A 57,671-nucleotide genomic window follows, 5' to 3' on the forward strand; every position below is an offset into this window, starting at 1 on the left:
CTCGAGTAACGATTCAGAGCAGTTTCCAGCCCCGAATTGCTGCTGTCCGAGATGTCAGGTATAGCTACAATTGACACGGTTTACTGTCCGTTATTTGCGGGCAACCGCTGTCAGGGTCGCGGTTTCGCTGGTACATCGGTACAGCACTCCGTCTGGACCACAATAGCAACCATTTTCCTGTTCGGCAGGTCGTCTCTGGTATGCGTCTCTCGGGAACCGTCATCGCTGATGCACGGACCATCATCGAAGACGGCAGCGTCGTCGTCGACGGATCGCGTATCGAGGCCGTTGGGCCGCGTTCGACGCTCAGCGAGCAGTACCCGGACCACGAAGAACACACGTACGACCTGCTCTTGCCAGGGCTTGTCGGCGGACATATCCACTCGGTCCAGAGTCTCGGGCGTGGCATCGCAGACGACCACGAACTGCTCGAGTGGCTGTTCGAGTACGTGCTGCCGATGGAGGCCTCACTGACCGCCGACGAGATGGAAGTCGCGGCGAAACTGGGCTATCTCGAGATGCTCGAGAGCGGGACGACGACCTGTATCGACCATCTCTCGGTTAATCACGCCGAGCGGGCGTTCAAGGCTGCCGGCGAGATGGGGATTCGTGGCGTGTTGGGGAAGGTGTTAATGGACCAGCGCTCTCCGGATGGATTGCTCGAATCGGCCGATGCTGGCCTCGCGGAGAGCGAGCGATTGATCCGGAAGTATCACGGGTCGTTCGACGACCGCATTCGGTATGCCGTGACGCCGCGATTTGCGGTCTCGTGTACTGAGTCGTGTCTCCGTGGTGTCCGAGAGCTTGCCGACGCCTACGAGGGTGTTCGAATCCACACGCACGCAAGCGAAAATCGCAGCGAAATCGAGACCGTCGAATCGGACACTGGCCTGCGAAACATTCACTGGCTCGACGAGGTTGGGCTCACCGGCGACGATGTCGTCCTCGCACACTGCGTCTGGACCGACGAGAGCGAGCGCAAGGTACTCGCGGAGACGGGAACGCACGTCACCTACTGCCCGTCCTCGAATATGAAACTCGCGAGTGGCGTCGCCCCGATTGTCGACTACCTCGAGCGCGGGATCAACGTCGCGCTCGGCAACGACGGCCCACCGTGTAACAACACGCTCGATCCGTTCACGGAGATGCGACAGGGGAGTCTCTTGCAGAAAGTCGACCGACTGAATCCGGTCACGGCTGCTGCCGCCGAACTCCTCGAGATGGCGACGAGAAACGGTGCTCGCGCGGCTGGTTTCGATGACGTGGGGGAACTCCGTGAGGGGTGGCGTGCAGACATCATCGCAGTCGATACTGACCGCACGCGAGCGACACCGCTTCACGACCCGCTCTCGCATCTCGTCTACGGCGCACACGGCGACGACGTGGTCTTCTCGATGATCGACGGCGAGGTGGTCCTCGAGGATGGTGAGGTTCAGACGGTCGACGCCGCAGCGATTCGGGAGGAAGCAACAGCGGTTGCAGAGAGTCTCGACCTCGAGTCCCATCGCGAATCGGCGCGTGCGGTTCGCCCGTCGGAGTCGAGCTAGATGATTTGCCAGCCGCCATCGACGTGCAGCAGTTCGCCCGTGATGTAGGCTGCCTGCTCACTGGCCAAGAAGAGTGCAGCGCCGGCGACGTCGTCTGGCGTGCCCGCTCGGCCGGCAGGAACGGGTTTGATGAAGTCGTTTTCTTGTGCGCCGCGTGTTGCGTCGGCAGTCCAGCCCTCGCCGAACTCCGTTGCGATCTGTCCCGGCGCGACGGCGTTGACGCGAATATCGTGTTCGGCCAACTCGAGGGCGCATCCTCGGGTGAGCATTCGAACCGCGCCTTTCGTCGAATCGTACTGGACCTGATTGAACTGGGTGACGGTTGAACTGATCGAGGCCGTGTTGACAATGGTGCCTGCATCGCCGCGTTCGATCATGTCGTTCGCAGCGTACTGGCAGCCGAAGAAGACGCCGTCGACGTTGACGCGATGGATGCGCTCGAACTCCTCGGGCGTGACCTCCCGCATCGGCGCGTCAGCAGACAGCGCCGCGTTGTTGATCATCACGTCGACGCCACCGTACTCGCGTGCGGCGTCGATGACGGATTCGATGTCGTCCGGGTCACTCACGTCAGTCTCGAGGTAGACGCCGGTGCCACCGACCTCCTCAACGAGGTCGTGGGTTGGCGTCTCCGCGTCGATATCCTTTGGCTCTGACTGAATGTCAGCGTTGAGAACGGTTGCGCCCGCTGATCCGAACTCGCGTGCCATCGCACGACCGATGCCGGAACTCGCGCCCGTGATCACGACCGTCTCATCAGTGAAGTCGTACTCGAGAGTGCCCATAGATACACGTTACCGGCGCGATACTTAACTATGGACGGGCAGACTGGTGTGGCCGTTGTTGCGAGCGGCTGGAATGGTCGATAGGTTGATGACGGCGGCTGAACTTGCTTCGAATGATATGACACGACGGACGAGTGGACTGGTGCTGTTGGCAGGTGCGGTCCTCGCAACCGTCGTCGTCTACGCTGGGCTTGTCCCACGGTACGCACTCACGGATGAGCCCGCTCGAGCACTGTTGACTCTCGTTGGCGGCTGGGTGCCGTACACGCTCGTGTTCTACTTGCTCGGGCGGTTCTACTCTTCGCCGTCCTCACTCCCGAGTATGCGAACGGCAGACCTCGGGCTTGGTGCCGTCCTGATCTTTCTGCTGCTCAGTCTCGGCCTCGAGGCGTGGGGCTTTACGCCAGAACGGATTCCGGAGGCCCATCTCGTCCAGGCAATTGGCATTTTCACCGGCCTCGCGCTCTTTGGCTGGGGAATTGGCCGTCGCTCGAAGGCGATTACGGACGTCGCTGAGACACCGTAGCGTTACTCCGACTCGCTCGAGGCGGTCGCATCGCCGACGACTAACACGTCTCGAGCGGTGTGGCGGGTGACGCCGTCGGTGACGCTGCCGAGCATCATGCGACTGATTCCGCCGCGACCGCGCGTGCCCATGACGATCACGTCGGCATCGATCTCGTCGGCATACTCGAGGATTTCGCGGACAGGAATGCCTTCGATGACGTCCGTCGTCACTGGAACGTCTTTGGCTTCGCCACGGGCGTCGATTCGGTCAACATACTCGCGAGCGCGCTCGCCGAGAACGGACGCTGCGCTCTCGTTTTCGCCCGGGAGCGTAACGGAGCCAAACGGTCCCGTTTCGACGACACAGATGCCATAGACTGAGGCATCGACGCTCGCTGCAAGCTCGAGCGCGCGATCTGTCGCCTGTTCTGCGTGTGAACTCCCATCGGTCGGAACGAGGATGCGGTCGTACATGAGTGCCATCGGGCAAGCAGGTGGGCTGGGCCGATTGGTGCAGTCTTCGACGTTCGATCACGCCGTGTGCGCTTACAGTATAATGACGCCCTCGAGCGAACGCGAGACCCACAGTCGAACCAGACCGTGACTTGTCCACCGTACTCGACACTGGCCTCGAGTAAAGCGTTTGCTCTGACTCCCACCCCGAGTAAGCGGACACTGGACCTTTTGAGAGATGCCATCGAAGTCAGTCGTATGGTACCCTGGTCGACGGACTCGACGGAGACGGTGGTGGTTCCGATTGCGAACACAGAGACAGCGACGCGCCAACTCGAGACGGCAGTCGAGTTCGCGGCTGATCGGTCGGCTCGCATTGTCCTCGTCTATATCTGTCAGGTACCACCGCAACTGTCATTGCAGGACGGCCGTCGCTACCTGCTCACCGACGACGACGAGGAACTGCTTGCGGATGCTGCTGCATCCGTCGAGACCCAGGGAATCCCAGTCGAGACACGAATCCGCCTCGCTCGAGGCGTCGCACGTGGGATCGTCGGTGCAGTCGAGGACTACGCCAATCCGACGCTGTTTCTTGGCTGGCGCGGGCGACCACCACGGCAGAACGTTATTTTGGGCTCGTACGTCGACCGCGTCCTCCGCGATGCCGAGTGTGACGTCCTCGTCAAGCGAATCAAAACGCCGACTGGTGACGTTGACGACATCCTCGTTCCCGTCTCAACCGGCCCACATGCTGCATTTGCCGCCGAGACGGCAGCGTCACTCGCTCGAGCAAACGATGCCTCGGTCACGCTGTTACACGTCGTTGACGCCGACGACGCCGACATCGCCAAGACAGACGCACGCGCGTTACTCGCTGAAATGGCAGCCTCGCTCGAGGACGTTCCATCAGTCGACCGGCAACTCGTCGAGGCAGCCGACGTCGCTGGGACGATCACCGACTGGAGCGCCACACACGATGTGACCGTTCTCGGCGTCTCTCGTGGTGGGTTACTCCAGCGTCGGCTTCTCGGGTCGATCTCACGGGCCGTTGGCCGACACGCTGCCGGGACCGTGATCCTGGCGAAACGACACGACCCGGTTCCGTCACGGCTCAAACGGCTGTTCTCGTAAACGGGTCCGCGACGGCACTCGAGTCGGTGTCGACCGCTCGAAAGTCAGTCAGGATCGTCACGACTCGAGCGTTCGGTGTACGCCGGTGGCTCGATGGCGTGGCGGATCCCCGACCAGTCGTCGATTTCGAGGCTGTAGATCGTGGTCGTCTCGCTGGTGCCTGCGGCTTCGAAGAGTTCCGGCCGCCACGTCGGTGCCTGGGCGTCAGTGAGGTCGTCGTAGTCGGCGTCCGAGAGCGGCCGAATCGAACCAGTCACGGAGACGCTTTGCCAGTGAAACATCGTCTCGGCGCTGTAGACGAGAAAGCTGGCGACGTTGGCGCGGTCGGAGAGCGATGCTTTCTCGCTGTCGGTGCCGGTGACGTAGACGAAGTACAACTGTGACTCGCCATCGAAGCCGTAGGACATCGGCAGCAGGTACGGCGTCGGCTCGGTCGGCAGTCCAAGGACACCGAGGCTGTGGGTGGCGAGAAACTGCGTGATCGCCTCGTCATCCATTCGTTCCATCCCGTGGTCGGTGAGTTCGTCGACAGTCATCTCGCTGTGTCGAACGTGCGCAAGCGGCATAATTCACACACCGGTAGTTGTCGGCCGCGAGAGCGGACGACGTCAGCAGAGACAAACAGCGACTCACTCGATCTCGAGGCAGTCCGTCACTCGGTCGGCCGTATCACGGAGAAGCGGGACATCGTCGGTGAACACCTCGACTGCGACGGTCCCATCGAAGCCCGCAAAGTACTCCGAGATGATATCATAGTCTATCTCACCGGCACCAATCGGGAGGTGCGTATCACCACGGCTGCGTGCGTCGTGGACGTGCAGATGCGACACGAGGTCGCCATACTGCGAGGCGAACCGTTTGACACCGTCGTTGCCGTCTTCCATGTAGGCGTGGCCGACGTCGAAACAGACCGCCGTGTTCGTTTCTCGAGCGAGATCACCGAGGACGGTCAACGGCAGCCCGCGTTTCTGATGGCCGACGTTCTCGACGACGAGTTCGACGCCGCAGTCCGCTGCCGCCTCGCCAATCGCCTCGAGTTGGTCGGCAAAGAGCGGCCGCAAGTCGGTGTCATGTGGATTTCGAGCCGTCCCGTGCAACACCGCTTTCTGCGCACCAACCGAGCCAGCCCACTCGAGTAACTGCCGCAGATACGCGATAATCGCGTCGTTGATTTCAGGAACCGGTGTCACGACGTCCTGCTTGAACGGCAGATGCACGCACAGCGACGTGTTCGCCGCCTCGAGACTCGACTCGAGACGATCAGCGTCGATTGTGTCCGTGTCCACGCCCTCGCCGAGCGTGAACTCTGCAAAGTCAAAGCCCTCGAGCGTCTCGTCCAGTCGGTCGAGCGAGTCGCCGACGGTGAGGCCACAGTCCATGGGTTGTCATCGACTGGCTCGCCCTTAATGGCCGCGTCGGGAGTGACGCTCACTCGGTGACGGTCTCGAGGTGGCTCGAAAGAGCCTCAGCGAGTGTGTCCATACCGCGGTCGCTGGGGTGGAGCACGTCCCAGGTGAGGTCCGTCGCAGTCAGGAGGTCGCTGCCGTCGACGAGCGAGACGTTCTCGTGTGGTGTGGCGTCGACAACGTCCCGCAGTGCACCGCGGAAGGCGTCGGCGTGGGCAGCGTCGCCGTTGGCGGTGAGATCCGCGAAGTACGGAAACAGCGTCACGCAGACAATCGGTTTCTCCTGGTGGGCCGCAGCAATCGTGTTTGCGAAGTAGTCAGCGCGCTCGCGGAACTCAGCGGGAGTGAACTCCGCGTTGGCCATATTGACCGAGAGCGCGAGGGTGGCAACGTCCCAGTCCTCACGGCCTGCGATGTAGTCCGCCAGTTCAGGTTCGCAGTATGCCGAGCCCGAACAGCCGAGATTGAGCGCGTCGTACCCGCAGTGGCGTGCAACCCGCGAGACGTAACTCAGGTGCGTCGCGGACGCTTTCGCGCCCTCCGTGATCGACGTGCCGTACGCGAGATACCGCGCTGCCGGTAGTTCCTCTGACGCGGGTGGGCGACAGTCTCCCGCCACGTCGTGAATCGCGACTGGCGTAAAGCGCTCGAACCGGATCCGACAGACTCGAGGATCGAACCGACCAGTCGGAACGTCGTCTCCCAGATCGCGCAGGCGGTCGGGAACGTCCAACGTGAGCGTCGTCGGCGTCGACTCAATCTCGAGGGCTTGCCACGGCTGGAACTCACCCCAGAAAACACGAATCTCCGTCCGCTCGGACGCAGACAGCGTAATCTCAATCTCGCTATCGTCGGTTTCGGGAACGAATCGGATCTCGCCGTTCGTCGCGTGTCGGAGTCGGTCGCGTGCTCCGTCGTTCAGTTTAGCACCAACGGACTCGGGGACGCGCAGCAGTCGCTCACCGTCCGCATCCCACTCGGCTGGTACCGTCTCTGCCACGTTGTGCAACGAGACGGACGGATACTCCTCGGAGCTCATTGCCCTACCGATTGAACGGGCCTGCCATAGCGTTACTGATACGGGTACTCCCCCGCCGCTCCGGCCCGATTACGAGTCCTACAGTTGCGTGTCGACTCGAGGCGACAGCGTCGCAGAACATGTTCTAAAACAAACCTATATAGTAATTGACCTCCACAGTAGTGCAGAATGCTGCAATAGCATTCGTAGGAGACCTCCACAAGGACCGCACATTTATAGAAAGTTCGCGGAGTATTCCGAGAATAGAGTTAGAAAAGGACAATTAATTTGTTATTAGTGGCCTGTCCACACAATCTCCCACACTATGGCGAGAATGGACACTAATTCGACGAATATTTCGTCTATGGGCGTATTTTGGCAGTAAGTCGAGGCAATAGTATTGTTAGGTATAGGCAATAATGTATCTCAGATACTATTGTTTGATACAGTATGGGATCAGGTGCCACCCCATCGTTTCTCCATCAGGAACAACAGATATTCTCCGAATAGGATTACACACATACAGCTGTAATTCATTCTTCTCCGTGTTACTCGACACCACGGTCAAAACAGACGACAATCGGCCGAGATAGTCCGATTCCGCATTGAGAAACGCCTCGAGGGCCGTACTAAACTACCGCACTCACGTGGAACGCACTAGACTACAAGCACACTTCCTCACCGCTGGAAAAATCAAGAATCTGCCCGTAGCTATTCGTACTCAGACTCGAGAAACGCCACGGTAAACGGCTCAAGATCGAGTGTGACGGTTCCCCCATCCACCGAACAGCGTTCGGTTTCGACAGCGACCGCCTCGGGGGCCTCTCGAGTGTTCTGTGCGACCATCGAGTCGGCTCCGATCCGCGAGACTGTCACGGACTCGAGAGAGGATTCACCGGCGACCTCGAGCGTGACCGTCGTCGGTCCGGCGGTCGCATCGCGGTGGACGAGACAGGTGACGAGTCGGTTCTCGTCGGGGTGAGAAACAGTCACCGCATCGAGTTGTGGTACGTCAGTTGCGGGCTCGATTGCGCCGAACAGTTCGCCGGTGTGGTCGCCGACGGGCAGTTCGGTATTGTAGGTCCCACACTCCAGGTGCGTTTTGACTGGGTGAGCGCCGACCATCGAGAATGCCTCGCGGTGGACGTAGTATGCCGGATCGGTCCACACCCGCTCGCGGTCCTTCCGGAGTCCAGCACCGTGATTGCCGACCCCCGAGTGCGTGATCATGCCGATGAGTCCATCCGAGCGAATCGCCTCGAGCAGGAACGTGGCGTCGTAGACGGCTTCGGTCATGGTCTTGTTCGTCGGGATGTCCGTCCACTCGAGCGTGTCGTCGCCGTCACGTTCGTCGTCCGCGAGCGTGGTGAACAGTTGCAGTTCGGTGATCGCCAGTTTCGGCTCGTCGATACCGGCTGCACGCATCCGCTCGGCGACGGTCTCGTACTCCCGGCCGACCTGCTCGGCGAAGGCCATGTGTGCGTTGTACAACGCCTCGAGATCGGTGTCGGTCGAGACTGGATCGCCGACGAGCACGTGATCAGTTAGCCAGTCGAGGTCGTCCGCACACTCAGCGAGGAGTGGCTCGTTCCACTCTGTGAGGCGATTCCCACAGGCCAGCACCTCGATGTCGTCGTCGACGGCGGTCATCGCCTCGTGGAATCGAGCGAACCGGTCCGCGTAGCCGCCGGGCGTCGTCCAGGTGGTCTGCCACGGGCCGTAGACTTCGTTGCCGACCTCCCAGTAGGTCACGTCGTACGGTTCGGGGTGGCCGTGTTCGGCCCTGAGTCGACCGTATTCTGTCTCCTCCGGATCACCGTTACAGTATTCGACCCAGTTCGCGGCTTCCTCGGCCGTGCCGTTGCCCGCGTTCAGACAGATCATCGGCTCGCAGCCGACCGCTTCGCAGAAGTCCATGAACTCCGCCGTTCCGAATCGATTCGTCTCGAGGCCGGCCCAGGCCGGATTCGGCTTCGTCGGGCGTTCCTCGAGCGGGCCGACGGCGTCTTCCCAGTGATAGCCGGAGACGAAGTTGCCGCCTGGCCAGCGCAGCAGGGGGAGGTTGGCGTCCCGCAGGAACGACACGACGTCGGGGTCCGCCCGCGCGATGTGATCGTCCGGGAGCAACGAGATCCCGTCGAAAACGACGTTCGATCCCGGCTCCGGTCGAATCGTCACAGCGTACAACGCGTCGGGATCGTCGAACGCCGACTGCGGGCACTCGAGGTCGAACGCGGCGGTGGTCCAGTCAGTACCGACTGCCACCGATTGGGTGGTAAGTTCCGTCTCGAGGTCGCCATCGGCGGTCACCGTCCGAATGCCGATCTCGACCGTCGTCGGCTCGTTCCCGCGGGCGGTGAGTCGCCCCTCGAACGCACGCGTTCGATGCAGCGGAAGATAGCACCATTGGGCGATTGCGCTCTCGGAATCCGCGTCGGGCACAACCTCGATCCGCTGGGCGCGGTCCCCGGCGACGCCGACGTCCGGGCTAGTGCGAACGTCGTCGCGGGTCCCGCAGTGGACCCACCACAGCGCTAGCCCGTCGCGATAGGCCTCGAGCAGTCGCTCGTGGTCCGGATAGTCACGCCGCGTGGCGTACTCGGCGACGCGGTCATCGATCTCGTCGGCGTCGTGAACCGCCGGGCGGCCGCCGTCCGGTCCGGGGCCGTGAACCTGAAACTTCCAGCTTCCGAACGTCGGGTTGTGCAGAATCTCCGCCTCGAGCGTATTTTTCGCGTTTCGAGCGGTGTAGAGGTGTTCGCCGAACTTGCCGAGGAGTTTGGGATCGACGGTTGTCTCCCCGCGAACGGTCGGATCGACGGTCACCGTCGCTGTGTCGCTGTCGGAACTGTTGCTGTGCTCGACGAGTCTCGAGTCATCCATACGTCGCTAGAGGAAAATATCGTATTTAATTGTGTGTATTAGCGAACCCTCGTAGCGGTCTGTTCGTCCCCGTTCCGCGTTAGACTTCCTCGAACGGCCGAAACGGATCCCAGCGAAAGTACAGCCCAAGCGCTGCAATCGCAACCGAAATCGCCGTCACACCGAGCGTGAAGATGGCGATCACCCACGAACTCGAGCCGGGCTCGAGAAACGGAAGCAGTGCGACCGTCAGCACCGCAATCGTCAGGCTAACCGCGACCATGAACTTGTATACCACGCCACTGACGCGCATACGTCTCCCTTGCCGTCAACTGATAAAAAGCCACGGGTCGAGACGAGTCGCCGATTACTCGTCGAGTGTCGGCGAGTCCCAGTAGTCGTGGTCCTCGAGCGCTCTGTAACACCGTGTCGTGTGCTTGTCACCGACGGCGGTCGTCGGGGGCGCCGTTTTGCAGGCCTCTCGAGCCTTCGGACAGCGCGTGTGGAACCGACACCCTGCAGGCGGATTCTTCGGATCAGGGACGTCGATTGTCCGCAGCGGCGAGTCGGTATCGCGTTCGACATCCGGATGCAGATCCGGCGTCGCCCACATCAACACCTTCGTGTAGGGATGTTGTGGATTCGCGAGCACCTCGTCGACAGGGCCGATCTCGACGAGTTCGCCGAGGTACATAATCCCGATGCGCCCGTCGGCTTTCCCGGCCAGATAGCTGGCGTTCGAGAGGTTGTGCGAGATGAACAGGTACGACGTGTTAAATGCCTCCTGTAACTCGAGCATGAGATCCATCATGTCGATTCGCAGCGAGACGTCGAGCGCCGAGACGGCCTCGTCGGCGAGGATCAGATCCGGGTTCATCAACAGCGCGCGAATCAGCGCGATGCGCTGTTTCTCACCGCCGCTTAGCTGGTGTGGGAATCGGTTGGCGTAATCATCCGGCGGCGTCATGCCGACCCGCTCTAACATCTCGTAGATCCGTTCCCGGCGTTCGAACGTATCCATCTCCGGGTGCGTCACCTGCAGCGGACTCGAGAGTGAGTGACGGACGCTTTTGTTCGGGTTCAGCGACGAGCCTGGGTCCTGATGGATGATCTGGAGCGATTTGCGGACCTCGTCGAACGGAATCTCGGGATTGCGCTCGTCTTTGGCCGCCCAGATATCCTGCCCGCGATAGTGGACCGTCCCGCCGGTCGGGCGCTGGACGCCGATTGCCGTCTTGCCGAGTGTCGTCTTTCCACAGCCGCTTTCGCCGACCAGCGCGACGACGTCGTTCTCGGCGATTTCGAGCGAGATATCGTCGACTGCCCGAACCGTCTCCGGATCGGAGAACACGTCGAGAAAGCCCTGTTCCTCCTCGAAGTGGACGTTGACACCCTCGAGCGAGACGACGTGATCCGAACTACTCATCGACGCGCACCTCCTCGAGACTCAGCGGAATGACCTCGGGGACGCGCTCGCCGTAGTGACACGCGACGCGATGGTCGTCGGCGACGGCCTCGAGTGGCGGGTCCTCGGCGAGACACGTGTCGTCGCTCATCGGACAGCGAGGATGATACGAACAGCCCTCGGGCACGCTGACGGGGTCGGGAGCAGCGCCGTCGATGGGGCGCATCTTCGATCTGGGGGTGTCGAGGTTGGGGGTGGCGTTCAGCAGTGCACGCGTATACGGATGCATCGACCCGGTCAGCACCTCGTCGGCGGGTCCGAGTTCGATGAAGTCGAAGGCGTACATGACTGCCAGCCGGTCGGCGAGATTCGCAACCAGCGGCAGGTCGTGCGTGATGAAGACGATGGTCAGATCGTACTCCGCCGCGAGGTCGTCGATCAGCCCGATGATGCTCTGTTGCATCAGCAGGTCCAGTGCGGCCGTCGGCTCGTCCATGACAAGCACCTCCGGTTCGAGGACGAGCGCGAGTGCGATCAGCGCCCGCTGTTGCATCCCGCCCGAGAGTTCGTGCGGATATGAATCGAGAACGCGATCAGCGTCGAGGTACAGGTCAGCGAGGAGGTCTCGAGCGCGGGCCATCCCCGCGTCCATGTTGCGTTCGTGGACCTCGATGGTCTCCTCGAAGTGATCGCGAATGCTCATCGTCGGGTTGAACGAACTCATCGCCCCCTGGAACACCATCGAAATTTCCTCCCAGCGCAAGCGCTTGAGTTCGTCTTCCTCGAGATTCAGCAGGTCGACGTCTCGATCTGGTGTCGGATGGTAGGTGATCTCGCCGAGCGTCACACCGGGGTCGACGACGGCATCGAGCAAGGCGGAGGCGAACATCGACTTGCCGGAGCCGCTTTCCCCGACGACGCCGAGGATTTCGCCGCGCCGGATGTCGAGATCGACCTGATCGAGCACCCGCGATTCGCCGCGGTCCATATCGAACGTGACGCTGACGTCACGGAGTTCGAAGATCGGATCTGCAGTCGATACCGTCGGTGTTGCTGGCTCTTCCATCATAGGTTCTGAGTGTCTCTGCTCGAGTGTCGATCAGTCCGTCGATTCATCGTGGAGTGGTGCCGGCTCATCGGTGGCTCTCCATGCTGTCTTCGTCAATAGTCTCGGCGTGGCGCGCTCTGATTCGTGGGTTAAACAGTCGTTCGGTCCCCTGTGCGAAGAGGATCAGGCCAAACGACAGGGTAACCACGGCGAACATCGGCGCGAGAATCCAGTGGGCCGTTTCCCACGAGGTAAAGACGCCGAAACTGTCGTAGGCGTCGTTGAGCATCACGCCCCAATTCTCGTTCGAGAACGGCAACACGCCCAGATAGTAGAGCGCGACCGACCCGAAGATGACGCCACGAGCCGACTGGACGAAGTTGACAAGCACGTAGGGCATGATGTTCGGCAGGATGTCGTCGACGACGATCCGCCGCGTCGGAACGCCCATGATCCGTGACGCCTCGACGTAGGAGTGATCTCGCAGCGTCAACACCTGCGACCGGATCGCTCGAGCGAGGCCCGCCCAAGCGTTGATTGTGAGGACGATCCCGACGGTGACGGGATGTGTCGGCTCGATTAGGGCCGCCAGCAGGATGATCAGTGGCAAGCCCGGAATCGTCATCGCGATGTCGGTCACGACAGTCAGCGCGCGGTCAACGCGGCCGCCTTTGTACCCAGAAACTGTGCCGACGAGCGTTGCAATCGCCACCGAGAACACTGCCCCGGCGGTGATCATGATCAACATCGCGGGCGTCGCCTGCACGACGAGTGCGAAGACACTCTCGCCGCGAATCGTCGTCCCCAGCGGGAACTCGAGGCTCTGGAAGGCGGGGTCCATTCGCGGTCCGTCGCCGGGGAACGGCTCCGAAACGAGCCAGTAGCCCACGGTGCCGAGGAACACCCACGCGAGGATGATCAGGGAGCCGACGCGGGTGCGCCAGTCGCTCCAGATCACGCGCAGGGGCGTCAACACGAACAAATCGAGGCGTTCCCGGTAGAGTTCACGCCTCGAGCGTGTGATTCGGTCGTCGCGGTCCGGTTCGGTATCCGTCTGGAAGGTAGAGGTTCGTTCAGCCATGTCAGTATGCCTCCCGGGAGTCTTCCTGTTCAACCCGTGGGTCGATCTTGCTGTAGGTGAGGTCGGCGATCAGGATGAAGACGATCACCGCGAGCGTAATGATCAGGAACGACCCCATCATCAGCGGGTAATCACGGGCGTTGACCGCCTCTAACAGGTACCAGCCGATGCCTTCGTAGGCGAAGATTTCCTCTAAGACGACGGCACCACCGAACATGAACCCAATCGAGATCATCAGCGAGGTGTACATCGGAAGCAAGGCGTTTCGGCCGACGTATCGGGTTGCAATCTGTCGACCGGGAACGCCACGCAGGTTTGCAACACGGATATAGTCCTCGCCGATCACCTGAATTGCGTTGCCGCGCATCGTCAGCGCGACGCCGCCCAGTCCGGTGATGACGAGCGATAGGATCGGTAACGTGGCGTGGTGGACGACGTCGATGAAGTACGACGCCGACAGCGCCGGTTCGGCACCGGTCGGATGATGCCCCGATGCCGGGAACAGGCCCCAGTCGTAGGCAAGCAACGCGATTGCCAACAGCGCGAAGATGTAGTACGGAATCGAGTTCAGAAACATCGAGACGACCGTCGTCCCGACATCGAATCGCGATCCCTCGAGGTAGGCCATGATTGCGCCGAGAACGATGCCTGCCGAGAACGTCAGCAACGTCGCAATCGAGAGCAAGAACAGCGTCCAGGGCATTGCCTGAACGATAATCTCGTCGACGGGCGCGGCGAAGTGCAGCGACTCGCCGAGGTCACCCTGCAGCATGTTCGACATGTACTCGACGTACTGGACGTGCATCGGATCGGTCGGATCGATGTTCATCGAGCGCTCGGCGAGCTGGCTGACCTGTGCCATGCTGATGGAGCCGTCGCCGCGACTTTGCATGAGCTGAGCGCGGATGTAGTCTTCCGGCCCGCCCGGAATCGACTGGATCATCACGAACGTAATCGTCATGACGGCATACAGCGTAAACGCCGCCATCGAGAGCCGCTTCAGGAGGTAGCGAGACATCTCTTTCCCTCGTTATCGTGCCCGCAGATTACCCGTTCGTGGGAACTGCCACAGTGGCCACTTCGACTGGTAGGTTGCTGACTCCTCGACCGGGTCAGGAACCCACCACTCGTCCTCCCAGAACCAGACCGTATCGTTGATTTCGGTCAGAGGCAACATCGGCAGGTACTGATTCGTCACCCACGCCAGTTCCTCGATCAACTCGACGGACTCGGCTTCGTCCTGTGTCGTCTGCAGTTCCTCGAGCAGCCCCACGACGTCGACCGACTCGAGGTCGCCGTCGGGGTCGCCGACCGGTGGTGCAACGACATCGTCCTCCTCAAGGTTGAGGAACGGCGCGTCGATAATGTAGTACATCCGGAACGTAAAGTACGGGTAGGAGTTCTGCAGCGTCCACCCCGTCGAGGCGAGGTCGTAGTCGCCGTCGAGGTAGTAATCCGCCCAGTAGACGGTGTCGTCGACGGCCTCCACGTCGGCGTTGATCCCTTCCTGCCGGAGTTGGCCTTCGACAGTCTGGTAGATCGGATGCCAATCGGTCGTATCCGCCGGCATCGTGATCGTCAACTCGAACTCCTCGTCGTCGGGCGTGTACCACTGGTCGTCGTCTTTCGAGTAGCCTTCCTCGCGGAGCAGGTCCCGGCCGCGCTCGAGGTCGTCGTACCGGTGGAGGGCGTCGGCACCCTCGTCCGTGATCCAGTCCGTCCAGGCGTCACTCGGGTTGTTCTCGCCGTCGATGTTCCCGACGAGACCGCTTGGTGCTTCGACCGCCTCTCCGTATGGCCCGTAACTCGACGCCACGCCCTCACGGTCGATGAACTCCGCCAGCGCCTGGCGAACCCGAACGTTGCCGACGTGTTCATGCTCGAGGTTAAACGGTAACGCCATCCCCCACATCGCCGGGAGGTGCCCGACCGTGAGGTCGTCCGGTCGGTTCTCGAGGACGGCCTCCTCGGCGGTGAAGTTCCTGATCGTATCGACTTCGTTGCCCATGATCACTTCGCCCGTATCGGAGCCGACGCGATGAACCTCCCAGCGAGTGAAGTTGATGTTCGCCGCGTCGGGGTGGTCCTCGACGAGTTCCATCTCGAAGAGGTTGTCCGTGACGTTGACGACCTCGAACGGGCCGTGACCCTCGATGTCGTCGAGTTCGTAGTTCTCGAGGTCGGGTCGGATGTCGTCAATCGATTCACCGTCTTCCCAGCGCTCGACGAACTGCTCGTACTGTTCAGCTCTGGTATCTAACCAGAGGTTGGTCCAACTCGTATCGAACACATCCGGATTGATCGTCCCCGCAAGGTCCATCTCGACTTGGTGATCGCCCGCAATTGAGACGTCATCGAAGACAGCCCCGAGATCACCACTCATGATGTCCTCGAGGATCAGTTTCGTCCGGAGGTCCTCGGCGTCGACGTTCTCGCCATCGGAGTGCCAGGACCGGTCGTCAGCGAGGTCGATGAGTGCGTGGTCGTCCTCGTACTCGGCGATGTCGATGAGCCGCCATGTGAACTCGTCACGTTCCATATGGTACCAGACGAACTGATCGTTGTTCATCGAGTGACCGAACTCCTGTGACGGGTTGTAGATGTTGTACTGCCAGTTCGTCGGGTTGTCCGTCGTCGGCTCGATTAACGCGGTGTCGACGCGCTCGTCTGCGTCGGGATCGAACGAGGGCCGTTCGTCGGTGCCGCCACCGTTCTCATCGTCGCCGCCCCCAGCACAGCCAGCCACGAGCATCGCGCCCGCGCCGCCGCCCGCTGCGAGCACCTGCCGTCTCGAGACGCTGTGTGGCGTTCCCTTCCCGGTACGTCGGACTCTTGATAAGATATCACTACCGTTTTGGCGTGACATACCACACAATTCACTGTCCGTCCGTAATAAATGTACATGGTCTATTACCATGACCGTCGACGAAAGACGATGCGATGCTGAGCGGTCACCCGAACTGGCCACGCTCGCGCTCGAGCAACTCGAGTTCGATTGATTTGCCGGTAGCGACCAGCAGCGGGACGATATCCGCTTGCAGACGCTGTGAGTCCAGTTCGAACTCGGAGCCGATCACCTCGAGTGCGGCGACGCCGCGGTCGTCGGCATCCCGAATTGGAACCGCGATCCGATGGATTCGGTCGTTCGCTCGCTGCTGGCTGATCGTGTACTCCTGTTTCTCGAGCAAGCCAGCGCTGTACTCGAGTTGCGTGCTCGTATCCTGATCGATGAGAACACGATTGTCGCGTGCCGTCTCGAGGTCGGCATAGAAGTTCTGTCGGTCGACGGTTCGGATCGCATCCTCGAGGAGCGCGTCGACTTCTTCGCGCGGGCGATGGGAGAGGAGGGCTTTGCCGCCGGTCGAGACGTGGATTGGAAGGCGACTCCCCGCTTCGATTGGTGGTGAACCAGCGACTGGGTCGGTACAGTACAGATACACGGCGTCGCCTTCTTCCTCGACAATCAGTGAGACGGTCTCGCCGATACGTTCGGACAGCGCCTGGAGTTCCGGTTTTGCGATCTCGCAGACATCGTGTCGAGACAGAATTTGTTGGCCGAACCGAAACAGTCGCAGCGACGTCGCGTACTCGCCGTCCGTCTTCGTCACGTAGCCCAGATGGCGCAGCGTATCGAGGTACTTGTAGACCGAACTCTTTGCGATCCCAGTCTGGCGTGCGAGTTCGGTGACGCCGACCGGCCCCGTTTGTTCAATCGTCTCGAGGAGATCGAACGCTTTGACGAGTGATTTGACGTGATGTGTTTCTGCCGGTGGCGTGCTATCGGTTGGACGGCTGATGAACTGCGTGTTCCCGCGAGTGCGTCGGTGTGCACTCTCGTCTCGATTCGTCGGCGAGTGACTTACCGAACGCTCACTCGAGTCGCGGTCGTACTCGACCATCGCCGACAGCGACGCGCGACCGTATCTGATCTCGGTCTTGCCGTGGCCGGCGTACGTCGACGTAAACTGCAGCAGTTCCGATCCGTTGCCGGCGGGCAACAGGGCGGTCGTCCAGGCCACAGAGCGATGGCTGGTCTCGAGTTCGTCGTCGAACCACAGCGGTGCCGAAACCGGCGTCCATGGTCCCATGGCGTCCATTTCCGTCGTCGCGAGCAAGACCGTGCCACTGTCAGGGACGGGATTTCGGTGTTTGTCGCGGAACGTCTTCCCAGCGACCAAAATCGTGCCGTCCTCGCCGCCCTCGGGAACCCACGTCGCGTACGGGCCGTCGATCAACTGCAGTTCGTCGCTCGTCTGGACTGGCGTGCCGATAGCACTGGAATCTCCCCATTCGCGCCCGTTGTCAGACGTTTTAACGAAGATACTGCCACCGTACTTCGGCCCGTCGATGTAGTACGTCATGAGATACTGGCCGGTCGGGAGTTTCGTTATCGAGGGCATGCCCGGCCGGGACTCGTCGTCGGCGAGGGCAACGTCGAACTCCTGTGGCTCCCAGGTGAAACCGCCATCGCTCGAGACGCGATGGCCGATGAGTCGGTCGTAGCCGTCTTCAGAGTGGCGTTCGTCAGAGAAGTAACAGACGAGATTGCCGTCTGCGTCGACCGTGAGTTCGGGGACCCAGACCGGTGACTCGCCGCGACTCGGGACGGCCGTGCCGCCAGTGACGACCGTACTCACGTACGTCCACTCCTGGCCGCCGTCCTCGCTCGCGTACAGATCGATGCTCGTCTCGGACCGATCACTCGGGATTGCGTTGCCGGCAGCCAGCACCGTGCCTGCATCCCACGGCCCCACCGGCTGTGGCAGTTCGAACAGCGTCGGCTGGTAGCGAAGCCCCCACCCGTGCTCGGTGTCTCGCAGATCCGAGTAGTGCGACCACGTCCGCCCGTCGTCGGTACTCCGATAGATCGGAAAGGACGGCTCGTCAGTGCCCGTCTTCCCGGCCGTTTCGTAACACTCGAACGTCGCCAGTAGCGTGGTTTCGTCGGCCTCGCCGTACTCGAGGCGCGTCGCTCGCGGGTACATCGCGCCGGGAACGGGTGCCCACTCGGGCGGCTCGTAGAGCACCGACCCCGTGTGATCGTCGGGGTTCTGTGCGTCAGTCATGATGGTATCGCCTCCTCCAATTCCCTCGCTGACCCGTTCGACTGACGCCTCGAACTGTCAGTCGGCCGGCTGGTGTCGAACCAAACGGCCTGCGTCCCAGCGCAGCGGTCGGCCGTGCCCGCGTGTGTGTCATACCATACCGATCAGAGGTGAACGACCTTATTCGTACGGATCTGTCGATGTCACTCGCGTGAGTCTGTGCCACCACTGGTTTGGGGATGAACAGACAGACCACTGGCAGGCTGCAGGCAACTGTGTCAGTGAACCCCATCATTTATTGCAGATGTCCCGAAATAGTGGGTCGTACATGGCTGATGCAGAGCTAACGGTTCATACAGAGGCAGTTATCGGACACGTTGATCCAGCGGTACACGGCCACTTCTCCGAACATCTCGGACGATGTATCTACGATGGGATCTGGCGACGTGACGGCGATGAGGAGGTCGGCTACCGCGAGGACGTGTTCCAACTGCTCAACGACATCGAACTGCCGGTGCTTCGCTGGCCCGGCGGCTGTTTCGCCGACGACTACCACTGGGAAGATGGGATCGGACCGCGCGAGGACCGCCCACGCCGTCGCAACCTCTTCTGGGCGCAGGGACCCGAGGAACTACCCGAAGAATCGAACGCCTTCGGCACCGACGAGTTCCTCGAGTTCTGTGAGGAAATCGACACCGAACCCTACCTGGCTACGAACGTCGGGTCGGGCGACCCACAGGAAGCCGCCGACTGGGTCGAGTACTGTAACTACGACGGCGACACGGAACTCGCCAACCGACGCCGCAAAAACGGACGCGAGGAACCCTACGACGTGAAATACTGGGGCATTGGGAACGAAAACTGGGGCTGTGGCGGCCAGATGACCCCTGAGCAGTACGCCGACGAGTATCGACGGTTCGCAACCTACGTCGGCACCACGGACAACCTGATGCTCGATCATGACCTCGAACTCATCGCCTGCGGGTTCGAACAACACGAGTGGAACCGGCGCTTCCTAGAAAAGGTCAACGACTCGCCGTGGGGCGTCGAGTTCCCACTCGACCACCTCACCTTCCACCACTACTACGGCCGGACGATGAGCGTCTCCGAGGCCGACGAGGACGACTACGATACGTTCCTCGCGGACGCCCTCGAGATGAGCGACCACATCGAGACCATTGCGGGAGCCATCGACGCCGTCGCGACGACCCGTGACATCGGCGTTATCGTTGACGAGTGGGGGGCCTGGCACGTCGAAGCGACGGCCGACAACGGCCTCGAGCAGCCCGGCACCGTCCTCGATGCGCTCTCGGCCGCGGCGGCGCTCGACATCTTCAATCACCACAGCGACGTGGTGACGATGACGAACATCGCCCAGACGGTCAACGTCCTCCAGTGTCTCGTCGAAACCGACGACGACGAGGCCTGGGCGCGCCCGACCTACCACGTCTTCGATGCCTACGCGCCACACCAGGACAACGACGCCGTCCAGACGACGGTCACGACACCGTCGCGCGACCTCGAGGACGACCGGGACCTGCCGCTGGTCCAGGGGTCGGCATCAACCGACGGCGACGAGACGTTCATCTCGCTGACGAACCTCGACTGCCGCGAGGCACAGACGGTCGACGTGCGTGTCGAAGGCGCAACGCCCGACTCGGTCGAGGCAACATTGCTGTTCGCTGACAACGATCCAAAGACCGAGGTCGGCCCCGACAACGCCGACGAGTTCGAGCCAGAACCAACCGACGTCGACGTCGACGGGAACACGATTTCCGTCGACCTGCCGCCAGCGACAGTCGCGACGCTCGAGATGACCTGATCCCAACACGGGGTTCGATGCGGTGAGTCTCGGGACACACAAATTGTGCTGGCACACGTCGTGTCCCGTCGCGTTCTCGAGTCGCGAGCGGATCGAGGTCGCTGTTTCTTGGAGCCGATTCGACGCGCCCGTGAGCAACAGGAAATGAGACAACGCGCCGGTGAGAACGGTGCTAACGATGTGTGGTGCCGAGGCCAGCGGTCAAAAAAGCGAACCGGGCCCTACGCGTGCAGTTCGCTGACGTCGAAGACGGGTTTGCAGGTGTCGCCGCCGAGGAAGGCGGTGAAGGCGTCGTCGGCCGACTCGAGCGAGTAGCGCTCGTCGATGAACGTTTCGCAGTCGACGGCACCGGAGGCAATCAGTCGCAGCGAGCGTTCGAAGTCTTCGTACATCGAGGCGTACGAACATTGCAGGTCGATTTCGGCGCGCACGAGCGGCGAATACGCCATCGTCGTTTCGCCGGTTTGGCCGACGAGGACGATTTGGCCGCCCTTGCGGACCTCGTCGACGGCCATCGTCAGCCCCGACGGGTGCCCCGTCGTATCGAAGACAACGTCGTAGCCGATGCCATCCGTTCGTTCGTCGCGGATCTCCTCGAGGTCGTCTGTTTCGACGTTGATCGTGTCGAAGCCGAACTCCTCGGCGAGTGGCAGGCGGTAGTTGGTGTCCTGGCCGACGCCGGCGACAACGACCTCTCCGCCTTGGTCGCGGGCAATCTGTGCCGTCAGCTGTCCGATTGGGCCGGGGCCGGCGACTAACACACGGTCGCCCGCGCCCACACGAGAGTTCTCGATGACTGCTCGAGCGGCGATACTGGTGGGTTCGACGACGGCGGCGTTACGCAGCGACACGTCGTCCGGTACGGGATGAAGTGCGCGCTCGGGGACGGTGACGTACTGGGTGTAGGCACCGTGGTGGTCGACGCCGGTAATGACGGCGTTCTGGCAGACGTTTTCCTCACCGATTTTGCACTGATAACACTCGCCACAGCCGCGAATTGGGCGTTCGACGATGCGGTCGCCAACGGCGTACTCGCTGACGTTGTCGCCGGTTTCGACGATTGTTCCCGCATACTCGTGACCGATAATCGTCGGCAGGTCCATCCGTTCGAAGGCGGATTTGAACTTGTAGATTCCGGCATCGCTACCACACAGTCCCGCGTGGGAAACCTCCACGAGTGCCTCGTCCGCACCCGGCTCGGGTTTGTCGACATCGAGCAGTTCCATCGCGCCGTTCGTTCGTTCCGTTTTTGCAAGTCCTCGCATAGCTCACCCTTTCGCAGACACGGTATAAAATCCTATGAAAACAGGATTGACAGATTTTCGGGTGACGTCGACGGTGTCTGCTGCTGTGATTGAGCGTTTGCACTCGATTGAGCCACCCAGCGCACGGAAACCGGACTCAGTTTCTGCTACCAATCGAAACGACCGTTTCTTTTGAAGAAAACGGTCGAAATTCGCCAGTGTGCTCCGTCTGTAGCAGGCCGATCCCGTGACACCATCTGCCATAGATTACAGTAGTACAAGCGTAATCATTAGTTGGCGTCGAGCTACGTTTCTCATTAAGGAACGAATGTGAGGGGTCGATGATAATGGATTCGGGACATCGCGCAGGTGGGTGTCGGATGCTGAAGATTTAACCGCCGTCGAGCAGACACCCTGCTATGGACGACAGCACCGGTCTCCGTCGGACCCGCTCGCTCGACGGCGAGTGGATGTTCGAGGTCGATCCCGACGGCATCGGCATGACTGAAGGCTGGCAAACGGAACTCGCGATGTGGCTCACCGAAGCGGATCCGGTCGACGTGCCCCACGTCTGGCAGGAAGATGACGGACTCCGCAGCTACACCGGAACCGCGTGGTACAATCGGACGGTCGAAGTTGACGCGACCGTACTCGAGTCGCGACGGACGTTCGTCGAGTTCGGCGCGGTCGATTACTGGACCTCCGTCTGGGTCAACGGCGAACTAGTGGGCGAGCATCGCGGCGGCTATCTCCCCTTCGAATTCGAGATCACCGATGCGGTCGCGTCTGGCGAGAACACGCTCACCGTCGCCGTTCACGACCCGCAGGACCTCTCCGAGATTCCACACGGCAAGCAGGGAGAGCCGTGGTACACACGCGTCAGCGGCATCTGGCAGTCAGTGGCGCTGTCGTTCCGTCCGGAGACACACGTTACCAGTGTGGCCGTGACGCCAGATCTCGAGGCGGATGCTGCACGCGTCGACCTCGAGATCGATGCGGGCGGACACAACCCGGACGGCGTGCAGGCGACGGTCCGAGCATCTCGAGACGGCATGCTCGAGGCGCTCGAAATCGGTCCTATCGACGAGACGTTGACGCTGACGTTCGACGAGCCGGCGTACTGGTCGCCCGACTCGCCAACGCTGTACGACCTCGAGGTTATACTCGAGGCCAACGGCCGGACCGTTGATCGCTACGAAGAGACGTTCGGCCTGCGGACAATCGAGCGCGACGAAGAGGGATTCAAACTCAACGGCGAGCCGATTCGCCTGCGAGGCGTCCTCGATGAGGGGTACTATCCGACGACGCTGTACCAACCCCCAGACGACGACACACTCGTCGACGACCTTGAGCGCATCTCTGCGCTTGGCTGTAATCTCGTTCGAACGCATCATCGGCCCACACACCCGGATTTTCTCGAGGTCGCAGACCGAAACGGGCTGCTCGTCTGGGAGGAAATCGCCAGTCCAGCCAAGTACACCGACCGGTCGAAGAACGAACTCCAGAACGAGTTGCGGGCACTCATCGAACGTGATTACAACCACCCGAGCGTCGTCATCTGGAGTCTCTACAACGAAGAGTGGGGAATCGGCCAGCACAGCACCGAGGAGACGCTCTGGACTGACGAGGCAAAACAGACGTATCTCGCCTCGCTCGTCGACACCGTCCGAGAGTGGGATCCCACGCGACTCGTCTGTGACAACTCGGGGTGGGCCCACGTCAAAACGGATCTCAACGACTACCATCGCCACTGTTTCAGTCCCGACCGGGCGACCGAGTGGACACGAAATCTCGAGCACGCGCTGGCTCACCGGGCGGACAACTACGCGACCCGACGCTGGGACGACACTGACGCACCAGTTGTTATCTCGGAAGTCGGCGCCTGGGCGCTTCCCTCGCTTGCTGTCCTGCTCGAGCACTACGGCCGAGAGCCAGCCTGGTTTTCCCAGGAGTTCCTCGAGGAGGCGATGAACCGTCCGAGCGGTGTTCGAGAGCGATTCGTCGACACCGGACTCGAGGACGTCTTCGGGTCAATCGAAGACCTCGCGACGGCGTGGCAGGCCCGCGCTACACGCTCGCTTGCACACGTCGTGGGCGACCTGCGGACGCGCGAGGAGATCGACGGCTACGTGCTCTCGCAGTTGACCGACACCGAGTGGGAGTGTACCGGCCTGTATGACTATTGTCGCAACGGAAAGGCCGGAATCGAGACGCTCGCCGCGCTTAACCAGCCCGTCACGCTCGTCGCGACGCTTGAGGACCACACGGCCTGGACGGGCGACGAGTGCAGGCTCGAGGTCGCGCTGGTCAACGATTCTGATACCCCGGTGACTGAAACGCTCGAGTGGGAGTGGCTGGACGAGACTGGCAGTCAACAGGTGACGGCACCACCGCACTCGGTCGTCGAGAGTGACCCAATCACGCTCTCGGTGCCCCAAACTGAGGGCGTCCGTACGGAACAGGTGACCGTTCGCGGGACCGAGACCGGCCATTCCAGAACGGAGTCACTTACCATCGTTTCGTCCGCGATAGCGCCCCCGAGTGAGCTGACCGTGTTCGCAACGGGACCACTTGGCTCGCAACTTGCACGAGCCGGACTCGAGGTGACCCATCAGTTCTCCCCGAACGTGGATATTGCCTTTGTCACGGCCGTCACCGACGAGATTCTCGAGTTCGTCGAGAAAGGTGGGACTGCCGTGCAGGTGCCCGACCAGCACGGTGAACTGGACGCAAACGACGTCTTCGAGACTCGAGCGGTACCCCAAACCGACAGCCGGACCAACACGGTCTCGTTTTACTATCAGGATTCACCGCTGCTGGCTGGTCTCTGTTCGGACCCTGCGCTCGGCTGGGAGTTCGAGGCGGCCTACCCCTACGACCTCGTGACGGACCTCGAACCCGAGACAGACACCGTCCACGTCGGCGCCGTTCGTGGGTGGCTCGCAGACTGGGCCAGTCCGCTGCTCGAGCGGTCGGTCGGTGACGGCCGACTCGTTGCGTGTTCGTTCCGCGTCCAGACGACGCTTGGCTCACACCCCGTGGTGACGGCGCTGCTGTATCGACTCCTCGAGTCGCTGCACGAGGACACAGTCGCTAGCGAGGACATTTCCTCGGCATCTCGAGAGTAACGCGACCCGGCCCCACGCGTTCGGAGACAGTCGGAACAATCTATATGAGGGGGCGTGTGTAAGTACCAGTCATGGCGAAGTCAGAGTCATCCGTCCGGTCAGTGAGTCGGACGTTCGCAATCCTCGAAGTGATTCAGGAACTCGATGGGGCGAGCGTCTCGGAAATCGCCGACCGAGTCGATATCGGCCAGAGTGCCGTCTACAACTACCTCACGACCCTCTCGAGAGAGGAGTACGTCGACAAAGTCGGCGACGAGTACCACCTTGGCCTCTCGTTTTTCGGACTTGGGGCACACGCGCGCAACCGGACGCCGATCTACGATACGGCCCAACCACAGGTCGACGAACTCGCGGAGAAAACCGGCCATCTGGTCACGCTCTGTATCGAAACCGACGGCGTCGGCACCTATCTCTACCAGTCTCGAGGCGAGAACGGAATCGACATCGACGTCCACGAGGGGGAGCCAGTTCCACTCCATAGCACCGCACTCGGCAAGGCGATCCTCGCGTTTCGGCCGCGAGAGGACGTCGATGCCATACTCGACCAGCACGGCCTGCCAGCCTCGACAGCACACACGATTACCGACCGCGAGGAACTGTACACCGAACTCGAGGAAATCCGCGACCGCCAGTATGCAATCAGTCAAGAGGAGTGGCGAAACGGCCTTCGTTCGCTCGCAGTTCCCATTTCCGATGCACACGGCCGAAGCATCGCCGCCGTCGGCATCGCCTGCCCGGTGTACTGGAACGACGACACCACCGACTTCGATGACGACCTCCTGCAGGCCGTGCTCGGAACGGCGAACGTGATCGAACTCGAGCACAATTATGCCTAAGCGAGGCCCAGTCAGGACGCACACGTACCCGCCAGCCCTCGAGACCGGTATCTCTATACGCCTGTGTGACACAGGCGCATTCGATTGCTATGCGACAGATGGAGCCAGTCGAACCCACAGCGGTCACACTCGACGACGAGTTCTGGAACCCCCGCCTCGAGACGAATCGCGAGGTCACAATCGAGTATCAGTACGACCAACTCGAGTCGAGTGGCTGTCTCGAGAACTTTCGGCGGGCCGCCAACGGCGAAACGGGCGGCTTCGAGGGCATGTGGTTCGCCGACTCAGACGCCTACAAGTGGCTCGAGGCTGCCAGTTACGTGCTCGCGACGACTGACGAGCCGGACCCCGAACTCGCGGATCGAGTTGCCGACGTCATCGACCTCGTCGCCGCCGCACAGGACGAAGACGGCTATCTCAACACCTACTTCACGCTCGAGGAACCCGACAAGCGCTGGACGAACCTTAATATGCTCCACGAGTTGTACTGTGCGGGCCATCTCATCGAGGCCGCCGTTGCCCACCACCGCGCGACGGGTGATGAATCGCTGCTTGAGGTGGCGACGGCGTTCGCGGACCACATCGACGACGTGTTTCCGGACCGGATCGATGGTGCACCCGGCCACCAAGAGATCGAACTCGCGCTCGTGAAACTCGCCCGCGTGACTGGCGAGGAACGCTACGTCGACCTCGCGGCGTACTTCGTCGAGATTCGCGGCCACGACGACCGCCTCGAGTGGGAGTTAGCCAACCCCGAAGACATTGCGGGGTACGACCCCGGCGGCGATGGGATCGTCGAAGGAGCCCGCGGCGTATTCTGGGAGGACGGCGAGTACGACGGGTCCTACGCGCAAGCGCACGCGCCATTCGAAGACCAGGAAGCCGTCGAGGGCCATGCCGTCCGCGCGATGTACTTTTTCGCTGGTGTCGCGGACGTCGCCGCTGAAACTGGGGACGAAGCGTTGCTCACACACCTCGAGCGACTTTGGGAGAACATGACGACGAAGCGGCTGTACATCACGGGTGGCATCGGCTCGGCCCACGAGGGCGAGCGCTTTACTGAGGACTACGACCTGCCGAACGAGACGGCCTACGCCGAGACGTGTGCAGCAATTGGAAGCATCTTCTGGAACCAGCGCATGCTCGAGTTGACCGGCGAGCCGAAGTACGCCGACTTGATCGAACGAACGCTGTACAACGGCGTCCTCGCGGGCGTCTCACTCGACGGTACGGAGTTTTTCTACGACAATCGCCTCGCAAGCGACGGCAGTCACAGTCGGTCGGGCTGGTTCCACTGTGCGTGCTGTCCGCCGAACGTCGCCCGCCTCTTTGCCTCGCTCGGGCGCTATCTGTACACTGTCGACGGTCGCGACTGCTACGTCAATCAGTACATCGGCGGGACAGCATCGGTCGCGCTCGAGGAGGACGACCTCACGCTCACTCAGGAGACAGCCCTTCCCTGGGAGGGCGACGTGACACTCGAGGTCACCGCCCCGGAACCGACGACTGCGACCCTCCATCTTCGCATTCCGGAGTGGTGTGACGACGCCTCGATCACGGTCAACGGCGAGATCGTTTCGACCGCCGACGAGAGCTACGTCTCGCTCGAGCGAACGTGGGACGACGACCGGATCGCGGCCACATTCGAGCACTCAACAACGGTTGTAGAGGGACATCCGGCCGTCGCCGCAACTGCCGGCCGCGTGGCGATTACGCGCGGCCCACTCGTCTACTGTCTCGAGGCCACCGACAACGACCGACCGATTCATCAGTACCACATCGATGCGACAACCGAGTTCACGTCGACACACCGCGCAGGCCTCCTCGATGGTGTCACCGTTCTCGAAGCCGATGCGACTGTCCCCTCACTCGAGGGCTGGGACAGAACTCTGTACCGGCCGGCCGAGGCGTCCTCGAACACGATCACACCGCTGACAGCAATTCCGTACTACGCGTGGGATAACCGAGATGCTGGTCCGATGCGTGTCTGGCTCGAGGCACAATAGTACTGACTATGATGAGTTTTATCGATGGGTAGTATTGTTCATATCGTGGAATTATGAATGGCCCCATGATGAGTTGTATGGTATTTGATAGTGAGAGTATGACTCAAGTAGTGCTGGTGAATTGGGTATTGTACTAGCTATCGATGTAGTCTTTAGATTATGTGGTCAAGTAGCAACAGCTAATGATCAAAATGAAATAACTGTGTGAACTGCCCCCTATATGAACGGATGTGAAATAGTTACGCCCTCACTGCAGAATTGAACAAGAAGAACAATATAGGTGCGCATTTCAAGCTATGAAATACATAGATTGATAGGTATATCGTTCGTAACAGATCGGCAGTTGATCAGTCTGCCTCGAGCATTCGACTCTGCTCTGTCAATCTGTGAGTGATAATTACAACCAAATCAAACAGATCAGACGCAACCGGTGTCAATACCCGAAACATATCACTTCTATAGGGTCGTGGCACTGCGATGATTACAGTCCGTTCCATGGCAAGTCAGAATCACTAGTCCCCAATGGAATAACGAATCTGATACACAAAATGGCTATTTCTTCCGAACACTCTCTCCAAATATTATCAAACCAGATCTAATACAGAACGGATGGCTCGAGCCAAAGTGAATGTACACGCCCCAAATCGGTCATATCGAATGGTGAGTTGCGTTACTCCGAATTTCAGAAATAACTCACCAGTAGCTCGAGATGTCGATTCAACGTGTAGTCTGACGTGGAGAGAGGTGATCGAATGAGTGGCGGAAACCCGAACTGGTTCCGGAACTATTATCTACTTTCCTTACTTGTACTACGGTAGATATGTACGATCTCACGGGATTCCAGCGCGACCTGCTGTACACGATTGCCGGCCAAGACGAACCACACGGTCTCGCGATCAAAGACGAACTCGAGGACTATTACGAGAAAGAGATCCACCACGGACGGCTGTATCCAAACCTCGATACAATCGTCGACAAAGGTCTCGTCGAGAAGGGCCAGGAAGACCGCCGAACGAACTTCTATACGCTCACCCGTCGCGGCCAGCGTGAAATCGAAGCCCGCCGTGACTGGGAAGAGCAGTACGTTTCCGAACTCCTCTCGGAGTAAGCAACGGCACTTGTTTTGCGGTCTTGGTCGTACAGCGTAGATGTGTTACTCGACTCGCAGTCGAACGTCGATTCCGTCGGGATCAATGACGACACCCGCAGTCTCTCGCTCGTCGACGGTATAGCCGCCGTCCTCGAGTCGCTGTGTGACTGCCTCGAGAGCCTTCTTGTCGGGGAGACAGAGTTCGATCCACGCTAGCCCGCGTCCCGCACGCGCGGTCGTTCGGCGATTCCAGGTGTTCGCACCGAGATGGTGGTGATAGCCGCCAGCCGAGATGAACGCCACGTTGGATGCGGTCATCTGCGTCTCGAACCCAAGCGTCTCAACGTAGAAGGCCTCGAACGCCGACAGCGACGTGACCTCGAGGTGGACGTGTCCGAGGTCAGTGGCTGCCGGGACGGTTTCAGCGCCCGTACTGTCGGCCGCGAGTTGTGAGAGATCGAGTGGGTCGGTTCCCATCTGGACGCGACCTGCCTCAGACCGCGGCCAGTCCTCGCGGGGGAAATCCCGGTAGAGTTCGACACCGTTTCCCTCGGGGTCGGTGAGATACAGTGCTTCGCTGACCAGATGGTCGGCTGCCCCATCGAGTTGCCAGTGGCTCCGAATCCGCTCGAGGGCAGCGCCAAGCGCGGGCCGCGAGGGCACGCGGAACGCGTTATGATAGAGTCCTGCACTCGTCTCGGGTCGGACCGGCACATCGTCGTCGCGTTCGAGGACGAGCAACGGCGTCTCACCCGCACCGAGAACGGAAGTTGTCGGGGAGCGCTCGAGGACAGCAAGTCCGACGACATCTCGATAGAAGGCGGTCTGTTCTGCGAGGTCGGAGACGGTAAGTGCGCTTCGTCCGAGGGAGGTCTCGTCCGGTAGACGATCAGGTGTAGATGACAGTGTCATATGTTGTGGTCGCTGTTGACGGAAACAGTCTCACTCGATACTCGTGCCGCCGTGCATTGAACGTCTCGGCCAAGGCTACGCACAACCACGACCGAATTATGTGCCAGCAGTCGGTGGGGTACCTATGGACACGATTTCGTTGTCGGGACCGTGGACGCTTCGACTCGATCCGGACAACAAGGGCTACCGCGAGAACCCGCCCGACAAGGTCATCGACGGGACGATCTATTTACCTGGAACGACGGACGAGTACGGCTACGGAGAGCCCGTCGAGGAGGACTCTCGAGACCACCTCGAGCGCACGCATCGCTACGAGGGGCCTGCCTGGTATCGTCGTCCCGTGACGATTCCCGACGAGTGGGCGGGAAAGCGAGTGACGCTGACACTCGAGCGCACCCGGCCAACCGAGGTCTGGCTCGACGGGGAGCGACTCGGCTCGCGGGAGTGTTTGAGCACGCCACATGTCTACGAGTTCCCCGGGCTCGAGCCCGGCGAATACGACCTCGCAATTTGCGTGGACAACACGGACGAGTCGATGGACCGCGCCGGTGTCGAACGCTCGCACGCAGCCTCGGAGCACACGCAGACCAACTGGAACGGTATCGTCGGCGAGATTCGTCTGGATGCCAGCCCGCCGGTTCGAATTGAGCACGTCAGAACGACGCCGAACGTCGCCGAAAACGCGGTCGATTTGGCCGTGACGCTCGATGCACCATCCACAGACGCACTCGAGGGAACGCTCACTGCGACCGCCCGGAGCGTGACCGGCGACGAGGTGCACGTCCCCGACCCGCTCGAGTGCGCCGTCTCCGTCGACGCTTCGGAGTGGACGGACGGACAAACGACGCTCGAGTACACCTACGACCTCGGTCCCGACGCGCTCATCTGGGACGAGTTCTCGCCGGCAGCGTACGATCTCTCCATCTCGCTCGCGTTCGAGACGGACGCAGACAGTGGTGTCGACGAGTATGAGACGACGACCGGGCTGTGTGCGTTCGACGCCGACGGCACGCAGTTTTCGGTCAATGGCCGCACAATCATCTTGCGCGGGCGAACCGACTGCTGTGTCTTTCCCGAAACTGGCTACCCGCCGACGACGACCGCCGAGTGGGTCGAACACATGGAAACGGCCAAATCCTACGGCATCAACCACTATCGCTTCCACAGCTGGTGTCCGCCGGCAGCCGCCTTCGAGGCCGCCGACCGGGTCGGCATCTACCTCCAACCGGAGTGCTCCCAGTGGGACTTTGGCACCTCGCTCGTCGAGGACGGCGACTACGACTACTACAAACGGGAAGCCGAACGCATTCTCGAGCGCTACGGCAATCACCCTTCGTTCGTCGCGTTCACCCTCGGCAACGAGAACAAGGGTGATGAGGAGCGCCTGAACGAACTCGTCCAACACTGCCGGAAATTCGATGACCGCCGGCTGTACGCATACGGCGCGAACAATTTCCTAATGTCGCCACGACCCGGCGCGGCAGACGACTTCTTCATCACTGCAAACGTCCCCGACGAGCCCACGGCGGACCCCGAAACGGTCGGCCGAACGCCGATCCGGGGCACCGGCCATATCAACGACACACCACCGTCAACAACCGTCGACTACGAAAGCGAACTCGCAGCCTACGACATTCCCGTCATCGGCCACGAAATCGGCCAGTATCAGATCCACCCGAACTACGACGAGACGCGCAAGTACCGCGGCGTCCTCCGGGCACGCAACCTCGAGCGGTTCGAACGCTCGCTCGCGGATCGGTTCATGGCCGGTCGCGACAGGGCGTTCCAGCACGCGTCCGGACAACTCGCGATCTCGTGCTATCGCGAGGATATCGAAGCCGCGTTCCGAACCGAGGGCTTCGGCGGCTTCCAACTACTCGGCCTGCAGGACTTTCCGGGGCAGGGAACCGCCATGGTCGGCCTGCTTGACTCGTTCATGGAGTCGAAGGGACTGCTCGAGGCCCACGAGTGGCGACAGTTCTGTGCGGCCCGCGTTCCGTTACTCTCGTTCGAGCGCTACACGGCCACGACCGCGGACGCGTTCGTCGCCGAGGCGACGTTCGCGAACTACGGGCCCGGCGCGGTGACGGACGCGACGGCAACGTGGTCGATCACCGCACCCGACGAAACCGACATCGCGACTGGCACACTCGAGTGCGACGACCTCGAGCAGGGCGCACTTACGCCGCTTGGCACTATCGACGCACCGCTCACCGATGTCGACGCACCCGCCGAACTCGAGGTGACGCTCACAGTTTCGGGAACCGACGAGGCGGACGGCTCCGCGGTCGAGCGCACGACCTCCTATCCGCTCTGGGTCTATCCGGACGCACTCGAGTCCGCCGAGGGCGCTGCGGAAATCGAGGTCGCCCGACGGTTCGACGAGGACATACGGACTCGGCTAGCAGACGGCGAGACAGTCCTCTTGCTGCCCGAACCGAGCGCGCTTCGGTACTCGCTCGAGGGCGCGTTCCAGCCCGACTTCTGGAACTACGAGGTGTTCAAGCGAAACGGCAAACCCGGCACGCTGGGGATGACGACAGATCCGGATCACCCGCTGTTCGATGCGTTCCCAACTGCGGGTCACACCGACTGGCAGTGGTGGCCACTGCTGCGACATTCGCGGCCGATGATCCTCGACGACGCGCCCGCCGAGTTCGAGCCGGCGATACAGATTATCGATACGATCTATCGCAATCACAAACTCGGCGTCTACGCCGAAACCGCCGTCGGCGACGGGAAACTCGCCATCTGTACGCTGGATCTCTCCCGCGATGATCCCGCGGTTCGGCAGTTCCGCCACAGCCTCGAGTCGTATCTCACCTCAGCGGCCTTTTCACCCGAGGAATCGCTTTCGACAGGTGTCCTCGAGAGTCTGTTCGACGCTGGCGACGAGAGCGAGCGGGCGTACGGCGACGACGCGGGTGCGTGGGTCGAGTTCGACGACACCGCCGAATAAGGCGCTCCCGGAGGACGCAGCTAGCGACTGGCGAACCTGTTGTCCAACAGTACCAATTCGTTTTGGCGTGACCGTTATCCTCGAATACGTGTTCCGTCGAGTTGCGCTTCTTCATAACCACTCTCGCCCTGGCCGCGCGGCCCGGGCGCTCTACAACCGGGGAGTCACGACGCTGTCAGCCACACCAGCGGTTCGAACCAAACGGCGGCGACGAGGACGGCGAGGAAGACGTACGAGCCGCGGATGAGTAACATCGTCGCAATCGTCGGAGACGCACGACGAGCGATGGCGGCGACGGCAGCGAACGCGACTGCGGCGAGGACGGCCGTCGGCGGAAAGAGTTGGACAGCCGCGAGCGTGACGACGAGCACGAGTGCAAGCCCCATCAGCCCGTAGGCAACGTCGCGGGCGCGGTGCTCGCCGACGACGACGGCGACGGTCCGTTTCTGGATCGAACGGTCGTAGTCGTAGTCCTGTGCGTCGTCGATCACCTTGATCCCCGAGAGCAAGACGAGAAAGACGAGCGCAAAGGCGAACGGAACGGCCGTGATCGTCCCTGCTTGCACGTAGAACCCGCCAAGCAGCGAAAGCGAAATACCGAGTGGGTAGCCCGTCGTGGTCGTGATCGGGTTGGTATCGAGTTGGGGTGCGTGATGGTAGGCGATCAGCCACGTCGGGACGGTCAGTGCAACGGCGACCCAGTTGACGAAGACGAACAACAGGACACAACACAGCGCAAACGCCGCCGTCGAGGCCGCGAGTCCAACGCGACAGCCCCGTGCGGTCAGCGGGTGATCGTCGTCCTCACCGCGGATATGAAAATCGACGTAGCCGTCTTTGACGTGGGCCGTATACACCGCCGCGAACATCGCCGCGACGTGAATTACGGCGAGCGCGAGCGAAACGCGTTCAGCGAGCACCGCCCCGAACAGCGACGCGGCAAGCGGCGGCGTCATAAAGACCGGATGGATCTGCGAGCCGTACGCTCGAGTCGCCGCGCGGATGCCGGAGTCGCCCCTCACGAGCGCCATATGCGAGTGACATCAAATGAAGGTATAATACCCGGGTCGCGTCTCACTCGCCGGAGCCGTCAGGCTGGGTGGACTCCCCGGTGTCGGCTGACTCGAGCGCCGACGTCTCCGCCCGAACCCGCTCGCCGTCGGCCGTCTCCGGGAAAATCTTCCCCGGATTGAGCGTATCCGTCGGATCGAGCGCGCGTTTGATCCGGCGCATCATCTCGACTGCGCCCGCGCCGTGTTCGGCCTCGAGGAACTGCTGTTTCCCTTCACCAATGCCGTGTTCGCCGGTGACGGTGCCGCCGAGTTCGATGGCCGTCTCGACGGTTCGGCGGTAGGCTTCCTCGCCGCGTTCGACCATTTCTGGATCGTCGAAATCGACCAGCACGTTGTGGTGGAGGTTGCCATCGCCCGCGTGGCCGTAGCAGGTGGTCAACAGGTCGTACTCGGCCGAAATCCGCTTGGTTTCGGCGACCATCTCCGGGTAGGCGCTGATCGGGACCGTCACGTCGCCGGGATGGAGCACCTCGAGGTCGTCGTCGTAGTGTTTGACCGCGAATGCAATTTCGCGGCGGGCCTCCCAGAGGTCGTCCATCTCGCTGTCAGTGGCGCTGACCTCGAACTCGAGGACGCCGTGGTCCTCGAAGATCGTCCGGCAGAGGTCGATTTCTTCCTCGATCCCGTGGTTTGCGTGAAACTCGAGAAAGACCATCGGCGCGTCGGGCAGGCCGGTATCGAGGTAGTCGTTGGTCATCCGGACGCTGAGTTCGTCCAGTAGTTCGATTCGGGCGACGGCAATCTCCGTGCGGACGGCGTCGAAGATGGCCTCAGTGGCGTCCTCGAGCGTCTCGAAGATGGCGCGCCCGCCGTGGATCTGCTGTGGTCGGCCCGCGAGTTCGAGCGTCGCCTCGGTGACGACGGCGAGTGTCCCCTCGCTGCCGACGATGAGGTCCGTCAGGTTGTAGCCACTCGAGGATTTGATCGCGCGCGAGCCGGTCTGGACGACGGTGCCGTCGGCGAGGACGGCCTCGAGGCCGAGCACCCAGTCCGACACTTCTCCGTAGCGGACGGTCTGCATGCCGCTCGCGTCGGTTGCGATCATTCCGCCAACTGTTGAAATGTCGCCCGAGGAGGGCAGCGGTGGGAAGAAAAGGCCATCGCGGGCGACGTGCTCGTCGACTGTGCTGCCGATGAGTCCCGGCCCCACGTCGATCTGGAAGTCATCAGGCCGGTAGTCGACGATGGCGTCCATGCGGGTCAGATCCAGACTGATGCCGCCGTGGGCCGGCACGGCGTTGCCCTCGAGGCCGGTTCCCGCGGCGTAGGGCGTCACGGGCACGTCGTGGTCGGTCGCCGCCGAAAGGACGGCTGCAACATCGTCGGTGCTCTCGGGCCAGACGACCACGTCCGGCAGCACCTCGCGACCGCGCTGTTCGGCCCCCCAGTCGGCGGCCCGATCCGCGCGCCGACTCTCGGCGAACGATAGCTGATCGTCCGCGAGTCCAATTTCTTCGAGAAACGCGTACGCACCTGTCATATGCCTCCATTCGTCACGGTCTGTATCAATCCGTCGCCAACGACTGACACACCGCTTGGACTACGTCCGTGCCCCGTTTGGCCGCCGCGCCGTACTCGAGAAAGACCAGCGTTCGGGGCGGTTGGCTCGCTTTCGGGCGGACGCGAAGGTCGAGGTCCTCGGCGGCTGTCGCGGCGACCTCTTGTCCGACCTCGAACTCGAGGCGGGCGCGGTCCTCGTGGATGTAGACACGAGCGAGGCGGGTGCTGTCGGCTTCGTCATCGTCAGCGTCGCCGTCTGCATTGCTGTCGTCTGTGGCGTCGGCGTCTAGATACTCGACATCGTACGCGCGAGCACCCTCTGCCGTCGGTTCCACATCCCGGTCGGCGTTCGTAACCGCAATCGACTCGAGGCCGCCGTCCTCACGGCCGTCGAGTTCGGACGACAGTAGTTGCGCGATGCGCGTCCCATCGGTGATGCGCTCTTCGACCATACTGATCGTCGGGCGGGGTACGACTAACTCTCTTCGGCTTCTGTGTCTGTGATCGTTGCGCGGGCGACGGGTGCGATGTCGTCCACCTCGAGTCCTTCCCGACGCGCGTAGACGACTGCGGCGGCTTCGATGGTGATCCCAAGTTCGTTCTGGAGGGCGTTGACCGCGCCGACGGCTTCGTGTTTTTCGACACCGGCGGCGACGAGTTGGTCGAGAACGCGTTCGAACGCCGAGCGCTCTGTGAGCATGTCATCGTCGGGGACAAACTCCTCTGGAATCGTCACCTCGCTCGTCTCGAACGTCGCCACGAGGTCGTTTCCGTCGTGCTCGAGCAAGCCGTCCTGGGTTGCCACGTCGATCAACCGCTTGGCTTGATCGGGCGAGAACCAGTTGCGATCTAGCGAGAGCGCAACGACGAACTCACCCTCCTCGAGGCGTGTGGTCCCGTTTTGGATGAAGGGGGCGGCGACGGCGACGCGAAGGCTCATCGCCGATGACTTGCTGTGGGTGGAGAATAACGGTGGCGGTTCGACCGCGGGAGTGGCGGTCGGACGACTGGTAGCAACCGATTAATCGGATGCCCGACCGCTCCCACCGCCGTTGCCGTTTCGATCAGCGCGCGAGGGTGGCGGGAACTCGGTGGCCTGTGTGCTCGACTCGAGTGGGTCGGGCAGGACACAGCGGTCGGGTTCGTGATTGACGTGGCGATACCGGTCCGGTGTGTTGGCAAGCGGGTGAGCAGGGTTTTGATCGCTATTGATACGCGCCGCTCGGACTTCGTCGAACCCGTTGAGGCGGGCTTCGATGCCACGCCAGTGATAGCGGGTTTCCCGGGGGACCGAAAGCGGTTGCGGCGCTTTCCGGTCGGGGTGGGTCGTCGCGAGGACGGCGTTGTTGACGTTGCTTGCGAGGGAGTCGTGGTCGACGAGAACACCAACGCGGGCATCGCGTGGCGCACGCGCGGCGAGAACGTCGAGTCCGAGGTGAAGCGCCCGATACTCGGCGACGTTGTTGTCCGGCGGCGTATCCGTGGTTGCAATGCGTGCGACACGGGTGCCGTCGCGTGTTTCAATGACGGCGCCTAATCCGCCGCCCGTTTTCCGGAAGGACCCATCGGTAGCGACATAGAAGTCACGATGATGGGTCCGCGGGGGATGGGCGATATGCGGCGTCGGCGACTCGTCGAACAGGTCCCGCAGTGCGGACCGGCCGTGAGCGGCCATACATCGACTACGGGGTGTGGTCCACTTAAACTTGTGCCTGGACTCACATACCGCGAACCGCACCACATTCCTTCAATGGTTAAAATATATAAAATATACCCTGTCTTCCCTTTTCAATAGCACTAACATTTATACAAAAGCTGTGTCATTGTACACTTGGTATGAAGGGTGCTAGAAACCACCAACTCGACCGCCGAACCTTATTAAAGCTTACCGGTGCAACTGGACTCACCGCTGGGATGGGAGCCATCGCAGGCTGCATAGGGGACGACGATGGGAACGGCAACGGGAATGGAAACGGGAACGGAAACGGCAACGGCGTCGACAGGGACGACGACGAACTGACGATTACGCTGTCGCAGTTCCCCGACACAATCGACCCGCTCGATCACATTACTGGGGACTACTTCGACGTCTATGACCACATCTACGAACCGCTCTTTGACTTCGAACCCGGCGAAGGGATCTTCCCACGTATCGTCGAAGACTGGGAAATTCTCGAGGGCGAAGGCGCAACCGAACTCTCGATTCGTAACGACGTCGTCTTCCACAACGGCGACGACCTGACCGCCGAAGACATCGCTTGGACGATTGACCGCACTGTCGACCCCGATATCGGCGTCGTCAGTGATATCGGCGCGTTCGGTCTCGGCTCAATCGAGGGCGCAGAACCGCTCGACGACACAACACTCGAGGTTCACTACGGCGCTGCGCCGGGGCTTGCAGAGTTCGAGTTCGGCAACTACGCCCGCGCGATGAACATGCAGTGGGCAATCGACAATCACGACGCCGAAAACGAGGCCGTCTCCGGGGCCGACGCCGAGGACTTCAACGGCACCGGCCCGTACGAGGTCGTTGATTTCACTTCGGGCGAAGAAATCGTCCTCGAGGCGTTCGATGACTACTGGGGCGACGAACCGCCGTTCGAGACGGTCACGTTCAACGCCGACGGCGAGGCAAGCGGCCGAGTGAACGCTCTCGAGACGGGCGAGACGGATCTAACGATGAACATCCAGCCGACGGATGCCGGGACGATTCAGAGCGCAGACGACGTCGAAATTCGGCAGGTGACGAGCTTCCGGAACATCTTCTGTCCGATGAAGAACACGGTCGAACCGTTCGACAGCCAGGAGTTCCGCCAGGCGATGAACTACGCCGTCGACAACGAGGGAATCGTCGATACGATTCTCAGTGGTTTCGGCGAAGCGCGCGGCCAGCCAGTTGCACCAGGTATCAACGGCTTCAACGACGAGATCGAGCCCTACGAACAGGACATCGGCATGGCCGAGAGCCTGGTCGAAGACAGCGGTTACGGTGACGTCGAAATCGAACTAACTGTGCCACAGGGCCGATACCTCAACGACGCCGAGGTCGGCGAAACGGTCGCAGATCAGATCGACCAACTCGACAACGTCAACTGCAGTGCAAACGTCGTCGATTTCGGTGTCGTCTCCGATGCGAACTCCGCCGGTGTCGACCCCGACACAATCGAGATTCCGTTCTATCTGATCGGGTGGGGGACCATCACTGGTGACACCGACTACGGCGTGCAGGGCTTCTTTACGATTCCGGACAACGAAGCCCGAACGTTCGACGACGAGGAACTCAGCGACGCCATCCTCGACAGCCAACAGATCGAAGATCCGGATGAGCGACGTGAGCAACTCGAGGAGGTCAATGCACTGGCCCACGAGAAAGCGCCATTCCTCTTCTTGCATACCCAGGAGAGTATCTACGGCGTGCGAGATGACATTCAGTGGGAGCCACGCGAAGACGAGACAATCTACATCTGGGATATGGAGACGTAAGTCGGTCAAAGCGAAAGCGTCAGTATCGTCCGTTTGATTTTCACGGGATAGACGACCGATGGGTGTTAGATTCACATGACAATGGGGAAATTCCTCGTTCGGCGGATACTACAGGGTGTATTCGTCATTTGGGGAGTAATTACGATTATGTTCGGGCTCCGGGCGGTGTCGCCCGGCGATCCGGCAACCCTGATGCTCGGGGAGGGTGCAACACGGGAACTCATCGAGCACGTTCGCGAACAGGAAGGATTGAACGAGCCGATATACGTCCAGTATTTCGACTACCTGCAGGGAATTCTCGTTGGCGATTTCGGGTACTCCTGGATTTCGCACAGAGAAGTCGAAGTGATGGTCATCGAGCGGATTCCGGCAACGATTGAACTGGCTGTTGCGGCGACGATAGTCGCTATCGTCATTTCGATTCCGCTGGGCGTTATTTCAGCGACGCGTCGGAACGAGCCTGCAGATTACGGTGCGACAATGTTCTCGTTGCTTGGCATCTCGACACCGAACTTCTGGCTCGGACTCATGCTGATCTTGTTGCTTGGCGTCTGGGCAGGGCTGTTTCCGACGGGACGGCGGCCAGTCGGCTTCGGGCCGGCGGTGATGACGCTGTTCCAGACCGGCTCACCGGGTGATCTGTTTACCTGGGTGCACTACATCACGTTGCCTGCGATCACGCTCGGAACGTACTTTACGGCGCTTATCACACGCCTGACACGGAGTGGCATGGTTGATGAACTCGGGAAACCGTACGTCACCGCGAGCAAAGCGAAAGGCCTGCCAGGCGTGCTCGTTCGATATAAACACGTCCTCAGAAACACGATGATCCCCATTATTACCGTCCTCGGTCTCCAGATGGGGACACTGATCGGTGGTGCCGTGATCACCGAAACGGTGTTTAACTGGCCCGGTCTTGGATTGCGCCTGATCGACGCGCTCGGCACGCGTGACTGGCCGCTCATGCAGGGAATTATCGTGTTCATCGCCATTGGATTCGTGACGATCAACATCGTCGTCGACGGACTGTATGCCTATCTCAACCCACAGGTGAGAGACGAATGATTTCGGACCGGCTCAAATCGAATCTGACACGGACGTTCTCGGAGAGTCTCCTCCCCAAGATCGGACTGTTCTTACTGGTTGTCATCCTCATTATGTCGCTTTTCGCTCCCGTACTCGCGACACACGACCCAACCCGTACGGGCTACTTCGACGAACAGGGCGCAGAGTATCCGCCACTTGGTCAGGAGTACACCACAGATGTCGCTGTTGACGGTGAATTCGGCGAAATTACCGTCACCTCGAGCACTGACCATATCCTCGGGACGAACAACGTCGGGCAAGACGTCTTCTCGAGATTCCTCTATGGCGCTCGCGTCTCGTTGCTTGTTGGCCTGATTGGCACTGGGCTGGCGTTGGCCGTCGGCGTTCCAGTCGGTTTGATCGCCGGCTACTACGGCGGCCGCGTCGATGACGGTCTGATGCGTGTTGCGGACACGATGCTTGCGTTCCCGGCGCTCGTGCTCGCGTTGGCGCTCATCGGCGTCTTCGATACGACGCCGGTACAGATACCGGACCCCATCGTCATGGCTGGCTTTGCGGAGGGGATGCCCGCCTCGACTCCGGTCCCGGGCAACGTCATCATCGTCGTTGCGCTTGTCACCTGGGTGTGGTTCGCGCGGGTCGCCCGCGGCGAAGCACTGTCGATTCGCAACGAAGAGTACGTCAAAGCCGCCCGCAGCTTCGGCACGAGCCATCGGACCATCTTGTTGCGCCACGTCCTCCCGAACAGTCTCACGCCGATCATCGTCCTCGCATCGATCCAGGTCGCGACCATCATCCTGCTCGAGGCGTCGCTTGCGTATCTCGGCTTCTCGGGGACGACACTGTCGTGGGGCTACGAGATCGAGCGCGGACAGGACGTACTCCGGCAGCGACCCTGGGTGTCGATGGTGCCAGGGATTGGTATCGTACTGGCTGTAATCAGCGTCAACCTGCTGGGAGACTGGCTCCGTGACGCACTGGATCCGAACATCGAGGGTGAAGGACGATGACAGAGACAATACTACGAGTACGCGACCTTTCGACGCGCTATTTCACGGGAGATGGACAGATCAACGCGGTCTCGGATTTCGACCTCGAGATCGACCGCGGCGAGGTCTTCGGAATCGTCGGCGAGAGTGGCAGCGGGAAGAGTGTCACGGCGCGCTCGGTGATGGACCTGATCGAGCCGCCAGGCGAGATCACCGCTGGGTCAGTCGAGTACCGCAACGCCGATTTCGCTGAGGCGGTCGCAGACGACCACCCTGAGGCAGTCGACGGCGAGTTCGTCGACCTGCGTCGCATCCCCGACGAGGCCAGACGCTCGCTGCGGGGGACCTCCTTCAGTATGATCTTTCAGGACCCCGAAAGCAGTTTCAACTCGACGTTGACGGTCGGCGAGCAACTCGCCGAAGCCGTCGAAGTCCAACGCCGTGCCAGCGCGCGGCCGCGCTCGACACGCGCACGCACCGACGACTACTCGCTCACCAACTACCTGCTCTCAACGGTGTTGCCGTCTCAGCGCTACGTCTCCAAAGAGAGTCGCGAACGCGCAATCGAGTTGCTCGAGTTGGTCGGCATTCCCGACCCCGTTGAACGGGCCGAGGAGTACCCACACGAGTACTCCGGCGGAATGCTCCAGCGGGCGATGATTGCACAGGCGCTCGCGGGCGAACCGGACATCCTGATCGCCGACGAACCGACGACCGCACTCGACGTGACGATTCAGGCGCAGGTACTCGACTTACTCGATGACCTGCAAGAAGAAACCGGCATGACCATCCTGTTGATCACGCACAACCTCGGCGTCATCGCCCGGATGTGTGACCGCGTCGGCGTGATGTACGCCGGTGAAATCGTCGAACGCGGCACGCTCTCGGATATCTTCGACGACCAGGTCCATCCCTACACCGAGGGACTGCTCGGCTCGATACCCGACCTCGAGGGTGGCGCGGCGCGATCCGCTGCGGACAGTCAAGCGGCGGAGCCGCGAGACGATGCAGGCGGCCGTCTCCAGCCGATTCCGGGGAACGTCCCGAGCCTGATCGACGCGGAGATGGAGCCACGGTGTCAGTTCGCTGATCGCTGCCCGAAGGCCATGGAGGAGTGTCTCGAGCACCCACCGGAGTACGATGCAGACGGCAGCGAGAGCCATACTGCTCGCTGTGTGCTCGCGGCGACCGACTACAGCGAGGCACGCGCACTGCCTGAAGACTACTTTGGCGAGACTGAGCGACCAGCCGGAGAGAAACACAACGAACCGGATGCGACAGATCCCGACGCAGACTCACTCGAGGACCGGTCACAGCAGGCAGTCGACAACCCTGGCGGTGAGCAACGATGAGTACGGACACACCCGACGCTGACGGACGCAGTACCGAGTCACAGACCGCCACTGGCGACCACGACGACCCGCTCTTGCGCGTCGACAACCTCGAGAAGTACTTCTGGGCGAACGATTCGCTACTCGACCGACTCCTGGGCGATGACCCGGTTGCCGTCCGTGCGGTCGATGGCGTCAGTTTCGATATCTACGAAGGCGAGACGCTCGGGCTGGTCGGCGAATCCGGCTGCGGGAAGTCGACGACCGGTGAAACGCTCTTGCGACTGCAAGAGCCCACCGGCGGCCGCGTCGACTTCGACGGACAGAACGTGTACGACCTCTCCGGGTCGGAACTTACCGAGTTCCGAACGACTGCTCAGGTCGTCTTTCAGGACCCCTTCTCGAGTCTCGACCCGCGGATGACGATTGGCGACACCGTCCAACAACCACTCGACGTACACAACGTGGGAACCGAGGACGAACGCCGCGAGCGCGTTCGTGACCTACTCGAGCGCGTCGGTCTCTCGGCCGACCAACTCGACCGCTATCCACACGAGTTCTCCGGCGGGCAGCGCCAGCGTATCGGCATTGCCAGGGCGCTCGCGCTCGAGCCGGAGTTTCTCGTCTTGGACGAGCCAACCTCGGCACTCGACGTTTCGGTGCAGGCACAGGTGCTAAACCTGCTCAATGACCTGCAAGATGAATTCGATCTCACCTACCTGCTGATCAGTCACGATCTCTCCGTGATTCGCCACGTCTGTGATCGCGTTGCCGTGATGTATCTCGGCGAAATCGTCGAGATTGGCCCCGCCAAAGACATCTTCGAGTCTCCAAAACATCCCTACACGCAGGCCTTACTCGAGAGTGTCCCACGGGCATCGACTGATGAGCGAGAGCGTGATCGCCAGACGATTTCGGGTGACGTACCCTCGCCGCGAAACCCGCCGAGTGGCTGTCGGTTCCGAACCCGCTGTCCGCAGGTGATTCCACCCGCAGACGTCGAGATCGACCAGTCCGAGTTCCGCGCCATCATGGACCTGCGCGAACGGATCGAAACCGAAGACATCTCCCTCGAGAGCGTCGGCGACGACCAGTTTACGTTCGAAGACGGCGCGCTTCCTGCGAGCGAGGTTTCGGGCTTCGTCGCTGCACTCGAGGAACGATTGCTCGACCAACCGCTTTCCGCGCCACACGACAAGCGTGTACGTGACGCACTCGAGGCGCTGGCAACGAAAGACTGGGATCGGGCAGCAGAACGACTTCGCAGTGAGTACGAAACTGTGTGTGAAACCACTAATCCAGAACACCGTGTTCCAGAGACGAACGAGGGGCATGTAGTACCAAACCAACCTGTCGCATGCCACCTATACGGCGATACATCCCGGAATACCGACGACCGGTCCGAGTCACCGCCACAACAGTGACTGGTTGAAGGTGGTAACGTGTGACAACCGTCTGGTTGCAGTCGGGCGATTCGGCCGCGAACGGGTATGAGCGAAACTGACTCTCCGGGTTTCCAATCCTATCTGTATTGGCAGCAGGTGTATTACCACAGGTGCCGTTGAGTCTTCTATGACGACGAGCGCCACTCGAATGGAGGCAGCCTGCTCCCTGTTATCGGAATCGAAACGTCGATACCTGCTGTACCTCCTTGCTGAGACGCAGGAAGGCAACATCGAGAACCTCATTACGCAGATCACCGCCTGGGAGTACGACCAGCAGGCCACTGACATCAACAAAGAGACCAGACAGCGCGTCTACGTCTCACTCGTTCACAACCACCTGCCACGACTCGCTGACTACGACATCGTTGACTACGACCTTCGAAGCGGCGATATCGTCCTCGATGAGGGCTTCGACGACATCAAGCCCCTTCTCGAGCAGTTCAAACAGACCGAAGAAGTCCAGGAAATCCGCGCGCGACCAGCGCTATAACACGACGACTCGAGTCGGTCAGTGTACTCCATCAAGAATAGGTGGCTGATTCGTCTCCGATTCCCTTTTTGTAACTCTTACCGTCGATACTCGTGGCCAACGTACAGCGCAACCAGATTTATCCCGAGCAGACACACGAATAACACCGTGTGAAACGTGGCTGAAAGCCCATAGAGCAACATCGGCGTATAACAGATCGGCAGGAAAATTGCCGACCAAAATCCCGCTTTTCGAATCGACGCTGCAATTCCCGGGACCGTCCGCTCGAGGAGTCGCTTTTGTCCCCCTCGCGTGCCTGTTTCGACCGACTCCCGGACGGAGCCGGATCGACGATCACGGGTTGGCGACGAGTCTGACATCGAACCACCTGTGCATGGCCATAGTAGCGTCTGTACCCACATATATCGATGCGACGCTTTTGACGATTGTGCTCGATTCAGACGAATCTGTACTGGTTCGTGCCGGAATCTCCTGTTGGTGCCCATCGCGTGCGAACACGCCACACGAAGACCGCTTCCTCGCAAATCGAACGGATAGCAAACAGTTTCACAGCCAGTAAGCACTGCTTACCACGGATAAGAGCAGTAACCGACGACCAAGAATGGCCTCCCCTCGTCGATTCCGAACACCAGCGAAAACAGACTCGGATCGAGTCCACCGAAACTAGCGGCGGGGGTGTTACTGGAAGCCGATGCGACTGCCGCGTCGGCCCGTCGGATCCGGCCCGCTCGTCCCGCCCTGGAACTCCTCTTCGATGCGGTCGTAGTAGTCCATAATGTCGTCGGTGATCGTCGGTCGGACGTTCTCCATCGCCTGGCGGAAGTGACGCATCTCGACGATATCCGCCGTGTCGTCCTCACGAAGGGCTTCGATTGCCGCCTCACGCGTGATCGACTCGAGGTCGCTGCCGACGTAGCCGTCGGTGATCTCGGCGATTTCACGCAGCGTGACGTCTGCGGCCAGTGGCATATCCTCCGTGTGGATATCGAGGATCCGCTCGCGGCCGTCGATATCGGGTTCGCCGATCATGACGAGCCGGTCGAATCGACCCGAGCGCAGCAGTGCGGGGTCGATCATGTCCGGGCGGTTGGTCGCGCCGATGACCATCACATTGCCCATCTCCTCGAGGCCATCGAGTTCCGTCAGCAACTGGTTGACAACGCGTTCGGAGACGTTCGAACCGCTTTCGCCGCCGCCGCGGCCGGGTGCGAGTGCGTCGAGTTCGTCAAAGAAGATCACCGTTGGCGAGACCTGCCGCGCCTTGCGGAAGGTCTGTCGGATGGCTTTCTCCGATTCACCGACCCACTTGCTGAGCAGCTGTGGCCCGCGAACCGAGATGAAGTTCGCGTTGGTCTCGTTGGCGACCGCTTTCGCCATGAGCGTCTTCCCGGTGCCCGGTGGGCCGTAGAGCAAGACGCCCGCCGGTGGGTCAATGCCCAGCCGACTGAACCGCTCGGGACTGTTCAGCGGCCACTCGACGGACTCCTGGACCTGATCTTTGGCATCCTGAAGCCCGCCGACGTCGTCCCACGAGATTTTGGGCAACTCGACGAGCACTTCCCGCATCGCGGAGGGTTCGACCTCGTTCAACGCGCCGCTGAAGTCCTCGCGCTTGACGATCATCCGGTCGATCAGGCTCGGCGGGATGTCCTCCTCGTCGAGGTCGATCTCCGGTAAGTATCGTCGCAGCGCCTTCATCGCGGCTTCCTTGGTCAGGGACTCGATGTCCGCACCGACGAAGCCGTGGGTCTCATCAGCGAGATGCGAGAGTGCAACGTCGTCGCTGAGTGGCATCCCGCGCGTGTGAATCTGCAGGATCTCCTCACGGCCAACCTCGTCCGGCACGCCGATTTCGATCTCACGGTCGAATCGGCCCGGGCGACGCAGTGCGGGATCGACGCTGTCGACACGGTTCGTCGCCGCGATGACGATGACCTGGCCTCTGGCCTCGAGGCCGTCCATCATCGTCAGCAACTGGGCGACGACGCGACGTTCGACTTCGCCGGTGACGTCCTCGCGTTTGGGCGCGATGGAGTCGAGTTCGTCGATGAAGATGATCGCCGGTGACTCCTCGCTCGCATCTTCGAAGATTTCCCTGAGCTGTTGTTCGGACTCGCCGTAGTACTTCGAGATGATCTCCGGCCCGGCGATAGAGAAGAAACTCGCCGAGGTTTCGTTCGCGACGGCCTTCGCGAGCAGCGTCTTCCCGGTGCCCGGCGGGCCGTGTAAGAGCACGCCCTGTGGCGGCTCGATCCCCAGTTTCTTGAAGATCTGGGGGTGTTTCATCGGCAACTCGACCATCTCGCGCACGCGCTGGATCTCGCTCTGTAAGCCGCCGATGTCCTCGTAGGTGATCCCGCCTCCGGTCTTCTCGAAGCCAGAGATCGGCTCCTCGCGGAGTTCGACGTCGGTGTCCTCGGTGATGAGGACGACGCCTTCGGGTTCGGTTTCAACGGCGATCAGCGGGATGGCCTGGCCCGGCGAGCGCATGAACGGATGGTTCGTCGAGCTCATGACGGGCACGATGTCGCGGCCAACGACCGGCCGCTTGAGAATCTGGCGTTTGACCATGCCAGCGGCATCAGAGCCGAACTGAACGGACGCCTCTTCGGGCGGTGCCAGTGTGAGCGAATCCGCTTTCGTCGCTTCGGCCTTGCGGATGGTCACTCGCTCTCCGATACCGACGTCTGCGTTCTGGCGGGTAAAGCCGTCAATGCGGACGGTATCCGTGTTCCAGTCCTGCCGGTCAGCCCGCCAGACCTTCGCAGCAGTGGTGTCTGCACCTTCAATTTCGATGATGTCGCCCGGACTCAGCTTTAAATGCAACAGCGTGTCCGGGTCGAGTCGGGCGATACCACGACCCGAGTCATTCGGGTATGCCTTCGCAACCTCCAGTTGAACTTCATTCATGATTCGAGATGGACGGCGATGTGTGTCACTCCGATTCGTAATCGGATAGGTTTTTTGCTAGCCTCTGTTGTGCTAGTTGCTACCACACGTAAGTTCACGTGGTAGATACATAGATGTGACGGCGTTCGGTAAATTTGTGAGAACACTGTGTGCTCGCACAGATGGGTTTTTGGCTGTGCCCACCCGCCACGTAACTATGCACGTCCTCGCATTCGATGGCCGAATGGGCGCAAGCGGCGATATGTTGCTCGCCGCGCTCCTCGATGCCGGCGCTGATTCCGCCGTCCTCGAGCCCGTTACTGACGCCCTCGAGATCGAGTACCGGATCGACGAGACGAGTAAGTGCGGTATTTCGGCCACGACCGTCGACGTAGTGTTCTCGGACTCGAGCGACGCAACGTCGGGTCATGACGGCAGCGAACACGATGACGGAGCCGAGCCACACGATCAGGCGCACGAACACCCACACGCGCATGGTGACGAAGGGCACAGCCACGAACACACAGACGACGAAGGCCACAGCCACGAACACACAGACGACGAAGGCCACAGCCACGAACACACAGACGACGAAGGCCACAGCCACGAACACGACCACGTCCACGCCGAAGGCCACGGCCCACAGCGCAGCTATCTCGAGGTCTGTGCAATCGTCGAGGGGATGGCCCTACCCGAGCCCGTCGAGCGCGACGTGCTCGCGATCTTCGAACTGCTCGGCGAGGCCGAAGCCAGCGTCCACGGCGAAGCCCTCGAGGACATTCACTTCCACGAGGTCGGCGCGGACGACGCCATCGCGGACATCGTCGGCACGGTGCGCTTACTCCATGACCTCGAGCCGGATCGCGTCGTGACAACCCCGCTTGCCACCGGTGGCGGCACGGCCTCGATGGCCCACGGCGAGTTTCCCGTCCCGACGCCCGCCGTCCTCGAGATTGCCGAGCGCGCGGAGTGGTCACTGCGCGGTGGTCCCGTCGAGGCCGAACTCCTAACGCCGACGGGCGCAGCGATCCTCGGCCACGTCGCAGACGGTGTCGAGGTGCTCCCGACGCTCGAGGTCGACGCCTCAGGCTACGGTGCCGGTGGCTACGATCTCGACCCGCATCCGAACGTCTTGCGCGTACTCGTCGGGGACGACGGCGCGCGCGGTGGCTTGGTGAAAGACGATATTGCCGTCCTCGAGACGAACCTCGACGACGCGACGCCGGAGGTCCTGGGTGGACTACAGGAGACGCTCGCGGACGCGGGCGCGCGGGACGTCTCAATTGTGCCAGCGACGATGAAGAAATCGCGGCCGGGTCATCTGGTGAAAGTCATCTGCAAGCCGGCGGACCGGGAACGTGTCGCGCGCGCACTGGCGGAAGAGACCGGCACCCTAGGTGTGCGAGATGCCGGTGCAACGCATCGATGGATCGCACACCGGGAGTTCGAGACAGTGGAAGTGGCACTCGAGGGCGGAACGTACGACGTCACTGTGAAAATCGCGCGTGACAGCGAGGGCGCGGTGTACGACGTGAGTGCGGAGTACGACGACGCGAAGGCGGTTGCAGCCGAGGCCGGGGTTCCGATCAGAACCGTGATTCAGCGGGCTGAATCGCTTGTACAGGAGTGAGTTGTTCGATTCTCTCGAGGGAGTATTAGCGCACTTCTCGAGTGTACTGCTGATTCAATGAGAGTACGACACTCCGAAAATGAAGAAATTCTCGTCAGTTAGTGCGTGGTTCGAGTGAGTTAGTCGTCGAAGTCACCGAAGTCGATACTAATGTCGACATCATCGCCGATTTCCGAGTCGACCGACTGATCGGCGCTCGTGTCAGCCGTCGTGGTGACGTTGCTCACGTCAGCGTTGTTCTGCTGGGCGACATCCTGTGCTTGGTTCACTTCAGAGAACGCGAACGAGCCAGCGGTTGCGCTGCCAGCGTCAGCAGGGGAAGCCAGCTGTTCTGCACCGTTCTTGTAGTGGTCACCAGTGGCAACCGCGCCGCCGCCAGCGCCACCATCACTCACAGCGATTGCGTCACCGGAAGTCGCTTCAGAGACGCCAATCTGTGCGTTATTGTTGTTCTGGTCGACGTTGACATTAGTCTCAGCCGCTGCGTCACCAGTGTCTTGGTCACCGAAGTCGATGTCGAAACCGAAGTCATCAGGATCGACGTTTTGCGCCGCAGCGGTTCCTGCAAACCCCATGAACATGAGGCTACCAATCATCGCTACCGTCAGTGTGATCGCGAATGTTCGTTTCATAGTTGCGTTGGTCTAGGCACGCATCACACACACGGCTGGGAACTGCTCCCTCTCCGACGAGTGGCAGATCGTGACAGTCCACTATCTGCCGTGTCGCTGTGACGCGTTGCCCAGTCGCTACTCTGCAGGGTATCACACTTGAACCCGGACCACGGTTTCACGCCGAATACTCCGATTGTCTCACTGAAGCCAGACCTACCATCGTGTATTCTCACCCACACGTCCTCGAGAACCGACTGGTACCCGTCTCACACTGTCCATTTCCGGAGACAGCATTCAGAAAACGAGAGTCTGTGACACACTCTCAGGCGAAATCTTGTGTAGCTGCGACCAGCGCGAACGCTTTCACACGGAATGAGTCGATTGGACTCCGAAATAGTTCAGTTCGTTGGCTACTCGAGTGTGGTCAGTTCCCACCAAGCGCGGTATCTGGGACGTTGGAGTCCGCTACTGGATTGTTTCGCAACAAAGAATACAGCGCGAAGCCACTGCCTTCGGGCCGTAAACCACTGCCTTCTGTTCGGTAGGCGGCTGCATCGACAGGACAACTGACCGATAACAAAGGTGGTTATCGAGATAGGATGGTTCACGCCGGAGAGATGCAAAAAGAAACGACTCTCACGGCACGAATCAATCAACTCATGAGCGACACAACGACGATACGTTCACGGTATACGACAGTACTTATGGCGTGTATAGTCGCCCTATCGATGATCGCAGCCGGTGCACCGGCTGCGGCCGCGGGCGAAACTGTTTCCGACGATGCAAGCGTTCACGCACTCGAGAACGGTGAAGAACTGTATCTCGTCTTTGGTGCTGATCTCGGCGATCAGACCTTAGACGAGTACATCGAAGCACACGCGGCTGGTGAAGCGGATTCGGAAGTCAACCAGTACCAGAACGTCGAGCAGGTGAATATCAACCAGCAGAACAACGCGACGTCGATTGCCATCGACGGCGGTGAAGCAACCGCGATCCAGCAAGCAAACCAGTACAACGACAACGAACAGTTTGCTGACGCGGCCGCACAGAACGTCCAAATTCAGGAGACTGCATTCGAGGACGTTGGCACCGTCAACGTCGTCATCGGTAACGGCAACGGCCAGCAGTTCGATGGCTGGGGCATCGCCGACAAGAAAGGCGACAAAGCAGACATCGACGCTGACCAGAGTGCTGACACCGTTGTAACCCAGAGCCAGGTCGTCGGCCAGCTCAACTACAACGAACAGAGCACCGCGTTCGCACTCGCAGAAAACGGCAGTGACGCGATTGCACTCCAGCAGTCACAGCAGTCCAACCAGAACCTCCAACACGGTGCAGCGAACGCGACGAACGTCTACCAGGGCGCTGGTGACTTCAGCGATCAGTCCGCTGATGCGACGGTCACACAGGAACAAGCCCTCGACCAGACGAACTACAACGAACAGGACAGCGCCGTCGCCATCGCAGTCGGTGACAACAGCACCGCAACGGCGATTCAGCTGACCGACCAGACCAACTTCAACGACCAGATCGCCACCGCCGACAGCACGAACATCCTCGAGATGATGACCGGCATGAGCGTTGCCACGGCCGGCATCGACGATGACGGTGCGATGGATGAAGCCGCAACGGCGATGGGTAATCTCGCAGACGACAAGCACCACGACGACAAGCACGCGGACGATAAGAAGGACGACGACAAAGACAAAGAGCACAAGAAAGACGACGGCTCGGCACAGTCAGCAACCTCCGAGGTTGCACAGGCCCAGGAAGTCGAGCAGATGAACGTCAACCTCCAGAGTTCCGCAATGGCACTCGCAACCAACGGCAGTGATGCCACTGCGGTCCAGTGGTCCCACCAGACCAACGTCAACAGCCAGGTCGGCTACGCTGACGCGCTGAACGTCTACGCCGGCCCCGCCTACGCACACGACAGCGTCATCACCTCGGACACGACGAGTGTGATGCTCGGCGGTGACGCCATGGACGGTGCCCCAGGAGTCGCGTTCGACGCTGATGCGAACCAGACCAACGACGTCGAACAGGAAGCAAGCGCACAGATCCAGCAGATCCAGTTCGTTGCCCAAGAGAACATCAACGAACAGCAGGCTGCCATCGCCCTTGCTGATGATGGCGGCAGCGCTGACTCCGCACAGGTGACGATGCAGGAGAACGAAAACATCCAGTACAGTGCGGTCGCCTCGACGAACGTCTGGGCTGCAGTCTAACGACGACTAATCGGCGTTTTCCTTTGTTTTTATCGGTGCAGTGTCTGTGACCGGTGAGTGGGAACGCCATCGAACCTACGAGTGTCAGGAGTCCTGACTCGGCGTGTACTCACTCGAGTTACGGAGGACAGGACCGACGACAGTGTCACGCCGTCAGTCGAGGGGACTGTCCTACTCGAACAGTGATCCGGTCAGGAAGTCATCGGCAGCGTCCTCACTGAAAAGTGAACCGCCGAAGAATCCATCGCTGTCAAAGAGGACTCCAGCATCCGAGTCAGTGACCGTCTCTGTCGCTTCGACAGTCTGTTCGTCTTCGACAACCGACTGTTCGCTCTCCTCGACCGTCACGTTCTCAGTTATCGTGTCACTTGACTGCGCGAGAGAGGTGTTGTCGGCTTCCATCCCATCGGGTTCTTCCTGTGCAATCACTGCCCCAGTGGCGAGTGCCATTCCAAGCAGTCCAATTGCGACAGCCAGTGTAATCGCCTGGCGATACCGTCTGTAGTGGCTTTCTGTCATAGTTGTGGTCTCAGCGGCGACCGTCGTGTCATTCTATTCATGGATAAACGACTGGAATCGTTGAGCGAGCAAACACCCTATTTCGCTGTGATAGGCGCTGATTGTCGGCTGACGTGTCACAGTGTCCCGCCACTCCCTCTTGGAGTTTTCACTGGAAACGCGTTGTGTTCGCCTCGCAGTCCGCTCGCGGACGCCTCCCTGTCTGAAACAGTCTCTAGCACCGACTTACGACTGCGACGCCGACTCGAGTGGATTTGACTCACCGTGAACAGGTGTCTGTCTCTTGGTTCGACCAGTTCGTTTTTGAGACGGTCTCTCGAGCCTGAAAAAGCGGTTTTAGACAGGCACGCGTGATGGGTACTATGCAATTGACACGACGCACACTCGTCGCCTTCGGCGGACTGTTCGGCCTCGGCGTTCTCGAGCGACTGTACAGTACTGTCGCGGCCGGTGAGTCCGACGACGACGCTGCTGCATGCGGGAACGAAACGGTGGCTGAATCAGTAGCAGCCGGCGAGGAGAGCGATGGGAGTGATGAGGGGAGCAACGACGAGGACGGCGACGACGAGGCGTGGACCCTCCCAGATGACAGTCCACTCGAGGAGATCGCGACCGTTTCGGTCGATGCGCTCGAGGAGGAGGGCCTCGAGGACCCGATGCTCTCGATTACGAACACCGACTCCGAGGCCCGGTCGGTCTCGGTTCGAATCGACTCGGAGAGCGATACCGCACTCGAGGAGACAAACGATATTCCCGGTGAGAGCGTCCTCGAGGTCGTCGCTGGCGAGTCGGGAACGTACGAGACGACAGTCGAATCCGGTTCGTTGCAGAGTACGACATCGATCACCGCGTCCGGAGAGTGCCCCGCGCACACGGAGATTACACTCGGAGACAGCGGCGTTCGAATGAACACCTCGATGCGTTGCTAACCGTAGTGCTGGCACCGAGCCTGCAGTACCGCCCCGACAGTGACTCCCTGTCACTCACCGACTGCAGCGATCACCGGGCATTATATATTCCAACCCTATACAGTGAGGTATGAACGGGTGCCCGAGTGAAACGAACCGTCGACGGACCCACACGCCGTCGACGGCGTTCACCGAATGGAGTGTCGGAATACAACGACCGGACTGCCGGAGAGACGACAACAGGACACCGACCGCGACCAGTGATCGCACGATGCAGACTCGAGGGAGGAATCTATGGACCTGATCGACGACAACGGGAACCTCTTTGGCGTCGTGAACGTGATCGATGCGCTCGTCGTCTTGCTCATCCTCGCAGTCGCCGTCGCCGGCGTCGCCATCGTCGCGATGGGCGGGCCGGAGTCGACCGACGAGCCAGCCGTCGACACCGAGACCCAGCACGTCACGCTCGAGATCGGCTCTCAGCCTGACTACGTCCTCGAGCGCCTCGAGTCGGGCGACGAGGGGACCGTCGACGGTGGACAGAACGCAACGGTGACGGACGTACGAACGATCCACTCGGAGACGCTGGTTCGCGCCGAAATCGAAGGCGAGCCAGTAGCGGACCTCGATACGATTGCAGTCGGTGGCGAGCCACTCCAGTTCGGCCACGACCTCACACTCGATCTCGGACTGTACGCCATCAACGGCTCCGTTGCAGAGATGGGAACCGAGCCAACGCTCGCACTCGAGGAGACGACAGCGTCCGTCACGGTCGACCTCACCGATGTCAACCCCAGCGTCGGCGACGCGCTCGAGGCAGGCCCAACCGCGACTGACGGCGGAGAGACGATTGCCGTCGTCGAGGACGTCGACCGCGAGCCCGCACTGGTGATCCTCGAGAGCGACGACGGCCAACTCCACGAACACGACCACCCGCGCAACGAAGACCTGCAGGTCCACCTCGAGGCGCAGGCATTCGAGACTGATGACGGACTGTACTATCAGGGCCAACGTCTCGGCGTCGGGCAGGATCTCGTCCTCGAGTTCGAGACCATCTCCGTCACCGGACCCGTGAGTCACCTCGAGCGAGAGTAATGGGGTGGGAGGTGAGTGGATCCGGACTACGCGCGCTTCTCGCGCCCAACCGGGATAAACTGCGCGCGCTGCTCGAGGTGGTACCACGAAAGCGCCACGGCTGAACCGATGGTGTTGGCGACCATATCGACGAGCGAGGCGACTCGATCCGGCTGGAACACCTGTCCGAACTCCATCACTGCGCCGTAGCCCGTTGCAATCGAGAAGACGAGTAGCGCCTTGTGAGCGGGCGGGCGCGTGCGATCCGCAATCGCGTACGCGAGCGCAACTGTCAACGCCGCATATGCTGTTGCGTGGCGCTGATGTGATGCGGGGAGAGAGCCACTCGTCGTGAGCGTCGACGGCCGTGTCGGTACCACAGCCGGCGGCGCGGTGACCAGCGACCAGTAACAGATGAGCACCGCGATGAGCCCCGCTGGGAGCCATCGGACCGGCCACGGAAGCAACGGGAGACGTATCGACACCGTATCGGTCGGTCACCGGCCGTCTGGTTAGTAACGAACTGATTGGCCAGCGGTAACTGACCCCTTCCGGTCAGCGGCGGCGGGAACCGTGCCGATTGGTGGGTGGGTTCTCGAGTCAGACTCGTCTATACGCACGAGATCAGCATCCGCTTCTATCGCGTACGCCAATCTGTGGCTTCCCATCGATGAAGATTCCGACGAAATTCGCCGATGAGAGGTGTTTCCTCGAGCAAAACAATCTCGATGACAGTTTCGTCATGCCCAGCCCGAAGTGCTTCGGCACCGCCTTCTCCATCCAGTCGTTCGTCCTGTTCGCGGGCACAGACCCAGGGAAGCCGGCTACAGCCACAAACAACCAGATCGAACATGCAGTCCACCTCTACACACTCTTCGAGGAAAGTCTTAGTGTGCCCCGTCTCGAAACGTGGGTAACGCGGCTCGATGTCGAAGACAAATATGAGCAACTCAAACATGCGTTACCACCTCGATGCCGCCCAAAGCGTTCAGACGTCTGCTTCTCACCAACAGCATGTAAAAGACGTAGCGGCGGAGATTCTCGACGTGAGCGACGAGTTCGATGAGACTGTGAAATAGTACCAACTGCAACGAGTTACACACTGACGTGCAGTGGTTACTATCGCTCTCGCCGAAGCACGTCCTCTCGCTCGTCTTCTGGAACAGTGACGGAATCGTAGACGTCCGACGGAACATCAATCGTCCGCATAGGGTATGATTGTCGGCACATCTATAACGATCCTTGGATCATCACAGTGTCCATGGACAGCTGTTGTCTTCAGGCTACCCGTCATCTCCTGTCCATCATTGTGACCACCGACGACCACTCGAGGGAGACACCCACAGGTACTCACCCTTCGTACACCCGCGTGCATCCTGTGAGTTATATCTCTGAGAGAGTGACGAAGCCCCTCTCGAGGGTAGTTTCCCACCCCTGTCCCCGGTCGTCCGAGGACATCAGCTGTCACCGGCTCTTAGTCTTCACCTCCCGTCTCCCCAGGAACCTCCGCGTCAGTGGGAAGCACCAATCGTCGCTCTGTGTACTCGAGGCCGTTCTTCCGTTCCGTTCGCTTTCTCACTGCGACCCGGTGCTTCGAGAGATCCAACAGCGCATCGATCACCCTCGAGACGAGTTTCTTCGCGTACGTGTCGCTGACGCCGGCTTCCTGTCTGCGGATCCAGTGTTTGAGGTCGCTGGCGGTGACGTACTCGGCGACGGTTTTGCAGCCGGTCTTCCATGGGTTATCGCCAACACTCGCGTCCGTCCGTGCCTGCCACAGGGTTGCGGCTAACCGCGTTGGGAGTGCGTTCGCAGCCGAGCGGCGCATGTCGTCGTCCATCCGCGCCAGTTGCTGGATCGGTAGGAGGTCGCCGTAGGCGAGCGTGGTGGCAGTGCGCTCAAGCGGGTCCGCCTGCTCGGGCAGTCGGTAATACGTTCGGTCATCGGCTTTGGTGATGCGCTCGAGGAGATCCCCAGTGATCTCGAGTTCGTGTTCGTCGACGTGCGTCGTTCGAAGGTGGGCTCCCTTCTCGAGTTCGCGCGACTGGAGTTCCGCGAGGCGCTGCTTGTTCGTCTCGGCTTTCTTGCAGGCGGCCTCGGCGAGGCGGGTCTGCTGGTCCGTCCGTGACTCGCAGTCCTCGAGACGGGTTCGGGCGTGGTGGAGGGCGTCCTCGAGCTCGGCGATGCGTTCGGTCTTGGTCTCGAGTTCGGACTCGAGCTGTGTGGTTCTGCGCTCGAGTTCCGATTCGAGGCGGTCGGCTGTGGTCTCGAGGCGCGCAGTTTTCGTCTCGAGTTCGTCGATTCGGGTCAGGGCCTGGTGGAGGGCCGTCTCGAGGTCGGCGTCGGTGGTAGAGTCGGTCGCGGGAGTGGAGCCAGCGGGCTCGTTACGCATCCTCGACACCCCCGTCGTCGGCGTCAGTGTCGGACGTCTCGTGTGTGCGCTCGGGAGTCTCACTCTCGTCGCGTTGGGCCGTCGGTTCTGTCCCCTCGAGTGCGTGCTCGTACGGACAGTCCTCGTCGCAGTCGATCTCGACCTCGAGATTCAACTCGGCGTCGAAATCGATCCTGACCGTACACTCACACTCGAGGGCAATCGTCGGGGTTACGTCCGCGACAGCGTCCGTTGGGTTGTTCGGGTCCGTGGAGTCGGTGTCCGACTCTTGAGTCTCATCCGGCGTGGCTGGCTCTCGAGTCTCCTCCGCAATGTCTGACTCTCGAGTCGTCTCTGGAGTGTCCGGGCGCTCAGTCTCCGGCGTCTGCGCTCGCGGGTCGTCAGTTAGAGTCTCGTCTCGAGGCTCACCGTCCGGGTTCTCGGCGTGAACCTCGCCACCCGGATTCTCATCTCGCACCTCGCCGTCCGGCGTCTCCACCTGGGGCTCTCCGTCCGGCTCCGCGTCTCGAGTCTCGCCATCCTCACTCGGTGCATCCGCCGGCGGCTGGTACTTGATCTCCGGGCGCAGGCCCGTCCCCGGCCCATCGGCATCCGGCCGGTACGGAATCGCCGCCTCCGGCCCAACCGCCGCAATCGCAATCTGGCACGCCTGGGCTCTGATCTCGAGGACGTGCCGTCGGATATCGGCTCGTGTGTGGGTCGGCACATCCTCAAGTACCGTCCCGTCCGGCTCGTGGACATCCGCAAGGAGTGTGCGCGTGAGCGCGTCGACGTGCTCGAGGCGCGCGCGGATCGACGGTGTGGTTGTGGCCGGTTCGTCCTGTCGGTCGGGAGCTTTACTATCCCGTGAATCGTCGTCTGACATGGCTTCCGTAGGTTGGTTACGGGAGCTTCTCGCGGACTGGTGGGGCTAACACCGGTCCGCTACTTCTGGACTCAGTAGCGATGTGTCCGTACTAGTGCTTCCGTACAGTTCAGTAACAAGTCCATCGTACTTATACTCTAGCGTATTTGCGCTATGAATGGGTCGCATATATGATACAATATTACAAAACCAAACCAAGTTAATGCTGCTCAGTGGGACTACAGCGTCGAATGCGCCCTCGACCAGAGTGGATGTCGCTGAAGGATGGGCTCATCCTCGAGTTCCTCGCTGAACACGATCTCGAGTTGCCAGCGAAGCCACTCTATCGGAATCTCAATCGTCACGGCCATGAGATCGGCTATTCGACTGTTCGACAGCGATTGAAAGAGTTGGAGGAGCATGGTCTTCTCGAGAAGGTCGATGAAGCCGGGTATTACGCACTTAGTTCGAAGGGTGAGGCGTATCTAGCCGGAGAACTCGAACTCAGCGAACTCGAATAACAATCACATCTAAACATCGAGGGAAATTTTGCTTATTATTCGGTGTACTAGTACTAGTCCTTCTCTCTTATCAATATTATAATCATAATACCTACTCAGAATTCTCCAATGAACTGCTAGCCTTCTGGGTGCCACCCGAAGACCAACGGATATAACACTGGTTGCATGGTTCGAATAGACAATGACTGACGGGGAGACGGTAAATCGGCGTGAGCAATTGCGGGCGCTCATTCGTGTCGCGCAATATCGCCCCAAACTCGTGATTGCGATTATTTTTGGAGGTGTCTTCACTGCGTTGTTAGAAGGCATCGGATTAGGTTTCATCATGCCCATCGTGGAGATTGTCCAGTCTCCCGGAGATCCGGCTGCAGAGGCCGATGGGGTGATGGAACTGTTCGTGATGGCCTAC

50 protein-coding genes (2 of these 50 cut by a window edge) are annotated in these 57,671 nt (G+C 60.9%); 22 read left to right on the forward strand and 28 right to left on the reverse strand.

Annotated features, from left to right (window positions below; translation table 11 throughout):
* Both B2G88_RS16850 and B2G88_RS16855 read left to right on the forward strand, forming a co-directional pair.
* Positions 1-9: the final stretch of a HalOD1 output domain-containing protein gene (locus B2G88_RS16850; RefSeq protein ID WP_054861844.1), read on the forward strand. It extends 246 nt beyond the left edge of the window; only the last 9 of its 255 coding nucleotides appear in the window; its start codon lies beyond the left edge, outside the window; it ends in the stop codon at positions 7-9.
* 191 nt (positions 10-200) lie between these two features.
* Positions 201-1,547 carry a 5'-deoxyadenosine deaminase gene (locus B2G88_RS16855; RefSeq protein ID WP_054861843.1) on the forward strand — a complete coding sequence of 449 codons (1,347 nt, stop codon included), beginning with the start codon at positions 201-203 and terminating at the stop codon, positions 1,545-1,547.
* On the opposite strand, the gene B2G88_RS16860 is transcribed toward B2G88_RS16855, so the two are convergent.
* Positions 1,544-2,332 carry an SDR family NAD(P)-dependent oxidoreductase gene (locus tag B2G88_RS16860; RefSeq protein ID WP_087715468.1) on the reverse strand — a complete coding sequence of 263 codons (789 nt, stop codon included), beginning with the start codon at positions 2,330-2,332 and terminating at the stop codon, positions 1,544-1,546. The two genes, B2G88_RS16855 and B2G88_RS16860, sit on opposite strands and share 4 nt — an antisense overlap.
* A 118-nt stretch (positions 2,333-2,450) precedes the next feature.
* Between B2G88_RS16860 and B2G88_RS16865 the strand changes: the two genes are divergently transcribed.
* On the forward strand, positions 2,451-2,858 hold the full coding sequence (locus tag B2G88_RS16865) for a hypothetical protein (RefSeq protein ID WP_176393279.1): 408 nt from the start codon (positions 2,451-2,453) through the stop codon (positions 2,856-2,858).
* A gap of 2 nt (positions 2,859-2,860) precedes the next feature.
* On the opposite strand, the gene B2G88_RS16870 is transcribed toward B2G88_RS16865, so the two are convergent.
* Positions 2,861-3,313, reverse strand: coding sequence for a universal stress protein (locus B2G88_RS16870; RefSeq protein WP_054861916.1), 453 nt, complete (start codon positions 3,311-3,313; stop codon positions 2,861-2,863).
* A gap of 237 nt (positions 3,314-3,550) precedes the next feature.
* On the opposite strand from B2G88_RS16870, the gene B2G88_RS16875 reads away from it, so the two are divergent.
* Positions 3,551-4,423 carry a universal stress protein gene (locus B2G88_RS16875; protein WP_087715470.1) on the forward strand — a complete coding sequence of 291 codons (873 nt, stop codon included), beginning with the start codon at positions 3,551-3,553 and terminating at the stop codon, positions 4,421-4,423.
* A 44-nt stretch (positions 4,424-4,467) separates the two neighbouring features.
* Here B2G88_RS16875 and B2G88_RS16880 read toward each other — a convergent pair whose 3' ends face one another.
* The 11 genes from B2G88_RS16880 to B2G88_RS16930 form a co-directional block, all read right to left on the reverse strand.
* Entirely contained in the window at positions 4,468-4,989 is a 522-nt protein-coding gene (locus B2G88_RS16880; protein ID WP_245835426.1) for a pyridoxamine 5'-phosphate oxidase family protein, read from the reverse strand.
* Positions 4,990-5,052: 63 nt separating this feature from the next.
* Positions 5,053-5,802, reverse strand: a complete 750-nt coding sequence (locus B2G88_RS16885) for a sugar phosphate isomerase/epimerase family protein (RefSeq protein ID WP_054861841.1) — start codon at positions 5,800-5,802, stop codon at positions 5,053-5,055.
* A gap of 49 nt (positions 5,803-5,851) precedes the next feature.
* On the reverse strand, positions 5,852-6,868 hold the full coding sequence (locus B2G88_RS16890) for an SGNH/GDSL hydrolase family protein (RefSeq protein WP_054861840.1): 1,017 nt from the start codon (positions 6,866-6,868) through the stop codon (positions 5,852-5,854).
* 690 nt (positions 6,869-7,558) lie between these two features.
* Entirely contained in the window at positions 7,559-9,730 is a 2,172-nt protein-coding gene (locus B2G88_RS16895; RefSeq protein ID WP_054861839.1) for an alpha-L-arabinofuranosidase C-terminal domain-containing protein, read from the reverse strand.
* Positions 9,731-9,809: 79 nt separating this feature from the next.
* Positions 9,810-10,022, reverse strand: a complete 213-nt coding sequence (locus tag B2G88_RS16900) for a hypothetical protein (protein ID WP_054861838.1) — start codon at positions 10,020-10,022, stop codon at positions 9,810-9,812.
* 54 nt (positions 10,023-10,076) lie between these two features.
* Positions 10,077-11,135 (reverse strand): ABC transporter ATP-binding protein, encoded by a 1,059-nt coding sequence (locus B2G88_RS16905; protein ID WP_054861837.1) that lies wholly within the window; start codon positions 11,133-11,135, stop codon positions 10,077-10,079.
* On the reverse strand, positions 11,128-12,183 hold the full coding sequence (locus B2G88_RS16910) for an ABC transporter ATP-binding protein (protein WP_245835427.1): 1,056 nt from the start codon (positions 12,181-12,183) through the stop codon (positions 11,128-11,130). The genes B2G88_RS16905 and B2G88_RS16910 overlap by 8 nt, the downstream gene beginning before the upstream one ends.
* 64 nt (positions 12,184-12,247) lie before the next feature.
* Positions 12,248-13,243 carry an ABC transporter permease gene (locus B2G88_RS16915; protein WP_087715472.1) on the reverse strand — a complete coding sequence of 332 codons (996 nt, stop codon included), beginning with the start codon at positions 13,241-13,243 and terminating at the stop codon, positions 12,248-12,250.
* 1 nt (position 13,244) lies between these two features.
* Positions 13,245-14,261, reverse strand: coding sequence for an ABC transporter permease (locus B2G88_RS16920; RefSeq protein WP_087715473.1), 1,017 nt, complete (start codon positions 14,259-14,261; stop codon positions 13,245-13,247).
* A gap of 12 nt (positions 14,262-14,273) precedes the next feature.
* Positions 14,274-16,109 (reverse strand): ABC transporter substrate-binding protein, encoded by a 1,836-nt coding sequence (locus tag B2G88_RS16925; protein WP_245835428.1) that lies wholly within the window; start codon positions 16,107-16,109, stop codon positions 14,274-14,276.
* Between the two features lie 85 nt (positions 16,110-16,194).
* Entirely contained in the window at positions 16,195-18,309 is a 2,115-nt protein-coding gene (locus tag B2G88_RS16930) for an IclR family transcriptional regulator domain-containing protein (RefSeq protein ID WP_087715474.1), read from the reverse strand.
* Positions 18,310-18,616: 307 nt separating this feature from the next.
* Here B2G88_RS16930 and B2G88_RS16935 point away from each other — a divergent pair, with 307 nt between their 5' ends.
* Positions 18,617-20,110, forward strand: coding sequence for an alpha-N-arabinofuranosidase (locus B2G88_RS16935; RefSeq protein WP_087715475.1), 1,494 nt, complete (start codon positions 18,617-18,619; stop codon positions 20,108-20,110).
* 221 nt (positions 20,111-20,331) lie between these two features.
* Here the strand turns inward: B2G88_RS16935 and B2G88_RS16940 are convergent, their stop codons facing one another.
* Entirely contained in the window at positions 20,332-21,375 is a 1,044-nt protein-coding gene (locus tag B2G88_RS16940; RefSeq protein ID WP_087715476.1) for a zinc-dependent alcohol dehydrogenase, read from the reverse strand.
* A 398-nt stretch (positions 21,376-21,773) separates the two neighbouring features.
* Here B2G88_RS16940 and B2G88_RS16945 point away from each other — a divergent pair, with 398 nt between their 5' ends.
* From B2G88_RS16945 to B2G88_RS16960, 4 genes are all read left to right on the forward strand, one after another.
* Positions 21,774-24,482 (forward strand): glycoside hydrolase family 2 protein, encoded by a 2,709-nt coding sequence (locus tag B2G88_RS16945; RefSeq protein WP_087715477.1) that lies wholly within the window; start codon positions 21,774-21,776, stop codon positions 24,480-24,482.
* A 71-nt stretch (positions 24,483-24,553) separates the two neighbouring features.
* Positions 24,554-25,318 (forward strand): IclR family transcriptional regulator, encoded by a 765-nt coding sequence (locus B2G88_RS16950; RefSeq protein ID WP_054861832.1) that lies wholly within the window; start codon positions 24,554-24,556, stop codon positions 25,316-25,318.
* An 89-nt stretch (positions 25,319-25,407) separates the two neighbouring features.
* Positions 25,408-27,324 carry a glycoside hydrolase family 127 protein gene (locus B2G88_RS16955; RefSeq protein ID WP_176393280.1) on the forward strand — a complete coding sequence of 639 codons (1,917 nt, stop codon included), beginning with the start codon at positions 25,408-25,410 and terminating at the stop codon, positions 27,322-27,324.
* A gap of 820 nt (positions 27,325-28,144) precedes the next feature.
* Positions 28,145-28,432: a PadR family transcriptional regulator gene (locus B2G88_RS16960; protein ID WP_054861831.1), complete on the forward strand. Its 288-nt coding sequence runs from the start codon at positions 28,145-28,147 to the stop codon at positions 28,430-28,432.
* Positions 28,433-28,477: 45 nt separating this feature from the next.
* Here B2G88_RS16960 and B2G88_RS16965 read toward each other — a convergent pair whose 3' ends face one another.
* On the reverse strand, positions 28,478-29,326 hold the full coding sequence (locus B2G88_RS16965; RefSeq protein ID WP_054861830.1) for a VOC family protein: 849 nt from the start codon (positions 29,324-29,326) through the stop codon (positions 28,478-28,480).
* A 124-nt stretch (positions 29,327-29,450) separates the two neighbouring features.
* On the opposite strand from B2G88_RS16965, the gene B2G88_RS16970 reads away from it, so the two are divergent.
* Positions 29,451-32,285, forward strand: a complete 2,835-nt coding sequence (locus tag B2G88_RS16970) for a glycoside hydrolase family 2 TIM barrel-domain containing protein (protein WP_087715479.1) — start codon at positions 29,451-29,453, stop codon at positions 32,283-32,285.
* Positions 32,286-32,449: 164 nt separating this feature from the next.
* Here the strand turns inward: B2G88_RS16970 and B2G88_RS16975 are convergent, their stop codons facing one another.
* From B2G88_RS16975 to B2G88_RS16995, 5 genes are all read right to left on the reverse strand, one after another.
* Positions 32,450-33,316 carry a UbiA family prenyltransferase gene (locus B2G88_RS16975; protein WP_087715480.1) on the reverse strand — a complete coding sequence of 289 codons (867 nt, stop codon included), beginning with the start codon at positions 33,314-33,316 and terminating at the stop codon, positions 32,450-32,452.
* Positions 33,317-33,359: 43 nt separating this feature from the next.
* Positions 33,360-34,838 carry an FAD-binding oxidoreductase gene (locus B2G88_RS16980; RefSeq protein ID WP_087715481.1) on the reverse strand — a complete coding sequence of 493 codons (1,479 nt, stop codon included), beginning with the start codon at positions 34,836-34,838 and terminating at the stop codon, positions 33,360-33,362.
* Positions 34,839-34,863: 25 nt separating this feature from the next.
* A complete protein-coding gene (locus tag B2G88_RS16985) occupies positions 34,864-35,310 on the reverse strand; it encodes a hypothetical protein (protein WP_054861829.1) in 447 nt (148 codons plus the stop codon).
* A 23-nt stretch (positions 35,311-35,333) separates the two neighbouring features.
* The gene (locus tag B2G88_RS16990; protein WP_054861828.1) at positions 35,334-35,798 is read right to left on the reverse strand and encodes a DUF2240 family protein; all 465 of its coding nucleotides are present in this window, start codon (positions 35,796-35,798) and stop codon (positions 35,334-35,336) included.
* An 81-nt stretch (positions 35,799-35,879) separates the two neighbouring features.
* A complete protein-coding gene (locus tag B2G88_RS16995; protein ID WP_054861827.1) occupies positions 35,880-36,533 on the reverse strand; it encodes a ribonuclease H family protein in 654 nt (217 codons plus the stop codon).
* Positions 36,534-36,694: 161 nt separating this feature from the next.
* Here B2G88_RS16995 and B2G88_RS17000 point away from each other — a divergent pair, with 161 nt between their 5' ends.
* The 6 genes from B2G88_RS17000 (at position 36,695) to B2G88_RS17025 (ending at position 43,643) form a co-directional block, all read left to right on the forward strand.
* Positions 36,695-38,341, forward strand: a complete 1,647-nt coding sequence (locus B2G88_RS17000; RefSeq protein WP_087715482.1) for an ABC transporter substrate-binding protein — start codon at positions 36,695-36,697, stop codon at positions 38,339-38,341.
* A 75-nt stretch (positions 38,342-38,416) separates the two neighbouring features.
* Positions 38,417-39,406 (forward strand): ABC transporter permease, encoded by a 990-nt coding sequence (locus B2G88_RS17005; protein WP_054861826.1) that lies wholly within the window; start codon positions 38,417-38,419, stop codon positions 39,404-39,406.
* The gene (locus B2G88_RS17010) at positions 39,403-40,398 is read left to right on the forward strand and encodes an ABC transporter permease (RefSeq protein ID WP_087715483.1); all 996 of its coding nucleotides are present in this window, start codon (positions 39,403-39,405) and stop codon (positions 40,396-40,398) included. Before B2G88_RS17005 ends, B2G88_RS17010 begins: the two co-directional genes overlap by 4 nt.
* Positions 40,395-41,729, forward strand: a complete 1,335-nt coding sequence (locus B2G88_RS17015; protein WP_054861825.1) for an ABC transporter ATP-binding protein — start codon at positions 40,395-40,397, stop codon at positions 41,727-41,729. The genes B2G88_RS17010 and B2G88_RS17015 overlap by 4 nt, the downstream gene beginning before the upstream one ends.
* Entirely contained in the window at positions 41,726-43,132 is a 1,407-nt protein-coding gene (locus B2G88_RS17020) for an ABC transporter ATP-binding protein (protein ID WP_087715484.1), read from the forward strand. The genes B2G88_RS17015 and B2G88_RS17020 overlap by 4 nt, the downstream gene beginning before the upstream one ends.
* 148 nt (positions 43,133-43,280) lie before the next feature.
* Positions 43,281-43,643, forward strand: a complete 363-nt coding sequence (locus B2G88_RS17025; RefSeq protein WP_087715485.1) for a DUF7344 domain-containing protein — start codon at positions 43,281-43,283, stop codon at positions 43,641-43,643.
* Between the two features lie 77 nt (positions 43,644-43,720).
* On the opposite strand, the gene B2G88_RS17030 is transcribed toward B2G88_RS17025, so the two are convergent.
* A complete protein-coding gene (locus B2G88_RS17030; protein ID WP_176393281.1) occupies positions 43,721-44,002 on the reverse strand; it encodes a hypothetical protein in 282 nt (93 codons plus the stop codon).
* 319 nt (positions 44,003-44,321) lie between these two features.
* Complete coding sequence (locus B2G88_RS17035; RefSeq protein ID WP_087715486.1) at positions 44,322-46,553, reverse strand: CDC48 family AAA ATPase; 2,232 nt, start codon at positions 46,551-46,553, stop codon at positions 44,322-44,324.
* A gap of 196 nt (positions 46,554-46,749) precedes the next feature.
* On the opposite strand from B2G88_RS17035, the gene larC reads away from it, so the two are divergent.
* A complete protein-coding gene (larC, locus tag B2G88_RS17040; protein WP_087715487.1) occupies positions 46,750-48,162 on the forward strand; it encodes a nickel pincer cofactor biosynthesis protein LarC in 1,413 nt (470 codons plus the stop codon).
* Positions 48,163-48,281: 119 nt separating this feature from the next.
* Here larC and B2G88_RS19985 read toward each other — a convergent pair whose 3' ends face one another.
* On the reverse strand, positions 48,282-48,794 hold the full coding sequence (locus tag B2G88_RS19985) for a hypothetical protein (protein WP_054862365.1): 513 nt from the start codon (positions 48,792-48,794) through the stop codon (positions 48,282-48,284).
* A 686-nt stretch (positions 48,795-49,480) separates the two neighbouring features.
* On the opposite strand from B2G88_RS19985, the gene B2G88_RS17050 reads away from it, so the two are divergent.
* Complete coding sequence (locus tag B2G88_RS17050) at positions 49,481-51,004, forward strand: hypothetical protein (protein ID WP_087715567.1); 1,524 nt, start codon at positions 49,481-49,483, stop codon at positions 51,002-51,004.
* Between the two features lie 171 nt (positions 51,005-51,175).
* Here B2G88_RS17050 and B2G88_RS17055 read toward each other — a convergent pair whose 3' ends face one another.
* The gene (locus tag B2G88_RS17055) at positions 51,176-51,523 is read right to left on the reverse strand and encodes a hypothetical protein (RefSeq protein WP_054862366.1); all 348 of its coding nucleotides are present in this window, start codon (positions 51,521-51,523) and stop codon (positions 51,176-51,178) included.
* A gap of 362 nt (positions 51,524-51,885) precedes the next feature.
* Between B2G88_RS17055 and B2G88_RS17060 the strand changes: the two genes are divergently transcribed.
* Together B2G88_RS17060 and B2G88_RS17065 are read left to right on the forward strand one after the other, a co-directional pair.
* Positions 51,886-52,452 carry a hypothetical protein gene (locus tag B2G88_RS17060; protein ID WP_140408892.1) on the forward strand — a complete coding sequence of 189 codons (567 nt, stop codon included), beginning with the start codon at positions 51,886-51,888 and terminating at the stop codon, positions 52,450-52,452.
* 273 nt (positions 52,453-52,725) lie between these two features.
* Positions 52,726-53,526, forward strand: a complete 801-nt coding sequence (locus tag B2G88_RS17065) for a DUF4330 family protein (protein ID WP_054862368.1) — start codon at positions 52,726-52,728, stop codon at positions 53,524-53,526.
* Between the two features lie 26 nt (positions 53,527-53,552).
* Here B2G88_RS17065 and B2G88_RS17070 read toward each other — a convergent pair whose 3' ends face one another.
* The 4 genes from B2G88_RS17070 to B2G88_RS17085 all read right to left on the reverse strand — a co-directional run bounded on the left by B2G88_RS17070 (position 53,553) and on the right by B2G88_RS17085 (position 56,762).
* Positions 53,553-53,990 carry a VanZ family protein gene (locus B2G88_RS17070; RefSeq protein WP_140408893.1) on the reverse strand — a complete coding sequence of 146 codons (438 nt, stop codon included), beginning with the start codon at positions 53,988-53,990 and terminating at the stop codon, positions 53,553-53,555.
* 152 nt (positions 53,991-54,142) lie between these two features.
* Positions 54,143-54,463, reverse strand: coding sequence for a hypothetical protein (locus tag B2G88_RS19730; protein ID WP_054862370.1), 321 nt, complete (start codon positions 54,461-54,463; stop codon positions 54,143-54,145).
* A gap of 516 nt (positions 54,464-54,979) precedes the next feature.
* Entirely contained in the window at positions 54,980-55,897 is a 918-nt protein-coding gene (locus tag B2G88_RS17080) for a hypothetical protein (RefSeq protein WP_087715489.1), read from the reverse strand.
* On the reverse strand, positions 55,890-56,762 hold the full coding sequence (locus tag B2G88_RS17085) for a hypothetical protein (RefSeq protein ID WP_087715490.1): 873 nt from the start codon (positions 56,760-56,762) through the stop codon (positions 55,890-55,892). The genes B2G88_RS17080 and B2G88_RS17085 overlap by 8 nt, the downstream gene beginning before the upstream one ends.
* Positions 56,763-57,013: 251 nt before the next feature.
* Here B2G88_RS17085 and B2G88_RS17090 point away from each other — a divergent pair, with 251 nt between their 5' ends.
* Positions 57,014-57,262, forward strand: a complete 249-nt coding sequence (locus tag B2G88_RS17090) for a winged-helix domain-containing protein (RefSeq protein ID WP_054862372.1) — start codon at positions 57,014-57,016, stop codon at positions 57,260-57,262.
* Between the two features lie 181 nt (positions 57,263-57,443).
* Positions 57,444-57,671, forward strand: partial view of an ABC transporter ATP-binding protein gene (locus B2G88_RS17095; protein ID WP_087715491.1) — the beginning only. 1,578 nt of this gene lie beyond the right edge of the window; 228 of the gene's 1,806 nt are visible here — the first part of the coding sequence; the start codon lies at positions 57,444-57,446; its stop codon lies beyond the right edge, outside the window.

Source organism: Natronolimnobius baerhuensis (genome assembly GCF_002177135.1).
GTDB classification, from domain to species: domain Archaea; phylum Halobacteriota; class Halobacteria; order Halobacteriales; family Natrialbaceae; genus Natronolimnobius; species Natronolimnobius baerhuensis.

Excerpts from the sequence above, each read along its gene's own strand:
- B2G88_RS16855 (WP_054861843.1), top strand. The coding sequence starts at position 201 with ATGCGTCTCTCGGGAACCGTCATCGCTGATGCACGGACCATCATCGAA.
- B2G88_RS16860 (WP_087715468.1), bottom strand. The coding sequence starts at position 2,332 with ATGGGCACTCTCGAGTACGACTTCACTGATGAGACGGTCGTGATCACG.
- B2G88_RS16865 (WP_176393279.1), top strand. The coding sequence starts at position 2,451 with ATGACACGACGGACGAGTGGACTGGTGCTGTTGGCAGGTGCGGTCCTC.
- B2G88_RS16870 (WP_054861916.1), bottom strand. The coding sequence starts at position 3,313 with ATGTACGACCGCATCCTCGTTCCGACCGATGGGAGTTCACACGCAGAA.
- B2G88_RS16875 (WP_087715470.1), top strand. The coding sequence starts at position 3,551 with ATGGTACCCTGGTCGACGGACTCGACGGAGACGGTGGTGGTTCCGATT.
- B2G88_RS16880 (WP_245835426.1), bottom strand. The coding sequence starts at position 4,989 with ATGCCGCTTGCGCACGTTCGACACAGCGAGATGACTGTCGACGAACTC.
- B2G88_RS16885 (WP_054861841.1), bottom strand. The coding sequence starts at position 5,802 with ATGGACTGTGGCCTCACCGTCGGCGACTCGCTCGACCGACTGGACGAG.
- B2G88_RS16890 (WP_054861840.1), bottom strand. The coding sequence starts at position 6,868 with ATGAGCTCCGAGGAGTATCCGTCCGTCTCGTTGCACAACGTGGCAGAG.
- B2G88_RS16895 (WP_054861839.1), bottom strand. The coding sequence starts at position 9,730 with ATGGATGACTCGAGACTCGTCGAGCACAGCAACAGTTCCGACAGCGAC.
- B2G88_RS16900 (WP_054861838.1), bottom strand. The coding sequence starts at position 10,022 with ATGCGCGTCAGTGGCGTGGTATACAAGTTCATGGTCGCGGTTAGCCTG.
- B2G88_RS16905 (WP_054861837.1), bottom strand. The coding sequence starts at position 11,135 with ATGAGTAGTTCGGATCACGTCGTCTCGCTCGAGGGTGTCAACGTCCAC.
- B2G88_RS16910 (WP_245835427.1), bottom strand. The coding sequence starts at position 12,183 with ATGATGGAAGAGCCAGCAACACCGACGGTATCGACTGCAGATCCGATC.
- B2G88_RS16915 (WP_087715472.1), bottom strand. The coding sequence starts at position 13,243 with ATGGCTGAACGAACCTCTACCTTCCAGACGGATACCGAACCGGACCGC.
- B2G88_RS16920 (WP_087715473.1), bottom strand. The coding sequence starts at position 14,261 with ATGTCTCGCTACCTCCTGAAGCGGCTCTCGATGGCGGCGTTTACGCTG.
- B2G88_RS16925 (WP_245835428.1), bottom strand. The coding sequence starts at position 16,109 with ATGTCACGCCAAAACGGTAGTGATATCTTATCAAGAGTCCGACGTACC.
- B2G88_RS16930 (WP_087715474.1), bottom strand. The coding sequence starts at position 18,309 with ATGACTGACGCACAGAACCCCGACGATCACACGGGGTCGGTGCTCTAC.
- B2G88_RS16935 (WP_087715475.1), top strand. The coding sequence starts at position 18,617 with ATGGCTGATGCAGAGCTAACGGTTCATACAGAGGCAGTTATCGGACAC.
- B2G88_RS16940 (WP_087715476.1), bottom strand. The coding sequence starts at position 21,375 with ATGCGAGGACTTGCAAAAACGGAACGAACGAACGGCGCGATGGAACTG.
- B2G88_RS16945 (WP_087715477.1), top strand. The coding sequence starts at position 21,774 with ATGGACGACAGCACCGGTCTCCGTCGGACCCGCTCGCTCGACGGCGAG.
- B2G88_RS16950 (WP_054861832.1), top strand. The coding sequence starts at position 24,554 with ATGGCGAAGTCAGAGTCATCCGTCCGGTCAGTGAGTCGGACGTTCGCA.
- B2G88_RS16955 (WP_176393280.1), top strand. The coding sequence starts at position 25,408 with ATGCGACAGATGGAGCCAGTCGAACCCACAGCGGTCACACTCGACGAC.
- B2G88_RS16960 (WP_054861831.1), top strand. The coding sequence starts at position 28,145 with ATGTACGATCTCACGGGATTCCAGCGCGACCTGCTGTACACGATTGCC.
- B2G88_RS16965 (WP_054861830.1), bottom strand. The coding sequence starts at position 29,326 with ATGACACTGTCATCTACACCTGATCGTCTACCGGACGAGACCTCCCTC.
- B2G88_RS16970 (WP_087715479.1), top strand. The coding sequence starts at position 29,451 with ATGGACACGATTTCGTTGTCGGGACCGTGGACGCTTCGACTCGATCCG.
- B2G88_RS16975 (WP_087715480.1), bottom strand. The coding sequence starts at position 33,316 with ATGGCGCTCGTGAGGGGCGACTCCGGCATCCGCGCGGCGACTCGAGCG.
- B2G88_RS16980 (WP_087715481.1), bottom strand. The coding sequence starts at position 34,838 with ATGACAGGTGCGTACGCGTTTCTCGAAGAAATTGGACTCGCGGACGAT.
- B2G88_RS16985 (WP_054861829.1), bottom strand. The coding sequence starts at position 35,310 with ATGGTCGAAGAGCGCATCACCGATGGGACGCGCATCGCGCAACTACTG.
- B2G88_RS16990 (WP_054861828.1), bottom strand. The coding sequence starts at position 35,798 with ATGAGCCTTCGCGTCGCCGTCGCCGCCCCCTTCATCCAAAACGGGACC.
- B2G88_RS16995 (WP_054861827.1), bottom strand. The coding sequence starts at position 36,533 with ATGGCCGCTCACGGCCGGTCCGCACTGCGGGACCTGTTCGACGAGTCG.
- B2G88_RS17000 (WP_087715482.1), top strand. The coding sequence starts at position 36,695 with ATGAAGGGTGCTAGAAACCACCAACTCGACCGCCGAACCTTATTAAAG.
- B2G88_RS17005 (WP_054861826.1), top strand. The coding sequence starts at position 38,417 with ATGACAATGGGGAAATTCCTCGTTCGGCGGATACTACAGGGTGTATTC.
- B2G88_RS17010 (WP_087715483.1), top strand. The coding sequence starts at position 39,403 with ATGATTTCGGACCGGCTCAAATCGAATCTGACACGGACGTTCTCGGAG.
- B2G88_RS17015 (WP_054861825.1), top strand. The coding sequence starts at position 40,395 with ATGACAGAGACAATACTACGAGTACGCGACCTTTCGACGCGCTATTTC.
- B2G88_RS17020 (WP_087715484.1), top strand. The coding sequence starts at position 41,726 with ATGAGTACGGACACACCCGACGCTGACGGACGCAGTACCGAGTCACAG.
- B2G88_RS17025 (WP_087715485.1), top strand. The coding sequence starts at position 43,281 with ATGACGACGAGCGCCACTCGAATGGAGGCAGCCTGCTCCCTGTTATCG.
- B2G88_RS17030 (WP_176393281.1), bottom strand. The coding sequence starts at position 44,002 with ATGTCAGACTCGTCGCCAACCCGTGATCGTCGATCCGGCTCCGTCCGG.
- B2G88_RS17035 (WP_087715486.1), bottom strand. The coding sequence starts at position 46,553 with ATGAATGAAGTTCAACTGGAGGTTGCGAAGGCATACCCGAATGACTCG.
- larC (WP_087715487.1), top strand. The coding sequence starts at position 46,750 with ATGCACGTCCTCGCATTCGATGGCCGAATGGGCGCAAGCGGCGATATG.
- B2G88_RS19985 (WP_054862365.1), bottom strand. The coding sequence starts at position 48,794 with ATGAAACGAACATTCGCGATCACACTGACGGTAGCGATGATTGGTAGC.
- B2G88_RS17050 (WP_087715567.1), top strand. The coding sequence starts at position 49,481 with ATGGCGTGTATAGTCGCCCTATCGATGATCGCAGCCGGTGCACCGGCT.
- B2G88_RS17055 (WP_054862366.1), bottom strand. The coding sequence starts at position 51,523 with ATGACAGAAAGCCACTACAGACGGTATCGCCAGGCGATTACACTGGCT.
- B2G88_RS17060 (WP_140408892.1), top strand. The coding sequence starts at position 51,886 with ATGCAATTGACACGACGCACACTCGTCGCCTTCGGCGGACTGTTCGGC.
- B2G88_RS17065 (WP_054862368.1), top strand. The coding sequence starts at position 52,726 with ATGGACCTGATCGACGACAACGGGAACCTCTTTGGCGTCGTGAACGTG.
- B2G88_RS19730 (WP_054862370.1), bottom strand. The coding sequence starts at position 54,463 with ATGTTTGAGTTGCTCATATTTGTCTTCGACATCGAGCCGCGTTACCCA.
- B2G88_RS17080 (WP_087715489.1), bottom strand. The coding sequence starts at position 55,897 with ATGCGTAACGAGCCCGCTGGCTCCACTCCCGCGACCGACTCTACCACC.
- B2G88_RS17085 (WP_087715490.1), bottom strand. The coding sequence starts at position 56,762 with ATGTCAGACGACGATTCACGGGATAGTAAAGCTCCCGACCGACAGGAC.
- B2G88_RS17090 (WP_054862372.1), top strand. The coding sequence starts at position 57,014 with ATGTCGCTGAAGGATGGGCTCATCCTCGAGTTCCTCGCTGAACACGAT.